Below are 57,671 nucleotides of genomic sequence, written 5' to 3' on the forward strand. Positions count from 1 at the left end.
TCCAACGTCACCTGGAACAGCGCGCGCGGGTCCTGCAGGGTCGCGGGCGGCCGGGCGGCCGCCCGCGGCACCACCCGGTCCCAGCGCGCCGGCCGGCGGTGCGGCAGCAGCTCCCGCCCCTGGAACAGGTAGTCCCCCACCACCTCGCCGAGCAGCAGCCCGGCCCCGTGCTCGACCGGCAGGGCGACCGGGTCGCCCGGCCGCACCTGGTCGAGGAAGGCCGACAGCTGGCGCAGGTCCTTGGCCGGGCGCCGGCCGGAGATCTCCTTGGACAGCGCCCGCAGCTCGGCGGGCTCCATCCCGGTCGCGTCGACGTCGATGCCCGACTGGGTGCCCAGGCCCACGACCCCGGCCGCCAGGCAGGCGCCGAGCTCGTTGTGCGCCCGCGGCCGCACCACCCACACCCGCACGCCGTCGGGCTCCGGCGCCGGCGGGAGGTCGTCCGGCCCCGGCCAGAGGTAGGGCAGGTCGTCGGGCTCGGGGCCGAAGCGTTCGGTGAAGCGGCCGCGGTAGAACTCCGGGTCCTTGGCGATCAGGTTCGACCGGTGTGAGCGGTGCAGCGCCTCGTCGCCGAGCCAGGAGGGCAGCAGGCCGGCCGCGGCGAGCTCGGCCTGCGACCGGCCGACGACGTCGGGGGCGAACTCCCCGATCAGTGCCTCGGTCGTGTCCGCGAAGCCGCGCTCCCGCCAGACCCGCACCATGGCCAGCCCGTAGCTCACCAGCGCCGGGGTGCGCCCGCGCCACATCGCGACCGCCGGGTGGCTGGCCCAGCCGTAGTCGGGCAGCTCCAGCGCGCGCAGGATCTGCAGGGTCTCCACGCGCTGCTTGCCCAGCCGCGGGGAGTCGAGCAGCCGGGCGCTCTCCTCGAAGTCCGCCACCGGCACGAAGGTCTGCATCGCGGGGCTACCTGCCCCTGCGGGCATACGGTGAATCTTCCGATCTGGTCGGCCTCCCGGCACGGTCCCGCTGAGAGCCTGCGCGCAGCGGGGGCCGGGAGGTCCTTCTCAACCACCCAGCGCCCGCAGCGCCGCCTCCCAGCGCTCGCGCCGCGCGTCGTCGTCCTGCTCCCACCAGGGCGCCCCGCGCTCGCCCAGGCCGGTCGGTGCCCCCGACCCCCTCCGTCACGACAGCCGGCGGGCCAGCTCGGGCAGGACGACCCCCAGCGGGGCGTCGACCTTGAGCGACGCCTTGGCGTCCCCGCGGGTCGCACCGGAGTTGACGATCGCGACCGGGATGCCCCGCTTGGCGGCGTGGATGACGAACCGGTAGCCGCTCATCACGGTCAACGACGAGCCGAGCACCAGCAGGGCCCGGGCGTCGTCGACGAGCGCGAAGGAGGCGTCGACCCGATCCCGCGGCACCGTCTCGCCGAAGAAGACCACGTCGGGCTTGAGGGGACCGCGGCCGCAGGCCAGGCAGTCGACCATGACGAACCCGTCGAGCTCCTCGTCGGGCAGCTCGACGTCGCCGTCTGGGTTGACCTCGTCGGTCGGCTCCGGCCGGAAACCCGGGTTGGCCGCCCGCAGCCGCACGTCCAGGTCCGCGCGCGAGGCGACGTCACCGCAGGCCAGGCAGACGGTCCGGTCCAGCCCGCCGTGCAGCTCCAGGACGTCGCGCGCCCCGCCCGCCTGGTGGAGCCCGTCGACGTTCTGGGTGATCACGTGGGTCACCGCGCCGGCCTGCTGCAGCGCGGCGACGGCCCGGTGCCCGTCGTTGGGCCGGGCCTCGGCGATCTGGCGCCAGCCGACGAAGCTGCGCGCCCAGTACCGGTGCCGGCCCCGTGGGTCGCGGGTGAACGTCTGGTACGTCATCGGGGTGTGCCGGCGCAGCGAGCCGGTGGCACCCCGGTAGTCGGGGATGCCTGAGTCGGTGGACAGCCCCGCCCCGGAGAGGACCAGCGTCCCGCCGGCGGCGAGCAGTCCGGTCAGCTCGGTCAGTCCCTGGACGGCGGGTGGCGCTGCGGTCACCGGCCCATGGTCCCTGCCCGACGGCGCGCGCGCCGTCGGCGGCGGTGTGTACTGCACAGCCTTCCCGGTCACCCTCTGCGGGACCGCCCGTCCCCGGGCCCGATCGAGGAGGCCGACCGTCGACCGCCGCGCGCACGCACGATGCCGGATCACCCCGTGACCGGGGGGTGGTGGTGGGACGTCATCGGCCTGGCGATCGTGTCCTTCGCCGTGGTGGACGAGGTGCGGACGACGCTCGCCGTCGCCAGCGGTCCCGGCCCGCTGACCCGGCTGGTCACCGACGCCGTGTGGCGGCTGGCCCGGCGGCCCGCCATCGCCGACGCCGCACCGGTGCGCGCGGTGGGAGGCCCGGGGGTCATCGTCATCGGGCTGACCGTCGGCGCCTGGTTCACCCTGCTCTGGCTGGGGTGGTCCCTCGTCTTCCTCGGCGACGAGGAGGCGGTCGTCGGCTCGTCGAGCGGGGCAGCGGCGTCGGTCTGGGAGCGCTTCTACTTCGCCGGGTACAGCATCGCCACCCTGGGCAACGGCGGCTTCCAGCCGGCCGGCCCCGGCTTCCAGCTGGCCACCATGGCGGCCTCGCTGAGCGGGATGCTCCTCATCACCCTCGGGGTCTCGTACCTCACCTCGGTGATCTCCGCGGTGGTCGTCAAGCGGAGCTTCGCGTCCCAGGTCACCGGGTTCGGCAGCACCGGCGCAGAGGCGGCGGCCGGCCTGGCCACGCCCGGCTCGGTGGTCCCGGCGGTGGTGCCCCTGTCGTCGCTGTCGTCCACCTTGTCGACGCTCGCCCAGCAGCACCGCGCGTATCCGCTGCTGCACGCCTACCGGCCCCGGGCGCCGGAGCTCGGCACCGCCCCAGCGGTGGCGGTCCTGCTGGACGCGACGCTGCTGCTGTCGTCGTCGGCCGACCCTGCCTCCCGGCTCCCTGCCGGGGTGCGCCGATCGGTCGTCTCCGCCGTCCAGCAGTACGTCGCGCACGCCCCCGCGACCGGTGGTGCGCACGCTGGAGGAGCGCCCGCGCTGGTGCCCGCCGACATCGAGCGCACGGGGCTCCCCGTGGACCCGGCGCAGCTCGCCGAGCGGACCGCGGAGTGCGCGGACCTGCGGGACGAGCTGTCCCGGCGGATCCGGGCGGCCGGCTACCGCTGGCCGGGCGACGAGCGCGCGTCCTGACAGCCGGTCAGGCCGGGGTGAGGGTCTCCTCGAGCCGGGCCAGCATCGCGTCCTGGATGCGGCTCAGACCCTTGGGTGCGAAGGTGCGCTCGAAGAACCCGCCGATGCCGGTGGCACCCGTCCAGGTGGTGCGCGCCCGCACCGTGCAGACCCCGGCGTCCGCGGGCGTGACGGTCCAGGTGGTCACCATGCTGGAGTTGGTGTCGGTCTCCACGAGCGCCCCGTCCGGGGTCTCGGTGACGACCACGTCCTGCTCGCGCACCCGCTTGGAGGTGGCCTGCAGCCGCCAGTGCACCTTCGTGCCGGCGCCCTGCCCGCCGGCGTCGACGCGGTAGTCGCTGTACTGCTCGGGGAGCACCCGTGGCCGCGTGACGGCGTAGTCGGCGAGCGCGGCGCGGACGACGTCCGCCGGTGCGCGCAGGACTCGTTCGGTGGTGGCGACGACCTGACCCATGCCGCCCATCCTGCCCTCCGGCGGATCGGCTACGCCTGCCCCTCCTCGTTGTTGAGGTAGGAGCAGCGGAAGCGGGCACCGGCCATCGCCTCGGTGAAGCGGGCCTCCCACATCGGGTCGTCGGCCGGGAAGGTCTCGAACACCCGCTCCTCGAGCACTTCCGGGTGCCCGTCGAGCCCGGGGCAGCTGCGCCGCAGCAGGACCCGCGTCGTCCCGTCGACCTCGTCGTGCGCGGCGCCCCAGCGGGCCGCGGCGACCGCCCGCTCCCGCAGCACCCGCTCCCGGGCGGGCAGCGCCCGGCCGGCCGGCTGCGGCACCGAGACCCACCAGACGACGATCCCGGCCAGCAGCACGACCAGCAGCACAGCCGTCAGGACGCCGACCATGCCCAGCACGGTAACCCCGCGTGGGGCCACCGGGCCGGGCCCGCCGGCCGGGTCAGACCTCGGCGGGGGCGGAGGTCAGGTCGTGCGCGCCGCAGGTGCAGCCGTTGCGGGCCGAGAGCACCATCGAGACGGCGTGCGCGCGGTCGCGGGCGCCGAGCTTGCGCAGGATCGCCTTGACGTGCGACTTCACCGTGTCCTCGGAGATGAACAGGTTCTCGCCGATGCGCCGGTTGGACTGGCCCTGGACCAGCTCGTCCAGCACGTCGGACTCCCGGCGGGTCAGCGGCACCTCGGGGGTCAGCTCGCGGGCGACCGGCGCGGCGGACCCGGGCTGGACCCGGCGGATCTGGGGGTCGACGACGGTGCGCCCGGCGCGGGCGGCCAGCACGGCCCAGCCCAGCAGCGTGGCGGAGGCGTTCATGAGCAGGTAGCCGCGGATGCCGGCGGCGAGCGCCTCGTTGACCACGGCCGGGTCCTCGGAGGTCGCCACGGCGACGATGGCGGTGCGCGGGAAGCGGCGGCGCAGGTCCCGGATGGCGGTGAGGGTCGCGCTGCGGCCGGAGCCGAGCTCCACGATCACCGCGTCGGGTCGGGCGGACTCGGCCAGCACCAGGGCACGACGCGGCTCACCGGGTGCGCCCACGGCCTGCAGGCCGGCGGTCTCGTCGACCATGCCGACGAGGCCGCGACGCAGGACCGGGGCGTCGGCGAGGACGAGGACCCGGGTGACGCCGGCAGTGGAGATGGACACGCTGGTTGCTCCGCTCACGTTCGGTGACGACCTGACCTGCATTCCATCGGTCGGGTGAACCGAGTGCTTGAGCAGCCCGTTCGAGGTCGTGTCCCAGCGCTCCGCAATCGGCGGCGGAGCGATCCGGGGAGGGGGGGCATCCAGCCCGGCCACTCACCGGCAGACGCCTGCCACGTCCGGAGCACCGGGCCCAGTGCCCGCCGACGGCCCCGCTCGGGCGCAATGGCCTCGGACGCCTCGGGCGGTAGCCGTCGTCGTCGCACCTGCGCGAACGTTCTCACAGGCCCCGCATGCGCAGAGCGGCCTGGGTGCGGTCGCGGACCTGCAACTTGGTCAGCACCCGCGAGACGTGGTTCTGCACGGTCTTGAGACTGACCTGCAGTTCGCGGGCGATCTCGGCGTTGCTCTCGCCGTCGGCGATGAGGGCGAGCACCTCGGCCTCGCGGTCGGTGAGCTGTTCTCGACCACCGAGCGCGGCCGGACCGCGGGAGAGCAGGCGGGCGGCCACTCCGGCGCCGAATACCGCGCCCCCTGCAGCCACGGTGCGGATCGCGCCGAGCACATCGTCCTGCCCGGCTCCCTTGAGCACGTAGCCGCGGGCCCCCATGCGCATCGCGGCGGTCACCGCGTCGTCGTCGTCCACCATCGTCAGCACCAGGACGGCGGTCCCGGGCAGCTCGCGGACGATCCGGCGGGTCGCCTCCAGTCCCGGGACGCCAGGCAGGTTCAGGTCCATCAGGACGACGTCCGGCCGGTGCTCGCTGGCCAGCAGGACCGCGCTCGCGCCGTCTCCTGCCGTGGCCAGCAGGCGCACGTCGGGGACGGTCGCCAGCAGGGCGGCGAGCCCGTCCCGGAACAGCGGGTGGTCGTCGACGACGAGGACGCCGATCACAGCAGGGCTCCGTCCGAGCGTGGTGCCGCGGCTTGGGCGCGGGGAATCGGCAGCCGTAGGCGCACCGTGGTACCCCTTCCGGGACGGGCGTCGATGGCCAGGCTTCCGCCGAGGTCGGATGCGCGCTCCCGCATGCCCGGCAGCCCGGAGCCCCCGGCGCGAGGTCGGACCATGCCGGAGCCGTCGTCGGCGATCTCGGCGCAGAGCTCCTCGCCGTCGGTTCGGAGGGTCACCCGGCAGGTGGACGCCCCGGAGTGGCGCACGGCGTTGGTGAGGGCCTCCTGGATCACGCGGTAGCAGGCCACCTCGGCCGCCGCGGGCAGCGCAGGCAGTTCGTCGTCCGCGTCGACGTCCGTGCCGTCGGGCAGCTCTGCTTGCAGCCGTTCGGCCAGCTCGCGCACCGCGCCCACCAGGCCGAGCTCGTCGAGGGACGGTGGACGGAGTCCCTCCACCACGCGGCGCACGTCCTGCACCGTGTTCTGGATGCCGGCCCGCAGGTCGAGCAGCGCTGCGTCGGCCGCCGTGGGGTCGTCGAGGAGGTTGCGGGCGGCGTCGGCCTTCAGCGTCAGCCCGGCGAGCGCGGAGCCGAGCCCGTCGTGCAGGTCGCGGCGGAGCCGTCGGCGCTCGTCCTCGCGGGCGAGGATCAGGCGCTCGTGGGCAGCACGCAGCCCGGTGAGGAGGGACGAGGCGTGCACCAGTGCTCCGAGCTGGCCGCTGATGTCGTCGAGGAGTCGGAGGTCGCGGTCCCGCAGCGGCCGCGGGGGCATCGTCCAGCGCAGCACTCCCACGGCGCGGCCGTAGCCGGTCAGCGTGGTCTCCCGGTCGGCAAGGTCAGCGGCGCCGTGCACGGCGAGTGGCCGGCCTGCTCCGTCGAGCACGACGATCGCCGGCAACTCGAGCACCTCGGCCAGTTCCCGGATCAGGTCCTGGAGCAGCCCGTCGACGTCCGTCGCATCGGCGACCCGGCGTCGCACGGCGGCCAGCACCTCCTCCGGCTGCGCCCACTGCCCGTAGGTCAGCCGGTTCGCCGCTCGCTGCAGCGCCTGACGCAGGGGTGAGAAGGACAGTGCCACCAGGCCGGTGGCCAGCCACGGCAGCCACCGCTCCCGTCGTGCGTCCAGCAATGCCCCGACCCCCGCGACGGCCAGCACGTACACGGCGGCGAGGGCGGCGGACAACCCCACGGAGGCGATCGTGCGGCTCACCGCCGGCTGCACGTCGTACAGCCGGTGCTGCAGCACCGCCACACCGATGGCGACCGGCAGTGGGAGCACGGCGACTCCGAAGACCAAGGTCTCCGCTGCGCCGACGAGGATCAGCGGCAGGACCGCCGCCGGCACGGCGGCCGCCCAGGTCAACCACAGCAGCTGTTGACGCAGCAGCGGTCCACCCCCGCGCCACCGCGAGACGAGGCTGCCCACCGCCCCCGCCACCGCCGCTGCCACCGCGCCCAGGGCGAGCACGGCCAGACCGTCGACGACTCCGCCGAGACCGGCAGGCAGGCCCACGGGGCTGTCGATCGCGGCCAGCCGCTCGTCCATGGGGGCAGGGGCGAGGACCGACGTCGCCGTGAACAGGAACAGCGCCGCCGCCGACGCCGCGATCGCCCATCGCCATGGCCGCCCTGGCAGGCGCCCATCGGGGAAGACCAGCGGGACCAGCAGGACCAGCACCAGCCAGCCGAGCCCCCGCAACACCGTGCCGGCCACGGCCAGCAAGGCCGCGGCCGACCCGGTCATCGGGGTCGTGACCAGTCCCTGGACACCCACCGCCAGGATGGCCTCGCCGAGCCCCCACACCGCTGCTCCGCCCAGCAGCACGAGTCCGACCCGGTGCCCCGGGCGGGCCAGGCAGATCAGCACGCCCACCCCGGCGTACACGACGATCACCAGCGCCACGACCCATGCGCCGGCAGGGAACTCGCCGACCTGCGCGGCCGTCAGGACCGCCGACGTCGCCGCGCCACCTACCGCCACCGCGGCGGCGCCCGAGACCACGCTGTGCCGAGGCGTCCTCATGCTGCATCGTCCTGGTGTGCGACGGTCAGGTACCGGCCCCGGGGCGAGGCGTCGTGGTCAGCGGGTCGCCCGACGCCCCGGAGAAGACCGGTCGCGCTGCCGCATCCGGTCCGCCGGGTCGGTACCTGAGCATGACGGTCGCAAGGGCGAGGAACCAGACCATCCACGCCACGGTGGCCCAGTCGACGGCGCCCAGCCTCGCGGCGGGCACCGAGGCCACCAGGACGAGCCCCGTTCCCAGGCCGGCCCAGCCGAGCCACGGGGGCAGCTCCCCGTCGGCCAGCACGGCGATCCCGACGCCGGCGGCGTGCACCCCCAGCAGCAGGACGCTCAGGAAGAAGGTGAAGTTCCGGACGTCGTTGACGAGCGACACCGTGACCATGTCGGCACCGTGCTGAGCGCCGTACAGGGCGGCCGCGCCCGCGGCGAGCCCCGGAGCCAGGCTGAGCGCCACGTAGGCGATGCCTGCCGCGAAGGCGGTCTGCGACGCCCAGCCGCCGGTCTCGGAGCGGCTCAGCGCCCGGGCCAGGAAGGCGAGCACCGGGAGCAGCAGCAGGAAACCGACGGACTCGACGTAGCCGCCGGCCATGATCCGGGCCAGGTCGCCGTCGACGTACTCGGCGGCGACCGCTTCGGCGCCGTCCCCGAGCCGCGGGGACCGCTGCTGGCTGATGCCGACGAGGATGAGCACCACATGCGCGAGCGCGAGGCTTCCCGCCACCCGCCATGCCGTCCGGGACATAGCGTCCTCCGTTCGTTCGAGACCGGGCTCTCCGATCCCCGGACCCAACGGTCCTGCGTCGACACGGAGTTGCCATCAGGCGCCTTCCCGCGACCGCCGGGAAGATCTCCCACCCGACCGCGTCGGGGCTCCCCCTGCCCCCGACAGGGGGATGCGAGTAATGCGCCCCTCGGCCCAGATGCCCGTCAGGCGGCTCGCTGCAGAGGCCGATGAGCCGTCCACCTGCAGATCTATGGGTGGGGTGCTAACCGTTGCTCTGACCAGCAGCGGAGCACCGGCATCGGTGGAGTTCTTACACGTTTCCGGCGGAGTTCTTACACAGCCCCGTCCTCGGTCAGCGCCAGCCTTCCAACAGCTGCGCCGGGCTCAGGACGTGCGCACCCTCGATGGAGCTTCCGGAGCGGGACACGACGAGCAGCGGGGTGTCGGACGATGCGCCGGGCAGCTGCCCGCGGTGGGTCACGAGAGCGGCGAAGTCGCGGTCGTCGAAGGGCTGGTTCTCCAGCCATTTGATGCGCGCTGGCCGCTGACCACCAGCGCCGAGGTGGAGTGCGACAGCGCCTCCTCCAGGTAATCCCACATCGGCAGGCCGCGGGGTCACTCCTCGCAGACCAGCGGCAGGCCGCCGGTGACCAGGTAGGCGTCGAAGGTGTCGGCCGGGTCGAGGTCGAGCATGGCGCCGAGCTCGAGCGGGCTCAGCGGTGGCACGATCATCTCCACGGCGCGCTGGTGAAAGGGGCGCCCGTAGGCGTTGAGCGCTTCCATCATCGCCAGGTCTGACCCGACGCCGATGAGCAGCACCGGGTGGCGAGCGATGACCCGGTCGAACACCTTCTGCAGAGCGCCCTCGAAGGCGTTGTCGGGGCCGGTCAGGTACGGCAGCTCGTCGATCACCACGATGCTGGGGCCGTCGGTGGGCAGGGCGGTGGCCAGCAGCCGCAGTGCGGCCTCCCACGTCGCCGGGGTGATGCCGGCGGATGTGGTCGCGTCGGACAGGTCGGAGGCGGCGACCTCCTCGGCGAACAGCCGCAGCTCCTCCGCCGGCTGCTGCATCGACGCGGTGAAGAACACGTGCGGCACGCCGGCACGCTCGATGAACTCCTCGATCAGGCGCGACTTCCCGACCCGTCGACGAACGCGAACGATTTCGGAGTTCAGCACCACCACTGACCGTGGTTCCCTGCGGCAGTCCTTGGTGTCGGCCATCCGCTCGGCGGCGAGCCCCGGCGTCTGGGCCGACGCTGTCGCCATGACCTTCGGCGTGTTGCGTGGCAGGGCGCTGCACCGCGTCGTGCGAGAGTCCGGCGGTGTGCCCCTCGCCGTTGCCACCCTGACGGTCGGGGGTGCGGTTCTCGCGGCTGACAGTCTGCGCACCGAGCTCCGGCCGGGGGCGCCGATCGTTGCGGCCAAGGTCGGTCAGCGCGGCAACTGCGCTGTGCTGCTCACCGGGTTGGCGACCGTGGAGGGCAATGATCTGCTCGACGACGTCCTGGCCGCCCTCGACCTGCGGCACGACGTCGAGTCGGCGATGCGGGCGGTCAGTGACGTGCTGCTTTGGGCCTGCAGTCCACTGCTGCCCCACGTGCCTGAGCTGCTGGCGGTCAACGACTCCCTGTGGGACGTCGTGCTGGCGGTCCAGACACGGCACGGGAGGTGGCAGTACGCGCGCTTGCGTGGGTTCCGCGGCACGGATGACTTCGCGTTCGAGACGCAGATGCTGCAGCCGAGGGCGGATGAAGTTCTGACCGTGGTTCTCGGGGCGTGGCATCCGGAGCTGGGCCGGCTTGACTCCGCGTACGCCGAGGGCTACGCGGACATGGTGTTCACCGCACGCGCGGTTCGCATGCCTGCCCCGCCGCCACCGCAGGCGCTGCCCGTGACCGACGTGGTGGCGGCCGTGGCGGCCGAGCTTGACGCGGCGATCGCCACCGAGGAGCTCGCGCGGCGGCCTGTGGGCTGGCCGGCGCGGGTGAAGTGCGCGCCGAGGCCGGCGCCGGGTGGCCAGATTCGGGACCGCGGCTACCGTGGGACGGACCGCCCCTACCCGAACGTGAGCGGCACGACATGGGGGTTGGACGCGTTGGGCCAGCAGATCCCGAGGTGCACGGACGGCCACGGCGGCCCGGCTGGCACCGTGTCGGGCGGCTGCGCGGGGCCGGGTTTCCGGCATGACGCCCTGTTCTACGACTCGGTCGAGGAGTTGGCCGACCTCGCCGCTCCGTTCCTGCTCGAGGGCCTGGCAGCTGGAGACGGCGCGGTGATCGCCGCCGGCCCGGCAGTCACCGCCGCCCTGCACGACGCGGTTGAGAACCACTCGCTGGTGCTGGTGCTCGAGCGGCACGCGCTCTACCGGTCCCGCACGCCGACGGCGATCACCACCTTCCGCGGACTGGGTGAGCAGGCAGGCCCAGGCCGGCGGGTCCGGGTCGTCGGCGAGGTCGACTTCGGCACCACCGCCGCGGACTGGACCGAGTGGCAGCGCTACGAGGCGGTGATCAACGCCGCGTTCGCGTCGTCACCGCTGTGGGGGCTGTGCGTGTTCAGTACCGCCCTGCCCGAGCCGCTGCTGACTGCTGCCCGGCGCACCCACCCCCAGCTGGTAAGCCGTGACGGCCGGGCGACGAACGCTGACTACGTCGACCCGGCGACCTACCTGGCCGGTCTCTCGGTCCCCGACGAGCCGCTGGAGCGCACGCCGCCCGCGCTGGTCGCCGACGACGTCACCGACTTCATCGGGCTCCGGCGGACCATCCGCCGCCATCTGAGCAACCTCGCCGGACCGGCCGACCTGCTGGAGGACTTCCAGCTGGCTGTGGACGAGATGACCTCCAACGCTGTCCGGCACGGCCACCGGCCGGTCAGCCTGCGGCTGTGGACCGCGCCGGGTCAGCTGGTGTGCACCATCGGCGACGCCGGAACCGGCCCGGCCGACCCCTTCGCCGGGTACGGGCCGGCGCACGGCGAGGACCTGTCGGCCGGCGGGATGGGGCTGTGGCTGGCCCGCCAGCTGTGCGACCACGTGGCCCTGCGCCGCGACGCGCACGGCAGCAGCGTCCGGCTCACTACCCGCTGGGTCTGAGCCGACCCCCGCGCTGTCCTGGGGTCAGTCCCTCGGGAAGCCCGGCGGCACCCGGTGCGGGCCGGCCTCCGGCGGGCGCGGCCGGTCCTGCGGGTGCAGCCGGACGGCGACCAGGGCGACGTCGTCGTCGGGCGCGTCGGGCAGCATCCTCGCCAGCAGCTCATCGCACAGCTCGTTCAGCTCCCGGCCGGCGAGCTCGGCCAGCACAGCCTTCAGCCGAGCCGTTCCCGCGTCGAGGTCGGAGTTCCGGCGCTCGACGAGCCCGTCGGTGTACAGGAGGACGACCACGTCCCGCTCCAGCGTCACCTGAGACTCTCGCCGGAGCGCGTGGGCATCCACACCGAGCAGCAGGTCGGTGCGCTCGGTGGTCAGCGCGGTCACCGTGCCGTCAGCGGCGATCGTCATCGGCGGCGGATGGCCGGCGTTCGACCAGCGCAACCGGGTCAGCCCGGCCTCCCGCTCGTCGTCGGTCTGCTCCAGCCGCGCGATCAGCGTCGTGGCCAGGATTCGCGACTGCAGGGTCTCCATCACCTGGCCCACCTGGCGCAGCACCGCAGCCGGCCCATTCTGGTCCAGGGCGCCGATGGTGCGCACGATGCTGCGGATCTGCCCCATCGCCGCTGCGGCAGCCACGTCGTGCCCGACGACGTCGCCGATGACCAGCTGGGTCGCGCCGCCGGGCTGCATGAACGCGTCGTACCAGTCGCCGCCGACCTCCGCCGACTGAGCTGCGGGCACGTACCGGACGGCGATCTGCAGGTGGTCGGGTTCGGGCGGAGCGGTGAGCAGCGACCGCTGGAAGCCCTCGGCCAGCCCACGCTGCTGCCGGAACAGCCGGGCGTTGTCCAGCACCAGCCCGGCGCGGGCGGCGACGTGCCGGGCGGTGACCAGATCCTCGGCGCTGAACGCGCCCCGGTCGGTGCCGTTGGCCAGGGTGAGCATCCCGACCGAGCCGTCCCGCCCAGGTAGTGGGAGCACCACCACCGCTTCGGGTGCCAGCGCCCGGAGCGCATCGTGCATCGGCCCGGGGGGGAGCCTCGTGAGGGCTCGCGCGGTCGCGTCGGCGTCGAGGAGCTGCAGTTGACCTGTCCGCATGGCCCGCTTCAGCACGGCGTCGTTGGAGAGGGCAGCCAACCGGACCCGGGCGTAGTCATCCAGGACCTCCTGCATCGCGGGGTCGACGTGCTGGGCGGCGGCGTGGCGCAGGCCGCGCCGGACGCCCGCGGCCTGGTCGTCCACGCTCAAGGTGACGATGCACCAGTCGGTCAGCGCGGGGACGAGCAGCCGGACCAGCCGGTCGGCGGCCTCGTCGGGGTCCAGGGTGCCGACCAGCTCCTCGGTGATCCGGCCCAGCAGCCGCTCCCGGCCGGCCGCCCGCTCCGCCTGCTGCTGCGCCACGGCGCGGGCGGTGACGTCGACGAAGTGCAGCGCCACCCCGGTCGGGTTCGGCACGGCGCGCACCTCGACCCAGACGTCCAGCGGCTGGGGGTAGTACGCGTCGAAGGACACCGGCTGCCCGGTGTCGGCGGCGCGGCGGTAGTGGTCCTCGAACTCGGTGCCGACGGCGGCCGGGAACGCCTCCCACAGCGGGCGGCCCAGCACCTTCTCCCGGGGGAAGCCGGTGATCCGCTCGACCTCGGCGTTGACGTGCGTGATCACCCAGTCGGTGTCCACCGCGAGGAAGCCGACCGCCATCGACTCGACCGCCTGAGCTGCCAGGGCCAGCGGCTCCCGTTGGGCGGTGGTGTCGTGCACCACGCCCACGAGACGCGAACCGGCGCCGTCGCCACCGCCGATCACCTGCCCCCGGGCGGCAAGCCAGCGGTGCGCGCCGTCGGCATGCACGATTCGGTACTCGGCGTCGTAGGTCGCGCCGGTGTCGACGGCGTACTGCACCGCCGCGACGACATCGGCGAGGTCGTCGGGGTGCACGTGGGCGTACACGTCGTCGGGGCTGCCGGAGAAGCCTGCCCGATCCATGCCCGACAGCCCCAGCAGGCGGTCATCTACGGTCAGCGCGCCGGTGTCCAGATCCAGGTCGAAGGTGCCCACCTGCCCGGCAGCCAGCGCCAGCGACCACCGGGACCGGTCGAACTCGCGTTCGACGAGCAGCTGCCGGGCGTGCGCCGCGGACTCCTCCGCCCAGGCCACGGCGGCGTCGGCGCGCAGCTGGGCCGCCCGCATCCGCAGCTCCGAGCCGCACGCACCGGCCAGGTCGGTCAGCACCGCCACGTCTTCGTCCGACCACTCCCGTGGCCGGCTGTCGATGGCACACACCGACCCCACGACCTTGCCGTCGGCGTCGGTGATCGGAACGCCGGCGTAGGCGATGACATGCAGGTCGGGGATGGCCAGGTTGTCGGCGACCAGCGGATCGGTGCGCGCGTCGGTGATGACCAGCGGCGCGGCCGAGCGCACCACGTGCTGGCAGAACGAGTGGCTCAGCGGTGTCTTGCGCGTGGACTGCCACGGCTCGGGCAGCCCCAGCGCGCCGGGGAACACCTGCTCGTCGTCCGACACCATCGTCACCAGCGCCACCGGGACGTTCAGCTGGCGGCGCACCAGGCGGGCGAAGCGCTCGAACGCCGCATCCGACTGCGCCGGCAGCGCGGTGCCCGCAGGTAGCGAGCCAGTCACAGAGACCCCCTTGGACAGGGACGCGGACGTGAGGTCCCACGGAGTCGGCCCACCGATGGTACCGGTCCGCGCTACGCCCACCGTTCCTTCGATCCCGTGCGGGGGCCGTTGCTAGTCGTCGAGTGAGCCGCTCACGGTCATCCGGTCAGCCAGTTCGCGCAGCTTCAGGTTCTGGCGCTGGCTTGCGTCGACCAGGAGCGCGAACGCCTGGTCGGAAGTCAGCCGGTGGCGCTCCATGAGGATGCCGACCGCCATCCCGATGCGGCGGTTGGACTCGAGGCCCGCTTCTAGGCTTGCAGCCTGCGCGCGCGCAGTCTCAAGGTCAGACAGCGCCCTGCGCAGCTGCTCGTCGACCGACCGGCGAGGCTCGAGCATGTGGGCAGTGTCCCAGCGCGAACCGCTGCGGCAGAACGAGGGCCGGACGCCGCCGCAGACCAGGCGGCCGGCCGTAGCCCGTCGTCCTGCGGGGCCGGTGTCTCGGCGGTGGCCCGCAAGCGCCGGTGGGTCAGCTCCACGTCCATCAGCCGCCGCATCAGGCTGTGCTCGGCCAGGTTGAACGGGCTGTCCCTGCTGTAGACCGCCCGCAGGTCGTTGCCGAGCCGTCCCAGGCCGGTGGTGTCCTCGGCAGCCTCCGCCAGATCCAGCTGCACCGCCTCGACCTCCTTCACGAACCGGGCCATCGCCTGCTGCGTACCGGCGACGTCCTGGCGGTACCGCTGCCGCACCGCCTCGAGCACCCAGTCCCGAGCCGGGATGTCGTCGGGGTGGAGGTACCAGTGGCCGCGTTCACCCCTGCGTGCCAGACCTTCCCCGCCTCGCACAGCTCGCGCAGCACGTCGGTCGGCACGCCGGCGAGCTTGGCCGCCTGCCCGACCGTCACCTCGGTCATGCCCGGTCCCGGCTCAGTCGCACAGCGCCAAGCCAGCCTCGATGAGGTCACCGATGCTCACCTTGAGGTCCAGACCGCTGCCATCGTCGGCCCAGATCGGGTCGATGTCGGCCCACTCGCCGGAGCCCTTCGCGGTGCCGTTGACGGCGTACGTCGTGCCGTCGGCGGTGAACGTGACCCGGCTGCCGGGTTCGCAGTCGAGCGTGCCGCGGTCGACGGTCAGCGGCCAGGTCCGGCCCTCGCCCTCGAACTCGGCGCGGGACACCTCGCCGACCTCGCCGGCCGACGAGCCGCTGGAGTCCCCGCCTCCGATCCGGGTGCAGCCGTACACGACGGCCGCGACGACCAGCAGGAGGATGAGGAAGCCGCTGCACGAGTCCCCGGCGACGGAGGGGTGCCGGGGAGTGCGATTCCCCGGGCGCATTCCTTCACCGGGTGGGCTGGGACAATCGGGCCGGAGCTTCGCCGCGACCCCGTGGTGGGCGGGAGACGGGACCAGATGAGCACGCACGACGGCGATGGCACCGAGCCTGAACTGTCACGCCTGATCAGCGGCGACGAGGCACGCCGCTCGCTGCTGGACATGGCCGTGGCGGCGGCCGGCATCGGCACCTTCGACTGGGACCTGACCACCGGGATTCTCACCTGGGACGACCGGCTGCTCGAGCTGTTCGGGTACGGGCCGACCGAGTTCGACCAGACGATCGAGGCGTTCAACGACCGGCTGCATCCCGAGGACGTCGGCCCCGTCGGCGTGCAGATGCAGAAGGCGATCGACGGGTGTGGCGACTACGCCGCGGAGTTCCGGGTGCTGCTGCCCGACGGCGGGCTGCGCTGGGTCGCCGCGCGCGGGCGGGCGCTGTGCGACGAGGGCAACGCCGCGGTCCGCCTGCTGGGTTCCGCGTGGGACATCACCGGTCGCCGCGCCGTGCAGGAGCAGGGTGAGCAGGCAGCGGCGCGGGAACGGCTGCTCAGCCGCATCACCGAGGACCTCGCCGCCGACCTGGACGCGGAGACGGCCGTCGGCCGCCTCGCGCGGCTGGTGATTCCCGCGGTCGCGGATCTGGCCATAGTCACCCTGATCGGCGACGACCGCGCCGCCGGGTCCCGGCGCGGTCTGCGCACCTCGGAGTCCTGGCACGCCAATCCGGAACTGCGGCCGGCGACCGAGGCCTACGCGCAGGCGCGGCTGGCCGCGCTCCGCGACGACGCCCTCATCGTCGGCGCCCTGCGGACCGGGCAGCCGCAGCTGCTCAACGGCAACGCGACCGCTCAGGCGCTGTCGATGGTGCAGCCCGGCCCGACCCGCGAGCTGCTCACCACCCTGGCGCCCGAGGCGGTGGCGGTGCTGCCGCTGCCCGGCCGGACCGGCCCGGTGGGCATGCTCACGCTGGCCAACGGCCTCGAACGCGGCACGTTCAGTCCCGAGGATCTGGTCACCATGCGGATCGTCGCCTCCCGGGCCGGGCTGGTGCTGGACAACTCGCGGCTCTACCGACAGCAGCGGAATCTCGCCGAGGGGTTCCAGCGGTCCCTGCTGACCCCGCCGCCGGAGCCCGACCACCTGCAGATCGCTGTCCGCTACGTGCCCGCCGGGCAGTCCGCGCAGGTCGGCGGAGACTGGTACGACGCGCTGATGCAGCCCGCCGGGGCCACGGTGCTGGTCATCGGTGACGTCGTCGGCCACGACGTCGAGGCCGCCGCCGCGATGGGGCAGCTCCGCAGCATCGTGCGCACGCTCGGCGCGATCGACGGGGACGGGCCGGCCGCGATCCTGCGACAGGCCGATGAGGTCATGCAGACCCTGCAGTCGGGAATCCTCGCGACCGTGGTCGTCGCCCGCCTCGAGCAGAGCGCCGCCGACCGCGACCTCGGCGTGACCCGGCTGCGCTGGTCCAACGCCGGCCATCCGGCGCCGGCCGTCATCGCTCCCGACGGCACGGTGACGCTGCTGACTGCCGGCCACACCGACCTGATGCTCGGCGTCGACCCCGGGACCCGGCGCCGCGACGCGCAGGTGACCCTGGACCGCGGCGCCGTCGTCATCCTCTACAGCGACGGGCTGATCGAACGGCGCGGCTCCGACCTCGACCACGGCGCCGCCCGGCTACAGGCCGCGCTGGCCGACCTCGCCGGCCACGACCTCGACGAGCTGTGCGACGAGCTGCTGGCCCGGATGCTGCCCGACCAGCCCGATGACGACGTCGCGCTCGTCGCGGTGCGGCTACACCCCCAGGACCGGCCGCGGCCGCCGGAGGCCGGCCCGAACCGGGTGCCACCTACCGTCCCCGCCGACTGACGTTCAAGCAGCACATGGGGGGCCAGGGCCGCGGTGGCGTGTGCGGCCAACGCCGCAGCTCACGCGGCCCGGCCCGGGGCCGGGGCGACGATCACCGCCATGTGAGCACGTGACCCGCACCGAGTCGGGAACGGCCAGCGGCCTGGCGCGCCATGGAACCTCCAGTCCGGGCGGTCCGGCGGTGCGGTCGGCCACGTCGTGGTTGCCGCCGCGGCAGTCAGCACATGCAAGAGAGTGCCCCGGCAGTTCGGGCAGCGGCTGCCCGCCGGCCGCCCGCCGGCCGGAGCCGATGCCGCCTCGCAGGTGCGAATCAGGTGCTCGACGAGGCGCGACCGGGGTCCCGTTGGCGCAGCTGGTGGCGGAAGCACAGGCCTCCCCGCCGCGCGGCGGCGCTCAGGCTGCCGACGAGTTCCCCAGCACGCTGCTGGGGATCTCCCGCAAACCTGTGGGGGCAGTCGCCAACAGGCTGTTGGACAACTCGGGCAGCGGCGTTCGCACAAGGAGCTCCCTGGACACCGCGGACTACGCCCCCGAACTGCTCCCGCAGCCGCTCGGCAATCATCGCGATGCCCACGGGGTACGGGGGCCGCCCCGCAGGACCAGCTTCCCCGTCGACTTCGGTCCCTCCAGCCGGACGTCCTCGATCTGGTCGGGCGGGAACAGCGGCCAGTCGGCGTCGAAGAACGCGAGCACCCCCGGTCACCGGGACGTCGGCAGGCAGCCACGGATCGCCGGGGAGCGCGTTCACGGACGAGCTGAACTCCGGGGTTCAGGACAGCGAAGGGGGCGCCTCCTCGCGCGTGTAGTCCACACGCGCCCACACCGTCTTGCTCCCGCTCCCGAGTGGCTCCCAACCGTGGGCACCGCTGATCTCGGCGACCAGGGCCAGACCCAGTCCTCCGAGCGCGGCGTCCCGGCCCGGGTCGGGAGTCGGCGGCACGTCGCCGGCGGCGTCGACAACCTCGAGCAGCCAGCACTGGCCGTGGTCGGTCACCATCACCTCGACCGGCGACCGGCCATGCCGCACGGCGTTGCTGACCAGTTCCTCGAACGCCAGGAGGAGCCGCTCGACGCCTCCCTCGGTCGCCCCCCGGGGGCGCACGCCGTCGTGCAGAGCGGCACCGAGCTGCCTGCGGGCGGCCGTGACGTCCGACGGCCGCATCGGGCGCCAGCGCCCCAGGATGCGGCCGTCGGACCGAGGCGCCGGGCGCGGGCTGAGCACCCAGGGCGTCCCCGCCACAGGGGCGGGAGCCGTCACCGTGGCGAGCACAGGATCACCGCTGCCGGTCATCCCCGCCGCCGCGTTCTCGGCGACCCGCGGGGCCGAGCCCGTCAAACCCGGCGGGGCCTCATCGGCAGGCGCGGGGAGGCCGAGGTCAGCTCGGGGTGGGGGGACACGATCGTCTGGCACGGGGATTTCCTGTCGTCCTGACCGGTTGTTTTCAGTCACGGCTGCGGGCCACTCTTTGACCGCGCGTTGAGACAATGTTGAGGCTAGGTCCAGGTGGTGACGTCCCGCCGCCACGCGACGGTGTGCCCTGCGCCACATTCGCCGACAGTAGTTCCCTTGGTAGGTTCGAGACATGGTTGAGACCCGACTTCCGGATCAACGGGGGGTCAAGGATCCGGCCGTCGAAGGGACGTCGCACCGGCCGCTCCCGCGCCCGGTCGTCCTGCTGATCGACGACGAGGTGGACTTGGTCGCGATGGCCGGCAACTACCTCACCCGGAGCGGCTTCGAGGTGCTCACCGCCGGCGACACGCGGACCGGGGCGGCGCAGCTGCGGGAGCGCCCGGTCGACCTGGTGGTCCTCGACCTCGGGCTGCCCGACGGCAACGGCCTGGAACTGCTCCGCACCCTGCGCCAGGACGACCACCCGGTGCCCGTCGTCGTCCTGAGCGGCCGCGGGCTGGAGGGCGACCGGCTGCTCGGCCTCGAGCTCGGCGCCGACGACTACATCGTCAAGCCGTTCTCCCTGCCCGAACTGGCCGCGCGCATCCGAGCGGTGCTGCGCCGCTCCGCCCCCCCGTCCGCCGGCCCGCTCGTACCGGTGGGCGAGCTCGTCATCGACACGTCCGCGCACGAGGTGAGCGTGCACGGCACCCCCTTGGCGCTCAGGCCCCTGGAGTACGACCTGCTCACCCTGCTCGCCCTGTCCCCGCGGCAGGTCCACTCCACCGCCCAACTGCTCGAGCAGGTGTGGGGCTCCGCCGCCGGGCGGGCCGACGCCACCGTGTCCGAGCACGTCTACCGGATCCGGCAGAAGCTGACCCACGCCGGCGCCGCCAGCCCGCGGATCGTGACCGTGCGCGGCGTGGGGTACCGACTGGACCCATGAGGCGCACCATGACTCCCGACGAGGTCGACTACACGGCGGTGTTCGACGCGCTGCCGGCCCCATTCCTGGTTCTCACGCCGGAGCTGGTGATCGTCGGGATGAACCGAGCGCGGGAGCGGGTCACCGGGACGCGTCGAGCCGACCTGGTCGGGCGCCATCTGTTCGAGGCATTCCCCGACAACCCGGAGAACCCGCGAGCCAGTGGGGTGCGCCACCTGCGGGCCTCGCTGGAGCGGGTGCTGTCCACGGGGGAACCGCACACGATGGCGGTGCAGCCCTACGACATCCTCGACCAGTCGACGGGCGAGTTCGTGGAGCGGTACTGGAGCCCGGTCAACGTCCCGGTGCTCGATGAGCACGGCCGCGTAGTGCTGCTGCTGCACCGGGTGGAGGACGTCACGGACTTCATCCGGGAACGGCAGCTGCGGCAGGTCGAGCAGGAGCGGGGCGAGGAAGCGCTGCAGACTCGTCTGGAGGATCTGGAGGTCGACCTGTTCAACCGCGCCGGCGAGATCCAGGAGGCCGACCGCAACCTGCGGGAGGTCATCGCCCGGCTGGAGACCACCACCGCGCAGCTGCAGGCCCAGCACCAGGAGAAAGACCGGTTCATCGCCACGCTCTCGCACGAGCTGCGCAACCCGCTCGCCGCCGTCCGAGCCGCCCTCGACGTCCTCGCCCTCGACATCGCCGGGAACCCGGTCCTGGCGGTGCTCGACCGCCAGACCGCGGCCCTGACCCGCATGACCGACGACCTGCTCGACGCCGCCCGCGGAATCGCCGGACGGCTCACCGTGCAGCGTCACCCCCTGGACCTGCGGACGCTGGTGGAGCAGGTCGTGGCCGACGTCGGATCCGCACACGGAGGGCGGGCCCGCACCATCGACCTGGTGCTACCAGAGACGCCCGTGCCAGTCGACGGCGACGCGGTCCGCCTGGGCCAGGCCGTGACCAACCTGATCGACAACGCCTGCAAGTACACCCCGGCCGACGCCGCGGTCGGCGTCCGGCTCACTGCCGACGACGGCAACGCCGAGCTACAGGTGCACGACGACGGGCCCGGGTTCGACCCCGCCGTCGCCGAGCGGTTGTTCGAACCCTTCCACCGCGAGCCGGATCCCCGGAGGCAGGCACCCAGCGGCCTGGGTCTGGGGCTGGCCGTCGTCCGCGGCATCACCCAGCTGCACGACGGCACGGTCACCGCGCACAGCAACGGCCCCGGCACCGGCGCCACGTTCACCATGCGGCTGCCGCTCCGCGTCGAGCTGCCCGACGCCGCGCCGGCTACGGAACCGGCAAGGGAACCGGCCTCAACCGGCAGCCAGGGGCCTCCCGCGGAATCGACACCGTCCGCGCCGCCGACGCCGCTGCGCATCCTGATCATCGACGACAACGAGGACCTCGCCCGCGCCTACCAAACGGCGTTGACCCTCCGCGGCCACGAAGTCACCGCCGCCTTCACCGCCCGCGACGGGCTCGCCCAGGCCCAGAATGCCTTCGACGTCGTCCTCTGCGACATCGCCCTCGGCGAGGACGTCGACGGCTACGAGGTCGCTCGCCGGCTGCGCGGTACCACACAACACCGCCGGACGCGGTTCGTCGCCATCTCCGGATTCGGCCGCGACAGGGACAAGTCCCGGGCCCTGGAGTCCGGATTCGACGCCCACCTCACCAAGCCCCTTGACCCCGGCGACCTGGAGCAGCTGCTGCGCCGGTGGAGTGCGGACGAAGCCACCGACCCGGACCGGGACTGAGCTCCACCGCCTGCAGGCCGTCGCCGACCGGGTCGCCGACGGCGAGCTGTTAGGCGAGGGCGACAAGTACGTCCTGCACCAGCACGCACGCCGCACGCAGCCCGGTGTCCTTGACGTCGATGAAGGTCATGTGCGGCCACTGCCCACGACCATGCGCTGCAGGACCGGGCACGGCGTGACGTTAGCCGGGGCGTCTGGACGGGCGCACGCACCAGCGCTACGAGTCTGCGTCCCCGCTCACCGGCGCACCGTAGGTCCGCGTCCTGACGGGGCGGGATGATTCGGGGGGGGGCTCCGGTGATTCCTGGTGCGGCCGTGCTGGTCCGCGCCGGTTTCGGCGGGCGCCCTATGCAGAGGTGGCGCTCACCCGACGGCGAGAACACGGGTCCAGGCGGCAGCACGTGGGCGACACGGTGGTCGTCGACCAGAGGGTCGGCATTGCAGGGCGCGCCTCCGGATGCTCCCCGCTCCGCCGGCCCACCTTGGACGTCAGAGTGGGAGCAGGCCGTCGTCGAACGGACGCATCTGGCTGTAGACCTTCGCCCAGGAGTGACCCCCGACGAACCAGCTCGGGTCTGCGTTCTTCAGCACCTGCTTCGTGCTCCAGAGGTGCAGCTGACCGGGCGCGCCTTTGGCCGACAGCCACCGCCGCTCGCGGTCGGCTCGCCGGCGGCCGTCGCGCTCGTCGATCAGCACGAAGACGTCGGTGCCCGCCTGTGCCAGCACCGAGGCGTGCGCCAGAACCAAGATCTCGCCCAGGCTGCTGGTGTCGGTGATGCGCTTCTCCGCGGGCATTCCGCTGACGCGGGAGATGGCGGTAGAGAAGGGCTCGGTGGTCAGGTCGTCGGAGAGGACCACCACCCGCTCGGAACTTCGAAGCGCAGCCCAGGTGCGCACGACCCCCGTGCGGCGGAACCGGGCGCTGCTGCCCTTGCCGGCCACCTCGGCGTCCACGCGCTCGGGCACGGTCAGCTGCAGGCCGCCGTGCTCGGCGGTCTGCAGCAGCACGTTCTGCTGACCGACCGCGAGGAAGTTCAGGGTCGGGCCGGCGTCGAGCAGGACGCTCACGAGGTCGACGACGCCCGACTGGCGAAACCAGGCGGGAACAGCGGAGCGTCGTCGTCGTCGACGTCGTCGGGTCCGGCCACGTCGTCCAGGGTGTGCCGTGCCGCTCCGAGCTGCTCGGCCAACTCCTCCGGCGCCTGCTCGTACCAGGCGGCGACCTCAGCGATCCCGACGGCGCCCTGGTGGTAGCCCTCGACCGCGCGGCGCATCAGCTGCTGCGGCGCACGCGGCCGCATCGACCCCAGCGCCAGAGCCTGGTACTGGCTGAGCCAGCCGTAGCGGGCGGCCAGAGACGGAGCGGACAGCGCCATCCATGCCGCGCAGGTGTCCGGGTCGATCAGGCGCGCCTGCTTGAACTGGATGGCCGCCATCGCCGGGGAGGCCTCGAACTCCTGGACGACGGCGGCCAGATCGCCATCGCCGATACCTGCCTTGCGTGCCGCGGTGCCGAACCGGTCGCGCAGCGCGGCGACTGGCAGCAGCAGGTGCCGGGCGAACGCGTCGGCCTGGATCTCCGCGGGCGTGCGGGCACCAGGCACGGGTGCGTCGGCGGCATTCAGGTCGCCGCCGACCACGTGGCCCATCTCGTGAGCCAGCGACGACCGCTGCCGCATCGGGTGCCGGGTGGTGGCCACGACGATGACGACGCGATCGGTGACCGGGTCCAGCATCGACAGTCCGTGCTCGGCGTCCCCGGCGTCCATCGCCAGCGCGTCAGAGTCCAGAGCGGTGTGGGCGAGCTCGAACAGGTCGCCGAGGGGGCGCGTCCCGAGGTCGTGCTTGAGCCGGAACGCCTCCGCCCGCTCCCGGGCGATCTGTTCGTTGCTCACGTCTGCTCGATGCCCTGGTCGGTGAGGTAGGCGTCAAGCTCCAGGTAGGCGTGCAGCTTCTCCCGCATCGCCACCATCTGCGGCTGGGACCCGTCCGTTCGGGCGGCGTAGCGCACCCGGTCGCGCAGCGCGGCCACACCCGTGATGGCTCCCGCGCGCACCCCGAAGCGGTCGGCCAGCAAGATCAGCTCGTGGCCCTTGAGGGGCCGACTACCGGTCTCGATGCGCGAGTACGTCGGCTGCGACACGTCGATCACCTCGCACGCCTCCTCCTGCGAGACGCCCGCCGCTTCGCGGACCTCCCGCAGCCGGTTGCCGAGCGCTTCCTGGTTGATGAGCACCGGGGAAGTCATGATGAATAGCACCTCCTGAGCTATTCATTGTGCCGGAGGGGCGGCCCCGGTGCAATGAGGTTGCGGACCAACCACCCCGGTGGCGTGAGCGGTGGTCCAGCTCGACACTCAGCCGGGGCGGACTCCGGGACGCCTGACTCGACCGCCGATCTGTCATGAGCCGCACCCGATCGCACCGATTGGAACCGTCAGCCGCGATCCCGGCGTGCCTGCGTACGCTGAGCGGCCAACTCCTCCAGGGGCGCAAGGCTGCGCGCGCCGTGTCCCCGAGGTCGTACCCGGCGACGAGGCCGCCCCCACCCCTGCTGACGAGGTACCCGACGTGCCAACCCTCGGCGTCCGGCTCGAAGGTCACGCCGATGCCGTGCTGCTCGCCGGCGGCCAGCAGCTCTCCGATCGCCTGCAGGGTGTCGGGCTCGAAGACGTTGTCGCTCACGGTGCGCAGCGTGCCATGGCGGCGCACACCGGACGGCCGCTGGCTAGGCAGGTTCAGCCGCGCCTCGCTGTGCGCTGTCGTGCATGTCCTTGATCCAGCCCGCCGTGATGTCGCGGAGCAGCACCTTGGCGGCGACCAGGTCGTCGGGCATGAAGCGAGGCGGGGTGGTGGTGCCGATGGGGGACGGGTGGGCGGCACGCTTCCTGCGCAGCGCTGCCACAGCCGTGAACCAGGTGAACTGCTGAACGCTCTGCTGCTGGGTCACCAGTGCGCCGACATCCAGGCGGTTCGCCGCGTTGGCGCGCAGCGCGTCCACCTGGTCCGCCTTGAGCACGACGCGCTGCCCGGCATCGTGACGAGCGATGAGGGCGAGGTCGACCATCTGGTCGGCGACGTTGATGGCTGCCTCGATGAAGGCCCCCGGGTCGTGGCGGTTGGCTGAGCGGGCCCGCGCCTTGTCCACCCATTCCGAGAACCGGTCGCGGTGCTGTTCGTCCGGGATGAGTACGTTCGGGTCGAGGCCGGTGGTCGACAGGTCGAGCAGCTCGGCCAGATTGCGGAGTGCCTCGCCGGTGTCGCCGGAGGTGAGCCGGTGCAGCGCCGCGTCCAACAGCTCGGCGACCTCGGCGTGGTCCTCCATCGCGGCGAGGTTGACCAGGGTCTGATGCTCGTCCGGGGAGCCCTGGGTCTCGGCGAGGACGCGGGCGGCCGCCAGGCGGATCCCGGTCGCCGAAGACCCCGCCAGGGGCACAGCGGCTTCGCGGGCCTTGGCAGCGTCGAGGTCGACTGCCGTGCGCAGGTGCGCGATCCGCCGCTCGCTGTCGAGCGCCAGGTTCTGTGCCAGCTGCGCGTGCCGCGTTGCGAGCTCGCCGCGCAGAGCGCGGAGGTCGGGCTGACGGCCACCGCGGCTGCTGTCGGCGGTGAGGACCAGCTGCGCCCGGTCGAGGTCGGCGCCGTCGGCGTCCAGGTCCAGCCGGCGGATCCACTGGCAGGCGGCGCGGAGCACGTCGATGTCACGCTGCTTGGTGAGAAGTCGGCGGATGTGGTCGGTGGTGTCCTCGCCCAGCTGGTCGGCGAGGTCGTGAGCCGCCGCGTGCTCGAGGACCGCTCGCAGGACCACGGCGTTGGGGTGCCGTGCCTCGGGTTCGTCGAGTGCGGCCAGCGCCCGCGAGAGGACGCCGAACACGACCTCGGGCCACGCGCTTACCACCTCGAGGATCCGCAGGTACGTCTCCGTGTCGGCCGTCGTCCAGTCCACGCCCGCCGGCGACTCCTCCGCGGGCGGGTCCAGCGGGCGCCGCCGCTCCTGCCGGGCGGGCTGAGCCCCGAGCAGGGTGTTGGCCGCCTGAGCGGAGAGATCCTCCCGCGCCGCGAGCAGCACCGCTGCGGCCTCATTGGGGGTGCGCGCTGCGTGAGCGGTGAGGGCGGCCAACCCACCTTCAGCGGCGAACGCGGTGATGGCGGCTGGGTGCTCGAGCACCGCGTCCAGAAGTGCGGCGCGCAGCTGCTGGCTCGCCGTCGTGCCGACGGCGGTCCGCATCAGCCCTGCGAAGAAGTCAGCGACCAAGTTGGACCTCAGCGCGCGGGCCGCGCCCGCGGCGGCATCGACGAGTTGGGCGGTGCGCGCAGCATCGGCGGTGCGGGGGTCGATGGCGAGCATCTTGGCTGCGGCGGCGCCGAGCTGGCGTGCGGCACCCTTCGTCCTCACGTCAGCAGCGCGGGCAGCCAGCTCGGCTGGGTCGACGGCGTCGATGAGCTCGTCGGCGACGGCGTCGGCGTCGTGACCAGCGAGCGCGCTGGCCCACAGCCCGTCGAGGGCTTCGCGGCGGCGCTCCTCACGGCGCGAGAAGTGACCCTGCAGGCCTTCGGCGAGCCGCCGCCGGAAGCCGGCGCACGCTGCCGCGGTGTAGCGCGCGTGGGCCCATACCGAGAAGGCGGCCACGTCCTCCAGCCGGAGGTCGGCTGCCGCGCGGTGCAGCAGCTCTTCGGCAACGGCCGGCTGATCGAGTGCCGTCAGCACTTCCCGCAGCCCCGCGGCGCCGAGCTTGGAGATCAGCCCCGCCTCGAGCAGCGTCCGACGTCCTGTCCCGCCGAACGGCCCGGTGAGGAACTCCGTCGTGGTCTTCACCGGGAGTCGGCCGAGCAGCCGCGCGACGGGCTCCCAGTCGGTGCGGTCGCCGCCGCCGCGCCGCTGCATCTCTGCGAGGGATGCGACGATCCGGCGCGCCTCCTCGGCCTCGATCGGGTCGCGGAGCCGGGCGAGGACCGCGCCGCGCTTCGAGTAGGGCTGCTGGTTCGCGAGGTCGAAGACCGCCGCGCGATCCTCCGGGCGCTCTGACGCGCCCAGGATGTCGAGAGCAGCATTGAGCACCTCCGGGAACCGGTCCGCCGGATCCCGCACCACGTCGTGCGCCAGGGACACCACCCAGGGCGCGGTGTCGTCGAGGCGCCGGAGGATCTCCGCGCGGCTCGCAGTGGCAGCCGAGATGAGCTGGCGGTCGCGCTGCGTCATCTCCTCGAGGACATGGTCGGTGACCGCGTCAGTGAGGCTCTCCGGCACTGCCAGCTGGGATGCCAGCTGCTTCGCGCTGGCGAACCGCTCAGGGCTCTGGGCCGCCAGCGTCCACCACCAGGTGAAGGCCGCCGCGTCGTCGCCATGCTCTGCGAGCAGCTGCAGTGCACGGTCGCCGCCCTGGCGGGCAGCGACAGCGGCGAGCGCGGTGTACTCGCCGGCGGCGGCCAGGCCGTCGTCGCGGAGCCGGCCGAGTTCTCCGGGCTCGATGGGCGTACTCGTCCGCGATCGGTCCCCGTCAGCCGCTGCCACTTGCGCTTCCCTTCCTCGGTTGTCTGCTGCCCGGCGGACGGTACCGACGCCGTCGACATCGTCTTGTGTTCCGCAGGGACGTCGGCCTGTGGGTGCGCCGCGGCGGGGATCGACGATCTACGGCGGCGCGCGGCACACTGACCCGGTGCACACCGTGTACCGGGTAGGTCGCCGGTGAGCGCGCCGGCCGCCGACGCGCTGGCCGAGCTGCTGAGCGCCCACCTCGACCCCGACCTCCCGGATGCGGGCCGGCTGCTGGACGTGCCGCCACCCACCGCCGCCCGAGCCCTCGAGCTCCTGCCGGGCGACCTGCCTGCCGCCCGGCTCAACGGCGTCCGGCCGCCGATGACCTGGCTGGTCGAGTACGCCACGCTGCTGGGCGGGCGGCTGGTCGGAGCCCTGACCGCCGGCCGCGGGCTGGTGACCTTCGACGGCATCCAGGTCGACGCGGCCGTCGCACCTGAGCTGGCTGCGCGGGTCGCCGCCGACTGGCCTGCGGCCGGAGACCTGCACGGCGCGCTCGCCGCAGCCACGGCCGAGATCTGGACCTCGTGGACCGCCGGGTGGCCGACGTGGCGCGGGCCTGGGACCGACCTGCTCGCCCGGCCGCTGCCGGCCCGCGCAGCGGTGGTCGGCCTGTGGTGGGACTGACCCTCCAGCCGAGACGGACCGGCAGTGTCCTAGGGCTGGGTGGGCGGGCCAGCCCAGTCGCGGCCGTCCCAGTACTGGGGCACGTAGTGCGGCTGAACGGAGGCCAGGCGGGCACACCGCCCGAGAGTCGGATCAGCCTTCTGCGGCCGGGCGCGGGTACGGGCGCGCCTGCGGGTCGTCTCGTACCTCACTGTCGAACCCCAGGGCGATCGCGATGCGATGCACTGTCACCGCGTCCGGCCAGCTCTGCCCGCTCTCCAGCTCACTGACGGTCTGGCGGCGCATCTTCCCGGCCCGTCGCCCGACGGTCTCGAACGACCAGTCGAGGGCTTTCCTGCGCTCGCGGATCGTCTTCGCGGTGCGGTTGTACCGCTGCAGCGCCTCATCGAAGACGGCGTCACCGGTGTCGAAGACCGCAGTGCCGTCGTCCCAGCTGCCCGAGATCACGTAGGAGATCGGGGAGCGTTCGCGCGGCGGCACGCAGCGACCGTCACACGGCATGCGCGTCGTCCGTGGCTCCGCACCGAAACTGTCCGCGTAAGCAGACCGATCCCGTCTGTGCCGAACGACAGCGACCGTCTGCGGGCGTTCGAACGGTCTCCGACATGGCTAACAACCCGACTGGTCAGGACCTTGACCGCCGCCCGCACGGCTGGCGACTGCGCGAACCGCGGTTCATGTCGCTGGGCAACCTGCTCCTGCCCAGCTACGAAGAAGCGCTCGCCTCTGACCCGAACGCCACGCCGGCCAAGGCCGTAGCGGACGCCATCGGGAACACGCTCGCGGGCGAGCTGGAGTGGTTTCTCTCCGAGTCCCGGCGGGGGCAGCGGTGACCGCCTTCCCCTCCGACCGCCCGGTGCTGTCGCGCGCCGTGCTGCGTGTGCGCGCTACCGCACCGGATCGGTTCGCTGCGGGGTTGCCTGTGGCCGCGCGGCCCTGCAACATGCACCCGGGGGATCTTGGACATACGTTCGAATCCACGGAGCGTGGCATGGCGGCGACCCCCGGGCCGGTTCGCGGTGTCCGCCGTGGCTGACCCGGCGTTCACCCGCAGCGGCGCCGCGGCCCGCAAGCCGGCGGCGGCTGCGCCGCGAGCGCCGCGCCGCCACCGCCCGGGGCCGGCACCCGCCCCCACAGCGGTCCCGCCGGCCGAGACGAACCCGGCGCCGGCGGAGGACGAGGTGGCAGTGCGGCTGGCGATCGCGCTGGCCGAGCTGCCCACCGAGGCCACCGACGCGATCACCGGCTACCGCAACCGCTCGTTGTCCGACGAGCAGTGGGCCCTGGTCGCCGACCTGGTCCGCCTCGGCATGGCCGTCGGCTGGCCGGCCGGCGCCCGCCGCGGCGGCGGCAACATTGGCTGGGCGATGGGCCTGCACGCCCGGGTCCACCTACTGCTGGGCACCAACCGCACCGTCGCCGGCTGGTACGGCCCCGACGCGGTCGCCACCACCCTCGCCGGCGGGCGCGTCGGCCACGGAGCCGACGCGTTTACCGTGCCGCCGCAGTTCGCCTCCGCCTACAACGCCCGGCTGCGGACCATCGGCCGCGTCCTGGTGCCCTCCACTCCGCCGCCGGCGCGGAAGTTCACCGCCGGCGAGCCCGCCGCCCCGCTCACCGCGGCCGAGCTGGAGGAGGTCCTCGACTTCTGCGCCGCGCACCGCAGCCCCCGCTTCGGCGGGCGCGTCGGCGAGCGCCTGGCCCGGATGGTCTGGCTGATCTGCGGCACCGGCGCCCGCAACGAGGACCTGGTCTCCGTCGTCGACGGCAAGCCGGTGCACGTCACCGGCGAGGCGGTCACCCGCACCGCGGACGCGGTCGCGTTCACGACCGCCGGCCCGTCGCCGCGGCGGATCCCCGTGCTCGCCACGTGTGAGGGCGCCGTCCTCGACGCCGCGGCCGCCGCCGGCGAGCGGCCGCTGCTGGAGCGGCTGCCGCGCGCCACCCAGGTCACCGACCGGGTCATCGACTCCTCCGGCTGGGCGGCCGAGCAGCGGTTCACGCTCAACGCGCTGCGCCTGCGGCACACCTGGCTGGCCGCGGTCTTGGCCGGCGGCGTGCCCTACCCGGCGCTGCTGCGCGCCGCCGGCATCGGCGGCGAGCGCATCCTCGGATCGCTGTCCGCCCGGCTGCCTGCGCTCGACGACGCTGCCTACGAGGCCGCGCTGCGCTGCAGCACCGGTCCGCTGCCCACCGCCGGGCAGCTGCTGCTGCCCGGGCTCACCCACCCCGCCCCGCGACCGCCCCTGCAGGAGCAGCCGTGAGGATCGACCCGCACACCGGCGAGGTCCTGCCCGACGACCCCGCCGACGGCCCCGGCGGCGCGGACGGGGACGTGGAGGTCACGCTGCCGGTCCGCGGGCGGCCCGGTGGCTGGGCTGCGCTCGCCGCCGCCTCGGCCGACGCGCCACTGGTCGGCCCGGACAAGGTGACCGTCGTGCGGGTGCCGCGCGCACTGGTCGCTCTGGCCGAGGCCACTGTCGACCGCGGCCCGCTGGTGGGCTACCTCGAGTCGCTGCTGCCCGCCCAGGAAAGGCGCCCCACCGGCGGCCGCGTCCGGGTGCTGCGCGTCCGCACCCTGCTTGTCGGGTTGCTGCTGCTCGCCCTGGCCGAGCAGGCGATGATCGTCCGCGACGCGGTCGCGCTGCTCAACGCCCTGCACCCGTCGGACAAGCACCGCCTCGGCGTGCCCGAGCGGCTCACCGAGCGGATGGTGTCCCGGCTGTTCAACCAGGTCGCGCATGCCCTGGATCCGTCGCCGCACTCACCGCACAACCTCGCCGCCCGCCGCGCCGGCCACGAGGCCATCCGCGAGCAGCACCCCGGCGAGGACAACCGGGCGCTGCGCCGCGACCTGCACCGCGAGCTCGAGGCCGCGCATGCCGAGGCCCTGGCGGTCAACCTGAACCGGCTGCGGTACGTGCTCGACCGCGGCCTGGACGCCACCCTGCCCGAGACCGTGCACACCGGCTCCTACGCCGTGGACGCCTCCGAGGTGGCCAGCTGGGCCCACCAGTTCCACAAGCAGCCCCGCCGCCCGGAGATGATCAGCGACCCCGACGCCCGGTGGAACGGCAAGGGCAGCGGCTGGTTCGGCTACTGGCTGCACGGCGTGGTCCGCGTCGGCGAGGTCGGCGGCCCCGACACCCCGTGCCTGACCGAGCGGCTCGAGCTGACCGCGGCCAACGCCGACTCCCGCGTCGCCGGGCTGGAGCTGCTCACCCGGATGGTCGCCGACCACGAGCGCGCCGACGAGGCCGCCGGCCGCGAGCACCGGCCCCGCCGCGACATCCTCGCCGACCGCTTCTACACCTCCGAGGTCGAGCGGGCCGACGACTGGATCTGGCCGGTGTTCGCCCTCGGCTTCGACTCGGTGCACTACCTCACCGCCCACCAGATCGGGCAGGGCCGCTGGCCGCTGCTCAACGGCGCGATCGTCGTCGACGGGCAGCCCTACAGCCCGCGGCTGCCCGAGCACCTGCGCGACCTCACCCCGCCGAAGGTCGGCGCAACCAAGGCCGAGATCCTCGCGTACCAAGCCCAGATCGCCCAGCGGGCCCCGTACGCGCTGCACGCCGTCGGCGGCCGCCGCGACGACGGTTCTTGGGACTTCGGCTGTAAGGCGATGAAGCTGCTCGGGTCGCTGCGCTGCGACCTCAAGCCGCACTCGATGGGCAAGGCCCCGAGCGCGCGCCGGCCGACGACCGACCCGACGGTGTTCACCCCGCGCGCGCTGCCCAAGATCTGCGGGCAGGAGAAGTCCCGGGTGCAGATGACCGAGCTGCCGTTCTGGCAGCCGCTGCCGCACGGGTCGGCCGAGTGGTGGGACAGCATCAACCGGCGCAACCGCGTCGAGGGCATCTTCGGCAACGTCAAGAACGACGCCGCGCAGAACGTCACCCGCGGCCGGTTCCGCGTCATGGGCCTGGCCCGGGTCAGCCTGATGACGCTGTTCCTGGTGATGGCGGCCAACCTGCGCCTGATGCAGACCTTCACCGCCCGCCAGGACAAGGCCGCCGCCGCGGCCGCCCTGGCCGTTGCCGGCCACCGCCCGGCCCCGCGGGCCACCCGCAAGCCGCGCATGCACAACCGGCTGCGCCACGAGATGCGCGAGCGCATCGACGCCCGCCGCGAGCTCGCCGCCGCCGGCGACGCCCGCGCCGGCGCACCACCGGGCGCCTAGCCACCGGCCGCACCACCCCGCACCGCACCACCCACGCTCCGGCGCGCCCACGACGGGCGCGCCGGGGCCTCGGCATGCCCGCAGAGGGCCCCGGACGCCCCCACGGCGGCGGCACGGCAGCCACGGAACCGCGACCGCGGCCGCGACCACCCCGCACACACGACGACGGCCCCGCCGGACCCCCTCATCGGGGCCGGCGGGGCCGTTCAGCGTCCCCCGGGAGGCCGACCGGTGACCAACGGTCAGCCCGACCGGGGGTCAACGGTTAGCACTCGTGGGTGCCCCCGGCAGGATTCGAACCTGCGACACACGGTTTAGGAAACCGATGCTCTATCCCCTGAGCTACGGGGGCCACGGCGCGATCTCTCGCCCCGGACCGACGCCCAGAGGCTATCGGTTGGCCCGGCGGAACCCGGTGAGCACCCGACTCGTCGGTACGGGAGAGAGAGCGCACGCTTCCAGCGGGTTACGGTGCTGGGGTCCGAGCCGAGCTCCGGCAGCGTGGCCGGGGGTCAGGGAAGGTGGGTCACAACCATGGAGACCACGGTGGTCGACGTCCCCGAGCGGGGACGGTTCGAGGTCCGGCAGGGCGAGCGCGTCGTCGGACTGGCCAGCTACCACGTCGAGAACGGGCAGATGACCCTCCCGCACACCGAGGTGGACCCCGCCATGGGCGGGCAGGGCCTCGGCAAGGTGCTGGTCGCCGGGGTGCTCTCCGCGGCTCGAGAGCGGGGGCTCACGGTGCTGCCGTACTGCTCGTTCGTCCGGCACTACATCCAGCAGCACCCCGAGACGGCGGACCTGGTGGCCCCGGCGGACCGGCCGCACTTCGGCCTGGAGACCGCCGACCGCTGAGCAGGCGGCGCGGGCCGCGACCTAGGCTGCGCGGGTGCCCGAAGGCCACACCCTCTTCCGCCTGGCGCAGCACCTGCAGCTCCCCTTCGCCGGCCGCCCGGTGCACGTGACCAGCCCGCAGGGGCGGTTCGAGGCCGGTGCCGCGCTGCTGGACGGCCGGGTGCTCGACGAGGTCTTCTCCTACGGCAAGCACCTGTTCGCCCGCTTCGGCGGCGACCACCTGCACGTGCACCTGGGCCTCTACGGCACGTTCCTCACCGGCGTCGGCACGCCGCCGGTGGCCAAGGGCGCCCTGCGCATGCGCTGGGTGGGCGACGGGCCGGACGGCGCCGGGGTCTGGGGCGACCTGCGCGGCCCCACCGCCTGCGAGGTGCTGACCACGCCGGAGGTCGACCGGATCCTGGGCAGGCTCGGCCCCGACCCGCTGCGGCCCCGCGCCGACGGCGCGCTCGCCCACCGGCGCATCGCGGGCAGCCGCACGGCGGTCGGTGCGCTCCTCATGGACCAGTCGGTGCTGGCCGGCGTCGGCAACGTCTACCGCGCCGAGCTGCTGTTCCGGCACCGGGTCTCGCCGTTCCGCCCCGGCCGCGAGATCGGCGCCGACCTGTGGGCCGCCATGTGGCGGGACCTGGTGACCCTCATGCGGTCCGGCGTCCGGATGGGCCGCATCGTGACCACCCGCCCCGAGGACCGGTCCCGCCGCGGCGGGGCGGTGACGCGCGAGGACGCCCACTACGTCTACCGGCGCACCGACCTGCCCTGCCGGGTCTGCGGCACGGAGATCCGCACCCAGGTCATGGTGGGGCGCAACCTCTACTGGTGCCCGGTCTGCCAGGCCGTCTGAACCGGGACCGCTCGCGGCGCGTGTACCGTCGAGGTGGATGAGACACCGGTCACGTTGGGCGATCACGTTGACCGCGGTGGCCGCCCTGGTGGGACCGCCCGCCGCGGCCTCGGCCGCGCCCGTCGAGCGGGAGCCCGAGCGGAGCAGCGTCGGCTACGACGTCTCCCACCCCCAGTGCGGCACCGAGCTCCCCGACGACGCCGCCTTCGCCGTCGTCGGCGTGAACGGCGGCCTGGCGACCCGCACCAACCCGTGCCTCGCGGAACAGCTGGAGTGGGCCGCCGGCTCGTCGGGCGAGGTGCCCGGCCAGGAACCGCTGCAGCTCTACCTCAACACCGCCAACCCCGGGCAGGTGCGCCACCTGGTCACGACCTGGCCCGACGACGGCGACACGCCCTACGGCGACTGCGACGGCAGCAACTCGACCGCGTGTTCGTGGCAGTACGGCTGGGAGCGGGCGCGCACCAGCGTGGAGTCCTTCTTCCGCCCCGCCGCCCGCTCGGTGCAGCTGGACAGCCGGCCCGGGCGCTACACGTGGTGGCTCGACGTCGAGACGATGAACACCTGGCAGCTCGGGTCCTCCGACGCGCTCGAGCGCAACCGGGCGGCGCTCGAGGGCATGACCCGGTACCTGACCGAGCGGGACGGCCGGGTGGGGCTGTACTCGACCGGCTACCAGTGGGGCCGGATCGTCGGTGAGGTGCCGGAGGACAGCGACCTGGCCGGCCTCGACAGCTGGCTCGCCGGCGCCGACGACCGCGCGGACGCCCGGCAGCGCTGCGACGAGGACCCGCTGGTCGCCGGCGGCCGGGTGGCGATGGTCCAGTACATCGAGGACGACCTGGACCACAACCACGCCTGCCGCGCGACCGCGACCAGGGGCTAGAGCGCGCCCTTGCCCGGCTCCCCCGCCGGGACGGCGCTGAGCCGGCGTACCTCCGGCGGGGCGGCGAGCTTGCCCGCCAGCGCGCCGCCCAGGGTGGTGAGCGCCTCGGCCTTGCCGTGGGTGCGGAGCGCCTCCGGGCTCTCCCACCGTTCCACCATGACGAAGACGCCGTCACCCTCGTGCAGCGCGTAGAGCTCGCAGCCGGGCTCGGCGTGCACCTGCGGCACGGCGGCGAGGATCGCCTCCCGGACGGCGTCCACCTCCTCCGGCTTCGGGGTGATGGTGGCGACGACGACGACGGACACGGGGCCTCCTGGGGACGACGCGGATCGAACGGCCCGGACGATTGCCCTGGTGGCGCAGCCCCGGCCGGGTCAGGATGCCAGGGTGGTCGACGACGGCGTTCCCCCTCCCCCGACCGCTGACCACCCGCTGCGCGTGGCGGTCGTCGGCGCCGGTCCGGCCGGCATCTACGCCGCCGACGCACTCACCCGGCAGAGCGAGATCCCGGTCGCCGTCGACCTGGTCGACCGGCTCCCCACCCCCTTCGGTCTCGTCCGCCACGGCATCGCCCCCGACCACCCGAAGATGCGGGCGATCCGCGACACGCTGCACCGCAGCCTCGACCACCCCCTGGTGCGCTTCGTGGGGAACGTGGAGGTCGGCACCGACCTCTCGCTGGACAAGCTCCGCGCCCACGTGGACGCCGTCCTCTACACCTACGGCGCGGCCCTCGACCGGCACCTGGGCATCGAGGGCGAGGAGCTGCCCGGCAGCCTCGCCGCGACCGACCTCGTCGCCTGGTACACCGGTCACCCCGACGCCGACCGCGCGAGGGTGGAGGCGGCCCTGGCCGGCGTCCGGAGCGCCGTGGTCGTCGGGGTGGGCAACGTCGCGCTCGACGTCGGGCGCATCCTCGCCCGCACCGCCGAGGAGCTCGAGCCCACGGACATGCCGCAGCACGTCATCGACGTGCTGGCGGCCGCGCCCGTCGAGGAGGTGACGGTGCTCGGCCGCCGCGGTCCGGCGCAGGCCACCTTCACCACCCAGGAGCTGCGCGAGCTCGGCGGGCTCGCCGCGGCGACCGTGCTCGTCGACCCCGCCGACCTGGAGCTCGACGCGGAGACCGAGGAGCGCGCGGCGGCCGACCGCAACGCCACCCGCAACCTCGCCGTCCTGCGCGAGTGGGCGGCCCACGAGCCGGAGCCCGGCCGCACGCGGCTGCGGCTGCGCTTCTACTCCCGCCCGGTGCGGCTGCTCGGGACCGAGCGGGTCACCGGCGTCGAGGTGGAGCGCACCGCCGTCGACGGCGACGGCCGCGCGATCGGCACCGGCGAGTTCGAGGTGCTCCCGGCCGACCTCGTGGTGCGCTCGGTGGGCTATCTCGGCACCCCGCTGCCCGGCCTGCCGGTCGACCGGCGCACCGGCACCGTCGCCCACGACGGCGTGGGCCGGGTGCTCCGCGACGGCGCGCCCTCGGCCGGCGAGTACGTGGCCGGCTGGATCAAGCGCGGCCCCACCGGGGTGGTCGGGCACAACAAGCACGACGCCCGCGAGACCGTCGCGGCGCTGCTCGCGGACGCCGCGGACGGCGCGCTGCGGGTGCGCGGCCCGGCCGACGACCTGGTGCGCACCCTGCAGGCGCGCGGGGCCGAGCCGGTGCTGCTCGACGACTGGCGGGCCATCGACGCCGCCGAGCAGGCGCTCGGCGCGAGCCGGGGCCGGGCCCGCACGACCCTGCACGAGCGCGAGTCCCTGCTGGCCGCCGTGCGGGAGGCCGCCGCCCGGGGGCGCTGAGTCAGCGCAGTGCGGCCAGCAGCTCCCGCGCCGCCGCCTCGTCGGCGGCGGCCACGAAGCGGATCAGCGCGCCGGTGTCGGGCAGCAGCCGGAGCGGCTCCCCGCGGTCGGTGAGGACCGCGCCCCCGGCCGCCAGCAGCACCGCCAGCCCGCCGGCGACGTCGTGCACGTGGGTGCCGCCGCGGTCGAGGTCGTGCCAGGCCGCCGCCGCACCGTCGGCGACCAGGCAGAGGTCGACGGCGGTGCAGCCGGTGATCCGCACCCGGCGGGCCGTCGCGGGCACCGCCACCGCCCCGCCCCGCGGCCCGCTGGGGACGACGACGGTGCCGCCGGCCCGGGTGTGCACCGGCACCCCGTCGCGCACCGCGCCGTGCCCCTCGACCGCGGCCCACCGCCGCCCCGAGGAGAGGTCGGCGACCAGCCCGGCCACCGGCCGGCCCTCGTGCACCAGCGCGGCGGAGAACGCCCACGGCGGCAGGCCGGCGGCGAAGTTCCCCGTGCCGTCGAGCGGGTCGAGCACGATCCAGGGCCGCCCGGCGGCGACCACGGTGTCGCGGCTCTCCTCGCTGAGCACCGGCACGCCCAGGTTCCCCAGGACGGCGGCGGCAGCAGCGTGGGCGGCGTCGTCGGCGGCGACCGCGGGGCTGCCGTCGTGCTTGGTCCGCGCCTCCCCGGTGCCGTGGGCGAGCGCGACCGCGGTCTCCACACGGGTGGCCGCCAGCGCGGCCAGGTGGGCGAAGCGCAGCGGGAGTGGCGCGTCGGCGGGGGGCGCCGGCACCTCGACGGACCGGCCGGTCGCGAGGTGCCGCACCCGGTCGCAGCCCCACGCGGCCGCGGCGGCGAGCACGACCGGGTGGTCCAGCGGCACCCCCGCCCGGCGGATGACCACGGCGACCGCGGTGGCGTCCTCGGTCCACTGCCGGCGGACCAGCGCCACCTGGCCCTCGTCGCCGACCAGCACCCGCGCCCAGGGGTCGAGCACCGCCGGGGCCAGCGCGGCCGGCGACAGCCCCAGCGCCTCCGCCGCGGCCGGGAGGTCGCAGCGGGTCGCGGTGCGCAGCCCCGGCTCAGCCACTGTTGCGCAGCGCGGTCGCGATGCCGTTGATGGTCAGCTGGATGTTGCGGCTGGTGAGCTCGTCGTCCTCCCCGCCGCGCCGCCGCCGCAGCATCTCGACCTGCAGGTGGTGCAGCGGCTCGAGGTAGGGGAACCGGTTGCGGATCGAGCGGGCCAGCGACGGGTTGTCGGCCAGCAGGTCGTCGTCGCCGGTGACCGCCAGCGCCATCCGGCAGGTGCGCTCGTGCTCGGCGACGATCGTGTCGAAGACCCGGGAGCGCAGCTCCTCGTCCGGCACGAGCTCGGCGTAGCGGGCCGCGAGCCCGAGGTCGGTCTTGGCCAGCACCATGCCCATGTTGGACAGCACCGTGCGGAAGAACGGCCACCGCCGGTGCAGCTCGCGCAGGCGCTCCAGCCGCTCCGCGGAGTCCCCGACCCACTCCTCGAGCGCGGAGCCGGTGCCGTACCAGCCGGGCAGCATGATCCGCGTCTGCGACCAGCTGAACACCCACGGGATCGCCCGGAGGTCGGCGATGGAGTCCCCGGCCTTCCGCGAGGGCGGGCGGCTGCCGATGTTGAGCTCGGCCAGCTCGCCGATCGGCGTGGCCGCGCGGAACCACTGCACGAACCCGGGGGTGTCGTGCACCAGCTCGCGGTACGCGCGCTGAGCGCGGGCGGCGAGGTCGTCGAGCAGGGCGTAGGCCTCCTCCGCGTCGGCGCCGAGCCCCTCGACGTCGAGCAGCGTCGACTCCAGGGTGGCGGCGACGAGCGCCTCGAGGTTCCGCCGGGCGAGGTCGGGGTCGGCGTACTTGGCGGCGATCACCTCCCCCTGCTCGGTGACCCGCAGCGCGCCGGCCACCGCGCCCGGCGGCTGGGCGCGGATCGCCTCGTAGCTGGGCCCGCCGCCGCGGCCCACGGTGCCGCCGCGGCCGTGGAAGAGCCGCAGCCGGATGCCCTCGCGGCGGGCGAGCTCGACCAGGTCCAGCTCGGCCCGGTAGAGCGCCCAGTTGGCGGCGAGGTAGCCGCCGTCCTTGTTGCTGTCGGAGTAGCCGAGCATGACCTCCTGCACGTCGCCGCGGTTGGCCAGGAGCCGGCGGTACAGGGGCTGGCCGAGCACGGCGCCGAGGGTGGTGGCGGCGGCCTGCAGGTCGTCGATCGTCTCGAACAGCGGTGAGATGCCCACCGGGCAGGTGGGACCGGGGTGGGTGGGGGACGACGAAGCGCCGGCCGGGTCGAGCAGGCCGACCTCCTTGAGCAGGACGGCGACCTCGAGGACGTCGCTCACCGACTCGCACATGCTGATCACGTAGTTCGGGATCGTCCGCGGCCCCAGCAGCTCCACCCGCTCGGCCGCGGCGAGCAGGACGTCGAGCTCCTTCCGGGTCTCCTCCGACAGCTCGGCGCCGGGCCGGACCAGCGGCCGGCGCAGGGCCAGCTCGCCGGCCAGCAGCTCCACCCGCGCGGCCTCGTCGAGCCCGGCGTAGTCGTCGCACACCCCGGCCCAGGCGAGCAGCTCCGCGACCACCTGCTCGTGCACCGACGAGTTCTGCCTCAGGTCCAGCCCGCACAGGTGGAAGCCGAACACCTCGACCGACTCCCGCAGGCGCAGCAGGCGGTCGTCGGCGAGGGCCCCGGCCCCGTGGCTGCGCAGCGAGGCGTCGACGACGTCCAGATCGGCGCGCAGCTCGTCGGGACCGTCGTACGGGGGCAGCGGCGGCAGCGCCCCGGGGTCCCCCGGCTCCGCCCCCGGCACCCGTGCGGCGGTGGCCGCCAGCCGCGCGGAGATGCCGGTGAGCGCCCGCCGGTAGGGCTCGTCGGCGCGGAACGGGGAGTCGTCCCGCGAGGCCTCGGCGAGGTGGTAGAGCTCGGGCGTCGGCGTGACCAGCCGGTCGGACATCGACAGCTCGTCGCGGAGCGCCGCGAGCTCGGCCAGGTGGTGCGTGAGGGCCGTCGCGGCCTGCCGGGAGGTGGCCCGGCGCAGCGCCTCGGCGGTGACGAAGGGGTTGCCGTCGCGGTCGCCGCCGATCCACGAGCCGGGCAGCAGCATCGGCCGGCGCAGCACCCCGGCCCCGGGCCAGCGCTGCTCGACCGCGCGGCGCACCTCGGCGTTGATCGCCGGTACCACCTCGAACAGCGAGAGCTCGTAGTAGCGCAGCGCCTCGTCGATCTCGTCGGTCAGCCGCAGCCGGGAGAGCCGCAGCAGCGCCGTCTGCCACAGCGTCAGCACCGAGCGCCAGAGCCGGGCCGACCACTGCGGGTCCACGTCGCCGTCAGCGGCGCGGTCGCGCTGCCGGATCAGCTCGGTGACCTGCCGCTGCACCTGGAACACGGTCTTGCGGCGCACCTCGGTGGGGTGGGCGGTGACGACCGGGCAGACCAGGGCGCCGGCGAGCTCGCGGGCGACCGTGTCCTCGCGGACGCCCGCCTCGTCCAGCAGCGCGAACGCCGCCGCCAGGCTGCCCTGCTGCGGTGGGGACCCCGCGCGCCGGTGGTGCCGCCGGCGGCGCTCGTGGTGGATGTCCTCGGCGAGGTTGGCCAGCAGCGAGAAGTGGCTGAAAGCGCGGATGACGTGGTTGGCCGAGCGGACGTCGAGCCCGGCGAGCCGGTCGGCGAGCTCGGCGCGGTCCACCTCCGAGCGGCGGATGCGGAACGCCTCGACGCGGGTGGACTCGACCAGCTCCAGCACGTCGGGCCCGGCCTGCTCGCCGATCACCTCGCCGAGGACGCGCCCCAGGAGGCGGATGTCCTCCCGCAGCGGTTCGTCGTCCGCCCGGTCAGCGGCACCAGGCGCACCGTGGCGGCGGAGATCGGCGACGTCGACAGTGGCTTCGCTCACACCGCGATTATCGGGGATGCAGGTGACGCATTCGTGTCGCCCCCGATACAGGCCCCGTCCAGCGGCTCACCCCGAGCCCGCGAGGGATGAGGAGGACGGGGTCCTCTCAGTGCTCGAGCTCCCAAAGGCACTGCGCCGCGAGCTGGTCGCCGGCCGCCGCGCCCAGGCGGAACTGCTCGACCGCCCCCTCGAGGTCGCCGCGGTCGGCCAGCAGCACGCCGAGGTTCTGGTGGCAGTAGGGATCACCGGCGGCGATGCCGCTGCGGTAGGCCTCCTCGGCCGCCTCCTCGTCGCCGAGCTCCTCGCGGTAGAGGTTGCCCAGCGGCAGCCAGGCCACCTGCTCGCCGAGCTTGGCGCCACGCTCGAGCACCGAGCGGGCCTCTGCCGCGCGGCCGGTCTCGCGCAGGAGGTGCGCGAGGTCGGCGCGGGCGGCCGGGAAGTGGTGCTGGCCGGCGCGGAGGTCCTCCTCCAGGGCCGGGTCCAGCGACGAGCACCAGCGCCAGCAGGCGACGACGGCCGCCGCCTCCTCGTCGCCGGCGGCGGCGAACTCCTCGGCCACCGCCATGGCCTGCTCGCGCTCACCCTGCTCGCGGAGCAGGAAGGCCAGCTGCAGCCCGCCCTCCAGGTCGCCCGCGGCCGCGGCGCCCCGGTAGGCGCGCATGGCTCCGGCGAGGTCGCCGAGGTCCTCCAGCACCAGGCCGAGGTTGCGCCAGGCGTCGGCCTCTCCGCCGCGCAGTGCGACCTCGTAGGCGTCGACCGCCTCCTCCCAGCGGCTCTGCGCGGCGAGGGAGTTGCCGAGGTTGAACGCGGCGACCGAGTCACCCAGGTCGAACGCGCGGCGGAAGCAGGCCTCGGCGTCGGTCTGCCGGCCGGCGTCGGCCAGGTCGCAGCCGAGGTCGATCAGCGCGTCGGCGTCGTCGGAGGCGAGCAGCCGCCGCAGCCGCCCGTCCAGGTCCTCGGTCATGCCGCCGATGATCGCGGCGAGGGGGCGCGCGGCGCGCCCCCTCGCGGCCGGACCTCACCCCAAGGGAGCGGCCCGCGGCGGCGGGATCACCCGATCAGCTGCCGAAGGCCTCGCGCCAGGCCGGCATCAGCGAGCTGCGCACCCAGTCGAGGTAGGGCTCCTGCTGGTCCCCGCCGATCTGCACCAGGGCCAGGTGGGTGAACCCCGCCTCGGCGTACTCCCCGGCGGCCTCGATGACCGCCTCGACGTCGTCGCCGCAGGGGATCGACCCGGCGACGTCGTCCGGCGTGACGAACTGGGACGCGCCCTCGAAGGCCGCCGGACCGGGCAGCTCGGCGTTGACCTTCCAGCCCAGGCCGAACCAGCGGAAGAGGCTGTGCGCCCGCTGCACCGCGGCCTCCTCGTCGGCGCCGAAGCTGATCGGCATCTGCGCGATCTTGGACTTGCCGGCACCGCCGGCGCCCTCGAACTCCTCGACGAGCTCGCTCAGGGGGTCGGTCGCGATCAGGACGTCGGCCAGCTCACCGGCGATCCTGGCCGCCTGCTTCCCGCCGGCGGCGAACCCGATGGGCACCCGCTTCTCCGGGAGGTCCCAGAGCTTCGCGGACTCGACGTCGAAGTGCTCGCCGCGGAAGTTGGTGTACCCCTTGCCGTCGAACAGGTCGCGGATGATCTCCAGGGCCTCGACGATCCGCTCGTGCCGCACGTCGGCCCCGGGCCACCCGCCGCCGACGACGTGCTCGTTGAGGTTCTCCCCCGCGCCGAGGCCCAGGGTGAAGCGCCCCTCGGAGAGGATCTGCAGGGTCGCGGCCTGCTGCGCCACGACCGCCGGGTGGTAGCGGAACGTGGGGCAGGTCACGTAGGTCATCAGGGGGATGCGGCTGGTGGCCTGCGCCGCAGCGCCCAGGGTCACCCAGGCGTTGGGCGAGTGACCCATCTCGTCCAGCCACGGGAAGTAGTGGTCGCTGCTGACGGCGAAGTCGAAGCCCACCTCCTCGGCACCGACCACGTGGCGGACGAGGTCCCTCGGCCCGGCCTGCTCGGTCATCATCGTGTAGCCCAGCTGCATCGCCATGCCGCCCGGCTACCCGGCCCGCCCCGGCGGCCAATCCTCAGACGCGCTCGGCGCGCAGCGCCTCCCGGACCTTGATCTTCCCGCTGGTGCGCAGCAGCGCCCCGGCGTAGACCCGGCCGCCGAGCCGGACGATCAGCGCGATGGCGGCCAGCATCAGCGCCACGGCCAGCCCGACCTCCCAGGCAGCGACGTCGCCGGCGGCCTGCCGCACCGGCATGACCAGCGGCGAGAGCCCCGGCACGTACGACGTCACCCGGGCCAGGCCGCCGGAGGGGTCGGAGGCGGCCTGGATGCCGACGAAGAAGGCGACGATCAGGACCATGGACGTCGGCATGAGCACCGTGGCGAGGTCCTCCTGGCGGCTCACCAGCGAGGCCGCCACCGCGAAGACCGCGGCGTAGAAGGCGTAGCCGAGCAGGAACCAGGCGATCACCGTGAGCACGGTGCCGATCAGCTCCCCGGGCACCTCGACCACGTCGAAGGCGAGGACCCCCACGACGCCGACGACGCCGATCAGCACCATCTGGCCCAGCGCCAGCACCCCCAGGCCGAGGATCTTGCCGGCGAGCAACTGCCACGGGCGCATGGTCGCCAGCAGCAGCTCGACGACCCGGCTTGCCTTCTCCTCGACCACGCCCTGCGCGATGAACTGGCCGAACAGGATCAGCAGGCTGTAGAGCAGGACGACACCGATGATCGCCGTGACGACCCGCTGGCCGTCGGCCGCGGCGCCGCTCTCCAGCGGGGTGACCTCGACCTCGGGCACGTCCAGGCCGGTGAGGCCGGCCTCGGCGAGCTGCTCGGCGACGGCGAGCTGGCCGACCGCGCCCTGCACGACCGCCTGCAGGGCCCCGCCGGCGGACTCGCGCACCAGCAGCTCCGGGTCGGCGCCGGCCAGCAGGGCACCGTCGACCTCCTCGGCGTCCACCGCGGCGCGGGCGGCGGCCTCGTCGTCGAGCTCGACCACGGTGACGTCGACGTCCAGCGCCTCCCCCTGGGCCTCGAGAGAGGCGGTCACGGCGGGGGCGCCGCCCACGACGCCGACCCGCGTCCCGTCGCCGCCGGAGCTGACGACCACCTGGAAGGCCATCGCACCGACGATGGCGACCAGGATGACGATCGAGCTGATGATGAAGCTCTTGTCCCGGATCCGGGTGGAGAGCTCGCGCGCAGCGACCAGCCGGACCTTGGCGGTGCTGCTCAGGGTGCTCGGCGCGGTCACGCGGCCACCTCCTGCGGCTGGGCGACGGCTTCGCGGAACAGCTCCACGAGGGTGGGCTCGCGCCAGGCGAAGTGGGTGACCCGCCCGGTGCGGACGGCGGTCGCGAGGACGGCCTGGTCGTCGCCGCCGGCGCCGAGGTCGAGCAGCGTGTCACCGGCGGACTCCGAGACCACGCGGACGCCGGGCAGCGCGTCGGCCCAGCCCCGCGGCGCGTCGGGGACGACGACCCGGAGCAACCGGCCCGCCTCGCGCCGGCGCAGCTCGTCGACGGTGCCGGTGGCGACCATGCGGCCGCGGGCGAGGATGCCGACCGAGTCGCACAGCCGCTCGACGAGGTCCAGCTGGTGGCTGGAGAAGACGACGGGGACGCCGGTGCGCACCTGCTCCAGCAGCGCCTCGGCCAGGGAGTCGACGCCGACCGGGTCGAGGCCGGAGAACGGCTCGTCGAGGATGAGCACCTCGGGCCGGCTCACCAGGGCGGCGGCGAGCTGCACCCGCTGCTGGTTGCCCAGCGACAGCTTCTCCACCGGGTCGCCGCGGCGGTCACCGAGGCCGAGCCGGCCCACCCACTCCTCCGACGCCCTGGCCGCGGCGGCGGCGTCCATGCCGTGCAGCCGGGCGAAGTAGGTGACCTGCTCGCCGACCTTCATCTTCGGGTAGAGCCCGCGCTCCTCCGGCATGTAACCGATGCGGCTGCGGGCGGCCTCGTCCAGCGGGCGGCCCTGCCAGCGCACCTCGCCCGCGTCGGGCCTGACCAGCCCCATGGCGATCCGCATCGTCGTCGTCTTCCCCGCCCCGTTGGAGCCGCAGAAGCCGAACATCGACCCCGGCGCCACCGCGAAGCCCACGCCGTCGAGGACGCGGAGGTCGCCGAAGCTCTTCTGCAGCCCGTCGAACTCGAGCACCTGTCTCCTCCTGCTGCCGGCACCACCGCCGGAAACCGTAGCGGCGCTCACGATCACCGCGGGCCGACCGACCCGCCCCCGGGGGTGAATCGACCCCGACTGTTCACCTCGCGACCGCCGCGCCGGTGCGGTCTCATCGGCCCATGAGCGAGCGCGACGGCGTGGCCCAGCCGCCCTCCGGGGTGGGCCTGGAGCAGCTGCGGTCGGCAGCGGCCGGGTGCACGGCCTGCGAGCTGTGGCAGGACACCACCCAGACGGTGTTCGGCGAGGGGCCCGAGACCGCCCGGGTGGTCCTCGTGGGCGAGCAGCCGGGCGACCAGGAGGACCGGAAGGGCGAGCCCTTCGTCGGTCCGGCCGGCCGGCTGCTGGACAAGGCCCTGGCCGACGCCGGCATCGACCGGCGGGACAGCTACGTCACCAACTCGGTGAAGCACTTCTCGCACACGGTGAAGGGCAAGCGGCGGATCCACCAGACGCCGCGGCCGGAGCACCTGCGCGCGTGCCGGCCGTGGCTCGACGCGGAGCTCGCCATCCTGCAGCCCGACGTGGTGGTGGCGCTCGGCGCGACGGCGGCCAAGGGGCTGATCTCCCCGTCGTTCCGCATCACCCGCGACCACGGGCAGCTGCTGCCCTGGACGCCGCCGGGCGCGCCGGCGCCCACCGAGGATGACGACGAGGACGCGCCGCACCAGACGTGGATCCTCGCGACCACGCACCCGTCGGCGATCCTGCGCACCCCCGGCGAGGCCCGCGCCGCCGCCTACGACGCCCTGGTCGCCGACCTGCGCACGGTCGCCGCCACACTGGCCTGATCCCACTCTCCGGGAGTACCGGTGAGTAGGAACGGCAGGTGCCGGTTATGCCCTCCCGGCGTCCGGCCGGCCTCGCCACTCTCGGGGGCGGGCGAGCCCGGCCGGACCTTCCGTCAGCCGGTGCGGTCGACGGTCGAGCGGGAGGCCCGGAACAGCCAGAACGAGGGCACCAGCAGCGCGACGGCGACCATCGCGAGCACCACGACGACGCCGCCGGACACCATCGCGAACGAGACGCCCGCAGCGCTGGCCAGCGCACCGGCGCGCAGGTCGCCCAGCCGCGGGCCCCCCGTGACCACGACGATGAAGACGCCCTGCATCCGGCCGCGCATCTCCTCCGGGGCCGCCGTCTGAAGCATCGCGCTGCGCAGCACCGCGCTCACCATGTCCCCCGCCCCCGCGACGGCCAGGCACAGCACCGCCAGCCACAGCGTCGGGGCGTAGCCGAAGCCGATGATCGCCACGCCCCACACCGCGATCGAGACGATCACGACCGCGCCCTGCCGGTCGACCTTCGACACCCAGCCCGAGGTCAGCCCCATGACCAGCGCGCCGATCGAGATCCCCGCGAACAGCCAGCCCAGGCTGTTGGGCGAGTCGGCGTACCGGGTCTCGGACAGCTCGGGGAACACCGCCTGGGGCCAGGCGAACAGCATCGCGATGACGTCGACGACGAACGTCATGAGCAGCACGGGCTGGGTGCGCAGGAACGCGAAGCCCTCCCAGACCCCGTGCACGGCTGCACCCAGCCGCAGTTTCCCGGCGTCCCGGCCCGGAGGCAGCGGCGGCAGCCCGCGGAGCAGCACGGCGGCGACCACGAAACCGACGGCGTCGATGGCGTAGGCGGTGAACAGGGACCCGAGGCCGATCAGCAGCCCCGCGAGGAGCGGGCCCACGATCACGCCGATCTGCCGGACGGTCATGGCGAGCGCGTTCGCGGCGGGCACGCCGGCCGTGCCCACGAGCGCCGGGATGACGGCGTAGCGGGTCGGTGAGTTGACGGCGGTGAAGGCGGAGACCGCCGCGGTGAGGATCCACAGGAGGACGAGGTTCCCCCCACCCGGGAGCAGCGCCTGCGCCGCGAGCAGCGCGCTGGTCACCGCCGCGCCGACCGAGGTGACCACCAGCAGCCGCCGGCGGTCCATGGCGTCCGCGATCGCGCCGCCGAGGAGCCCGAAGACGACCAGCGGGACGAGCGCGACGATCGACGTCACGCCGACCATGAACGACGAGCCGGTCAGCAGGTAGACCTGGAAGGGGACGGCCACCAGCGTCATCTGCTGGCCGATCGTGGTGGTGGCGATGCCCCAGAAGAGCCGCCGGAAGCGCGGGTCCCGCAGCGGCGTGGTGTCGATCGCCCAGCCCCGCCGGCGCACCCGCTCCGGGACGGGCTCCTCGACCGGCGCACCGCCCTCGACCGGGTCGACCGGCTGGCTCACGGCGCGAGCCGCTGCACGATCCAGCCCCCGCCCTCGGCCGAGTCGCGCACGAACCGCAGCCGGTCGTGCAACCGGTCCGCGCCGCCCTGCCAGAACTCCACCCGGTCGGGCACCACCCGGTAGCCACCCCAGACCTCGGGCCGGGGCAGCTTCCCCTCCGGCGTCTGCTCGTCCAGCAGCCGCACGCGCGCCTCGAGCTCCTCCCGGGAGTCGACGACGGTCGACTGCACCGAGGCGACGGCGGCCAGCTGCGACCCGCGCGGCCGGGGGTCCCACAGCCCGTCGGAGGCGGCGTCGCCGATCCGCTCCACCCGCCCGCCCACCCGCACCTGCCGCTGCAGCGCGTGCCAGGGGAAGACGAGCGCGGCCCGCGGATTCACCGCCAGCTGCGCACCCTTGGCCGAGGCGTAGCTGGTGCCGAAGACGATGCCGTCGGTGTCGTAGCCCTTCATCAGCACGATCCGGGCGTCCGGGGCGCCGTCGGCGTCGGCGGTCGCCACGACGACGGCGTTGGGCTCGGGGAGCTCTGCGGCGACCGCGTCGGCGAACCAGCGGTCGAACTGCTCGACCCACGTGGGGGCGAGCTCCTCCTCGCGCAGCCGCCCCAGCGTGTAGTCGTTCCGCATGCGGGTCAGGTCGGGCACGCCGTCATGCTGACACCGGGCGCGCGCGGCGGCTCGGGAGGGCGCTCGCACCGCCCCCCGTGTGCCGGCGCGGGGTGGACGGCCTAGGGTCGGCAGGCAATCCGTGCGCCAGTTCCCTGCGCGCACGTGGTCCGCGCGCAGAGGAGCATGCGAGATGGCCGACGACTTCGTACCCGGCCTGGAAGGCGTCATCGCCTTCGAGACCGAGATCGCCGAACCGGACAAGGACGGCGGTGCACTGCGCTACCGCGGCGTCGACATCGAGGACCTGGTCGGCAAGGTCACCTTCGGCAACGTCTGGGCGCTGCTGGTCGACGGCAAGTTCGGCCCCGGGCTGCCGCCGGCCGAGCCGTTCCCCATCCCGGTGCACAGCGGCGACGTGCGCGTCGACGTGCAGGCCGCCCTGGCGATGCTGGCCCCCTTCTGGGGCTACCGCCCGCTGCTCGACATCAGCGCCGACGAGGCGCGCGACCAGCTGGCCCGCGCCGCGGTGATGGCGCTGTCCTACGTCGCCCAGTCCGCCCGCGGCATCGGCGTCCCCGCCGTCCCGCAGAGCCGCATCGACGAGGCCGCGACGATCGTCGAGCGCTTCATGGTCCGCTGGCGCGGCGAGCCCGACCCCCGCCACGTGGCCGCGGTCGATGCCTACTGGACCTCCGCCGCCGAGCACGGGATGAACGCCTCGACGTTCACCGCCCGCGTCATCGCCTCCACCGGCGCCGACGTCGCCGCCGCCATGTCCGGCGCGATCGGCGCGATGTCCGGCCCGCTGCACGGCGGCGCCCCCTCCCGGGTGCTGCACATGCTCGACGACGTCGAGAAGACCGGCGACGCCGAGAAGTACGTGAAGGACCTGCTCGACCGCAAGGAGCGGTTGATGGGCTTCGGCCACCGGGTCTACCGCGCCGAGGACCCGCGCGCCCGCGTGCTGCGCCGGTCGGCGCAGGAGCTAGGCGCCCCGCGTTTCGAGGCCGCCCTGGCCCTGGAGAACGCCGCCCTCAAGGAGTTGCGCGAGCGGCGCCCCGACCGGCCGGTCGAGACCAACGTGGAGTTCTGGGCGGCGATCGTCCTCGACTTCGCCGAGGTGCCCAGCCACATGTTCACCTCGATGTTCACCTGCGCCCGCACCGCCGGCTGGTGCGCGCACATCCTCGAGCAGAAGAACACCGGCCGTCTCGTGCGCCCGTCGGCCCGCTACATCGGGCCCGAGCCCCGCAAGCCCGAGGCCGTCGAGGGCTGGGACACCATCAACCACCAGGCCGCCCAGCCGGCCTGACGAAGGACCACCCTTCCCCCCACGCCTCGCGAGCTCGGCGTGGGGGGAAGGGTGGATGTTCCAGCACGTCACCTCGAGAGGCTTCGCCCGGCATGACCGTCACCATCCCCGCCGCGCTGCTGCCGGCCGACGGCCGGTTCGGGTGCGGGCCGTCCAAGGTGCGCCCCGAGGCGTTGCGCGCCCTGGCCGGCGCGGGGGCGGCGGTCATGGGCACCTCGCACCGCCAGGCCCCGGTGCGGGCGCTGGTCCGCCGGATCCGGGAGGGGCTCACCCAGCTGTTCGACCTCCCGGACGGCTACGAGGTGGTGCTCGGCAACGGCGGGACCACCGCCTTCTGGGACGCCGCGCTGTTCGGGCTGATCCGCGACCGCGCCGCTTTCGGCACCTACGGCGAGTTCTCCGCGAAGTTCGCCGCCGCGGCGGCGGAGGCGCCCTTCCTCGGCGACCCGGTCGTCGTCACCGCCCTGCCCGGTTCCCTGGCGGTGCCGGCCGCGACCCCGGGCGTCGACGCCTACGCGTGGGCGCACAACGAGACCTCGACCGGCGTCATGGCCCCGATCTCCCGGCCCAGCGGCACCGAGGACGCCCTCGTGCTCGTCGACGCCACCTCCGGCGCCGGCGGCCTGCCCGTCGACGTCTCGCAGACCGACGTCTACTACTTCGCCCCGCAGAAGTCCTTCGCCGCCGACGGCGGGCTGTGGGTGGCGCTGATGTCGGCCGACGCACTGCAGCGGATCGCCCAGATCAAGGCGTCGGGCCGCTGGGTGCCCGGCTTCCTCGACCTCTCCGTCGCCGTCGAGAACTCCGCGAAGGACCAGACCTACAACACCCCGGCCGTCGCCACGCTGTTCCTGCTCGCCGACCAGATCGACTGGATGCTGTCCCTGGGTGGCCTGACCGGCACCGTCGAGCGCACCCGCGAGTCCTCGTCGCGGCTCTACGGCTGGGCGGAGCGGTCGGCGTACGCCGCGCCGTTCGTCACCGAGCGCGACCACCGCAGCTACGTCGTGGGCACCGTCGACTTCGCCGGCTCCGTCGACGCCGCGGCGCTGGCCGCGACACTGCGCGCCAACGGCATCGTCGACGTGGAGCCCTACCGCAAGCTCGGCCGCAACCAGCTGCGGGTCGGCATGTTCCCCGCCGTCCACCCGGACGACGTGCAGGCGCTGACGGCGTGCATCGACTACGTCGTGGAGCGCCTGTAAGGGCGGCGGGAGCCGGCCCCCGCGGGGCCGGAGCCGGTCGGGCAGCCGACCGGGGGGTCGTGCAGGGTTTCTCGGTGGAGGTGGGTGTGGGACCCGGTGTGCCCGCGGGCGCCGACGGTGGTGAGCTCTTCGCCGCCGGGGGCGAGGCCGCGCGGCTGATGGCGGCCTTCGACTGGTCCGCGACCTCGGTGGGCCCCGTCGAGACGTGGCCGGTGAGCCTTCGCATGGCCGTCCGCACGGTGCTGGTCTCGCGGTTCCCGATGATCGTCTGCTGGGGCCCCGACCTGCTGCAGTTCTACAACGACGCCTACGCCCCGGTGCTCGGCGCGAAGCACCCGGCGATCGGCAAGGACATCCGGCTCACCCAGCCCGAGACGTGGGACGCCCTGCGGCCACCCATCGAGCACGCGATGAGCACCCTCGACGCGTCGTGGATGCCCGAGCTGCTGCTGCCGCTGGAGCGGGCCGGGTACCGGGAGGAGACCTACTTCACCGTCTCCCACGCACCGGCCTTCGACGACGACGGCCGGGTCGCCGGCATCCACGCCGTCTGCGCCGAGGTCACCCACGAGGTGCTCGGCCGCCGCCGCCAGCACCTGCTGCGCCAGCTCGCCGCCGTGGGCACGCAGCTGGGCGAGGAGGCCGAGGTGGTCGCCGCCATGTGCCGGACACTGACCCAGGACTGCCTGGACGTACCCTTCGCCGCGGTGTACCTGGCCGAGCCCGGCGACGCGCGGTTCCGCCTGGTGTCCGCCGCCGGGTGCCCCGCCGACCTGCTGCCGGCCACCGCACCGCTGGACCCGGCGGGGTTCCCCGGCGACGTGGCCGCGCTCGGAGTCGTCGGCGGCCCGTTCGGCGATCCGGTCACCGATGCGGTGGTGCTGCCGCTGCCCACCGGCGGCGACGGCGGACCGCTCGGCCGGCTGGTGGTCGGCCGCAACCCGAACCGCGCACTGGACGCGGACTACACCTCCTTCCACGACGTGATGGCCGGGCAGTTCGCCGCCGCCGTCACGACCGTCCGGGCGTTCGAGAGCGAGCGGCGGCGGGCCGAGTCCCTCGCCGAGCTCGATCGCGCCAAGACGACGTTCTTCGCCGACGTCAGCCACGAGCTGCGCACGCCGCTCACCCTGCTGCTGGGCCCGCTCGTCGACGTGCTCGAAGACCCCGACGTCGCGCTCACCCCCGATGTGCGCGAGCTGGTCACCCTGGCCGTCCGCAACGGCCGGCGGCTGCGACGCCTGGTCGACGACCTCCTGGACTTCGCCGGCATCGAGGCCGGGCGGGCCACGCCGGTGCGGGTCGAGACGGACGTGGCCACCTTCACCGCCGAGCTCGCCGGCATCTTCCGGTCGGCCGCCGAGCGGGCCGGGCTGCGCCTCACCGTCGACTGCCCGCCCCTGGACCGCGCGGCCCACGTCGACCCCCGCATGTGGGAGAAGATCGTCGTCAACCTCCTCGCCAACGCGGTGAAGTACACCTTCGTGGGCGGGATCGACGTGGCCCTCCGCGGGACCGACGACCGCCTCGTGCTCACCGTCGCGGACACGGGCGTGGGCATCGTCGCCGAGGAGCTCCCCCGGCTGTTCCAGCGCTTCCACCGCGTCGCCGGGGCGGCCGCCCGGACGCGCGAGGGCACCGGGATCGGCCTGGCGCTGGTGCAGGAGCTCGCCGCGCTGCACGGCGGCACCGTCACGGTCACCAGCGAGCCGGGGCGCGGCAGCACCTTCACCGTCGCCCTGCCGTACGGCACCCCCGACACCGCGACCGACGGCGACGCGGCCGCCCCCTCCGACGCCGCCCGCGGGGAGGCCGAGGGCTGGGAGCAGGCCGGCTCACGCCCGTCCGGGCGGCCCGACGGCTCCCCGGACGCGGCCGAGGTGCTCGTGGTCGACGACAACGCCGACATGCGCGGCTACCTGGCCCGGCTGCTGCGGCCCTTCTGGGCGGTGCGCACGGCGGCCGACGGCGAGGAGGCGCTCGCCGCGGTGGCCGAGCGGCGCCCGGCCCTCGTGCTGACCGACGTGATGATGCCCGGGGTGGACGGCTTCGAGCTGCTCCGGGCGCTGCGCGCCGACCCGGCCACCCGCCACCTCCCGGTGATCATGCTGACCGCGCGGGCCGGGCAGGAAGCCTCCGTCGAGGGGCTGGAGGCCGGCGCCGACGACTACCTGGCCAAGCCGTTCCGCGCCGCGGAGCTGCTCGCCCGGGTCCGGGTGGCGCTCGAGCGGGGAGCCGGGCGCGCCGTGGCCCCGGCAGGGCCCGGCGGGGTCGCCGAGCCACCCCCGCCAGCGACCTCCCCACTGCCCGCCCTGCTGGTCGCCACGGCGGTCGGGCGGCCGGGGCCGGTGCCCGCTCCCGAGCCCCGGCCCGGCACCCCGGACGGTGGGCACCGGGCGCACTGGCGGCTGCCGTCCGCGCTCTCGTCCATCCCCGTCGTGCGCCGCCGACTCCGCAGCCTGCTGGCCGACGCCGGGGTCGGCGAGGAGCAGTCCTACGACCTCCTCCTGGCAGCGTGCGAGGCGGCCAGCAACGCGATCGAGCACGCCCAGCACCCGACCGAGCCGGTCATCGAGGTGATCGCGGTCGTCGAGGACGGCGTCGTGGAGATCACCGTCCGCGACCACGGCCAGTGGCGGGAGCGCGTCCCGAGCATGGACCGCGGCCGCGGCTCGACGATCATGAGCGCCGTCGCCGAGGTCACCGCCGTCCCGAGCCCCAAGGGGACGACGGTCCGGATCCGGTCGGCGCTGCGGCCGGCCGGCTGAGCCGCCGGCGCGGGAGTCGAGGCTCGCCCACCGGCCGGGGTTCGACCGCGGCCGTCAGCGCAGCAGCCAGGTGTCCTTGGTCACGGGGCCCGCCCCCAGCACCCTGGTCAGCGCGAGCGGCAGCGTGGTCGTGGTTCCCCCGGCCACCGAGAACACCCGCAGCTCCACCGGCCGCGGACGCAGGCACCCGTCGACCAGCGTGGGCGCCGTGGAGGGGATCAGCGGCTCACGGGCCACGAACCGGTGCGGGGCGGCGGTGATCTCGGCGCGCAGCGCGGCCAACTCCTCCCCCGAGCAGGTCGGGCCGTGCACGAGGCGCCGGCCGCCGTACCCGGCGACGGTCTCCACCTCGAGCTCGTGCAGCCGGCCGGCGACCTCGGCGCACGCGGCCGGGTCGGCGAGCACCCAGGTGCGTGCCGACGCCAGCAGCGGCTCCTCGCCGAGGTAGAAGCGGATCATCGCCGGCACCCACGCGTAGCCGGCCGCGTCGTCGGCCACCCCGTTGCCGGGCACGTTGGCCAGCCCCAGCCGCCCGGCCCGCACCGCCTCGGTGAGGGCCGCGTCCAGCGGCACCCCCGCACCGGTCGGGTAGGCGCCGAGCAGCGCGTCGTCGAAGCGCCGGTAGAGGACGTCGACGGGGACACGGCCACCGTCGACGGCGGCCTCCACCCCCCCGTCACCGCGCGGCCAGAGGTCGCCGGCCCGCACCAGCGGGGCGTCGAGCGCCTCGGCGAGCACCCGGTGCTCGAACCAGGCGCCGTCGCTCTCGCCCTGGGTGAGCACCGCCGTGCGTGGCGACCCGGCGGCCCCCGGCGGGGCGGCGTCCGCCAGCGCGCCGGACAGCAGCGGGATCGCGTCGGCGGGGTCCCGGAGCCGCTCCCCGGCGGCGGCGGGGAGCTGCGGCAGCAGCGCGCGGGCGCTGTCCCGGTCGGCGAGCGCGTAGCCGATGCCCGACGGCGCGCGCAGGTGGTCGCGGACCACCGCCCAGCCCCCGTCGCCGGTGCGGACGAGGTCGGCCGCGGCGACGGCGGCGCGCGGCTGCCCCCGCCAGGCGCGGGAGACGGCGTCGGGGTCCCGGCCGGGGCCGTGCGCCACCGCCCACTCGGGCAGGGCACCGGCCCGCACGATCTCTGCCGCGCGGTCCGGATCGCTGCGCCGCCGGCCCGCGGGCCGGTAGGCGTCGTCGAGGAAGGCGTTCAGCGCGCGGTGCCGCTGGGCCATCCCGGCCGACACCGCCCGCCACGCGCCGGCGTCGACCAGCCGCGGCACCGGGTCCAAGGCGACCGGGCGCAGCTGCTGCCGGCCGTCGGCCCACGTGCCGACGACGACGCCGCGCTCCTGCCGCCGCCGCGCCAGCTCCGCCTCCGCGGCCGCGAGCCCGGGGGCACCCAGCCGCTCGAGGACGGCGACCGGCCCGGCCCAGCCGTCGCGCAGCCGGCCGTCGGCCCCGACGGCCTCGTCGGTGCGGTCGGTGGGGTAGCCGGCGAAGAGTTCCCCGCTCACAGCCACCGATCGAACCAGGCGGCGAGCCGCTCGCCCAGTTCGACCAGGTTCTCCCGGCCCACGATCGCGTGGCCCTCGCCCGGGAAGAGCAGCAGGTCGGCGCGGGCACCGCGGGCCTGCAGCGCCTGGTGGGCCTGCACCGACTCGGCAACGGGCACGTTGGTGTCACGGTCCCCGTGGGCAAGCAGCACCGGGGCGGTCAACCGGTCCAGGGTCGTCATCGGGGAGAGCGCGGCCAGCATGTCGCGGTCGGCGACGGGGTCGCCGTACTCGGTCACCGAGGCCGCGGCCATCCACGGCTCGGTGCCGGCGAAGAAGGTGCGCAGGTCGCTCATGCCGGCCAGCGAGGTACCGGCCGCGAACAGCTCCGGCCAGCGGGTCAGCGCGACCAGGGTGAGGTACCCGCCGTAGGACCAGCCGTGCGCGCCGACCCGGCCCGGCTCGGCGATGCCCGCCGTCACCAGCTCGTCCACCGTCGTCCGGACGTCGGCGAAGGAGGCCTCGCGCGCCGGCCCGTCATCGGCGGTCATGAAGGCGCGGCCGAAGCCGCCGGAGCCCCGCACGTTGGGGGCGAAGACGGTGAGCCCCGCAGCCACCATGCTCTGCGTGATCGGCGACCAGTTCGGCCGCGCCTGGCCCTCGGGGCCGCCGTGGAAGCTGACCACCGTGCGGTTGGGGCCGCGGCTGCCCGCCGGCTCGTACAGCCACCCGGAGAGCCGGACGCCGTCGGGGCCGACGTACTCGTGGCGCACCGGCTCGACCAGCCCCGTCAGCCGCCGCCGCGCGGGCGAGCAGGGCAGCGGCTCGGGGGTGGCGCCGTCCAGCGGCACCCGCCACAGCCCCCGGGGCGCACGCGGTCCGGAGAGCTCGGCGACCAGGGCGTCGCCGTCGGCGGCCGGCGCCCAGCCGGAGAGCACCGGCTCGGGCAGCTCGATCCGCCGCACGACGGCGCCGTCGCAGCGCGCGTGCAGCCACAGCTCGCTCACCCCGTCGGCGTTCCACACCGCGAGGACGGTGCCGTCGGGGCGGACCGCGTACCCGTCCAGGTCGGCGTCGGCCCGCTGCAGGACGACCCGACCCCGCCCCGGCACGCCGTCGGCGTCGAGGGGGACCGCGACCAGCCCGGCGCGGTCGGCCCCGGGCGGGCCGGGGAGCGCGGCGCGCACGTGCACGGTGGCCCCGCCGTCGGTGAAGCGGCCGTCCTCGGAGGCGATCCCGCCGGGGGCGTCGAGGGGCACCACCCGCCGCTGGATGTCGGTCGCGACGTCGATGACGACGATGTGGCGGTAGGCGCGCGGCCCGCGCCGCGCCAGCACCGTGCGCCGGTCGGCGGAGACCGCGGTCACGGCCAGGAACCCCCCGGAGGCGAGCGTCCGCTGCTCGCCGGTGACCACGTCGACCAGCACGACGTCGGCATCGGGCCCGGAGCCCGGGGCGATCGAGCAGGCGTAGCGCCGGGCGTCCACCCAGCAGCCGGCGAAGACGGCCGCCCGCGGGTCGGCGCCGGCGACCAGCCGGTGACCCGTGCCGTCGGGGCGGACCACGTGCAGCTCGGCGCAGATGGAGCCGCCGGGGCTCACCAGGTAGGCCAGCCGCTCCCCGTCGGGGGACCAGGAGACGGAGATGACCTCCTGCTCGGCCCCCGACACCTGGAGCGGAGGGGTCCGCCCGTCCAGCGCGGCGACCTCGAGCCGGGGCAGCCCGGTCCGGTCGGTGACGTAGGCGACACGGCGGCCGTCGGGCGACGGCGCGGGGCACCAGGCGGCGGTCGCCCCGGCGATCCCGGCGATGGCCCGGCGGACCGCGGCGGGGAGCGCCTCCGGCGGCGCGAGCACCTCCAGCGCTGCGCAGCCCGCGGGCGCGGCCGTCCACTGCTCGGTCACGGGACTGGCCATCGCTCCTCCTCGGCTCGGTGCGGCGCCGCCGGCGAGCCCCCCACTGTGGCGGGGGTTCGTTTCCGGCACGTGTCAGCGCTGTCATCGGCGTGCGTCGTGCTCGCCCGCACCCCCCGCCGGAGGGAGCTGAGCCACCCCGCGCCCGGCCACGCCACGCCGGGGCGCCTGCGCGCCGAGCGCGGCCGGTCCCGATAGCCTCGGAGACCGGGGTCTCGTCCGGGCCCGCCGCGCCGGCTGCAGGAGGTCGCCCATGCGCACGCTGCGCCTCGTGGCTCTCTCCGACGACGGGAAGAGCCTCGTCCTCGTCGCGGACAGCCCCGAGCACCCCGAGGGCGAGCGGTTCGAGCTCCCGATCGACGAGCGCGTGCGCGCCGCGGCCCGGGGGGACGCCCGCCGGCTCACCCAGATCGACGTCGACCTCGGCACCGAGCTGCCGCCCCGGGTCATCCAGTCGCGCATCCGCGCCGGCGAGACCCCCGAGCAGGTCGCCACCGCCACCGGCGCCCGGGTGGAGCGGATCATGCGCTTCGCACACCCCGTGCTGCAGGAGCGCGAGCGCGTGGCCACGCAGGCCCGCGAGGCGCGCGTCCGGCTCACCGAGGGCGCGCCGGGCGCCGTGCTCCAGCAGTTCATGGTCGAGCGGCTGCGGCTGATCGACACCGACATCGACGCCGTCCGGTGGGACGCCTTCCGCGACGAGGACGGCACCTGGGTGGTCACCGGCGAGTGGCGCGCCGGGGCGAAGTCCGGCACGGCCCGGTGGAACTTCGACCTGCCGTCCCGCACCGTCACCCCGGGCGACGCGGCGACGACGGACTTCGCCGAGGGCACCCGCCTCGTGCGGGTCGTGCCCGAGGTGCCTGCCGGGCTGCCCACGCCGGCGCCCCGCAGCCGCCCCGTGGCGGTGGTGCGCAACCCCGAGCCGGCGCCGGCCCCCGCCGCGGCGGAGGACGCCCACGTCCGCGACGTGCACGCCCCCGACGGCAGCCCGGCCGACGACGACCCGATGGCCGCCCTGCTGGACGAGGTCGCCGAGCACGACACCGTGGTGCTCGGCCGGGGCGGCGGCGAGGGCACGGACGACGACGAGGACCCGCGCGCCCGCATCCCGGCGTGGGAGGACATCGTCTTCGGGGTCCGCCGCAACCGCTGACCGGATCCGCGTGGAACCCCGCGCGCGGCTGGGTAGTTGATCCGGTATGAGTGCTTCGGTGTCGATGCCGCTGGGCGGCGTGCAGGTCGGGTCCTTCGACAGCTACGAGCGGGCGCAGGCCGCCGTCGACCACCTCTCCGACGAGAAGTTCGCGGTCGAGAACGTGACCATCATCGGGACCGACCTGCGCATGGTGGAGACCGTGACCGGCCGCATGACCATGGGCCGGGCGATCGCCGCCGGTGCCGCGGCCGGCGCGTGGTGGGGTCTCTTCGTCGGGCTCCTGCTGGGCATCTTCGCCCCCGACGGCTCCGGCTGGATCGGCTCCGTGCTGACCGGCCTGCTCATCGGTCTGGCCTTCGGCGCCGCGTTCGGCGGGATGGGCTACGCGGCCACCCGCGGCAAGCGCGACTTCACCAGCACCAACAAGATCATCGCCAGCCGGTACGACATCATGTGCCACCCGGCGCACGCCGAGGAGGCCCGCGCCCTGCTCGCCCGCTTCTCGCTGCGCGCGGGCTGACGGAGCCCGGGCGGCGGAGCGCGGCTAGCGCAGCGCGGCGAAGGCCACGGCCGCCGCGGCGGCCACGCCGAGGGAGTCGACCCCGCTGCGCATCGGGATCCGGGCCCGCACCCGGGCCGCCCGCTGCGCCTCCGGCGTCAGCCCCGGCCCCTCCGCGCCCAGCAGCACCGCGGTGCGCGGGTGGGCCACGGGATCGATGCCGGCCAGGTCGACGGCGTCGGCGGCGGGGGTGAGCGCGACGGTGAGGTAGCCGGCGTCGTGCAGCAGGTCGAGCCCGGCGGGCCAGTCGGGCAGCACGG

Annotated in this window: 51 protein-coding genes and 1 tRNA gene (2 of these 52 only partly in view); 19 read left to right on the forward strand and 33 right to left on the reverse strand. The window is 74.5% G+C overall.

Annotation, left to right across the window (positions count from 1 at the left end; all coding sequences use genetic code 11):
• Positions 1-896: the 5' portion of an MSMEG_6728 family protein gene (locus tag ACI792_RS01615; RefSeq protein WP_456601032.1), read on the reverse strand. It extends 19 nt beyond the left edge of the window; only the first 896 of its 915 coding nucleotides appear in the window; its start codon is at positions 894-896; the stop codon falls past the left edge of the window.
• Positions 897-1,121: 225 nt separating this feature from the next.
• Complete coding sequence (locus tag ACI792_RS01620) at positions 1,122-1,967, reverse strand: NAD-dependent protein deacetylase (protein ID WP_456601033.1); 846 nt, start codon at positions 1,965-1,967, stop codon at positions 1,122-1,124.
• Positions 1,968-2,123: 156 nt separating this feature from the next.
• Here ACI792_RS01620 and ACI792_RS01625 point away from each other — a divergent pair, with 156 nt between their 5' ends.
• The gene (locus ACI792_RS01625) at positions 2,124-3,137 is read left to right on the forward strand and encodes an ion channel (protein WP_456601034.1); all 1,014 of its coding nucleotides are present in this window, start codon (positions 2,124-2,126) and stop codon (positions 3,135-3,137) included.
• A gap of 7 nt (positions 3,138-3,144) precedes the next feature.
• Here the strand turns inward: ACI792_RS01625 and ACI792_RS01630 are convergent, their stop codons facing one another.
• The 7 genes from ACI792_RS01630 to ACI792_RS01660 form a co-directional block, all read right to left on the reverse strand.
• Positions 3,145-3,591 (reverse strand): SRPBCC family protein, encoded by a 447-nt coding sequence (locus ACI792_RS01630; protein WP_456601035.1) that lies wholly within the window; start codon positions 3,589-3,591, stop codon positions 3,145-3,147.
• A gap of 29 nt (positions 3,592-3,620) precedes the next feature.
• Entirely contained in the window at positions 3,621-3,977 is a 357-nt protein-coding gene (locus ACI792_RS01635) for a hypothetical protein (protein ID WP_456601036.1), read from the reverse strand.
• Positions 3,978-4,029: 52 nt separating this feature from the next.
• On the reverse strand, positions 4,030-4,728 hold the full coding sequence (locus ACI792_RS01640; RefSeq protein WP_456601037.1) for a LuxR C-terminal-related transcriptional regulator: 699 nt from the start codon (positions 4,726-4,728) through the stop codon (positions 4,030-4,032).
• Positions 4,729-5,005: 277 nt separating this feature from the next.
• The gene (locus ACI792_RS01645) at positions 5,006-5,620 is read right to left on the reverse strand and encodes a response regulator (protein WP_456601038.1); all 615 of its coding nucleotides are present in this window, start codon (positions 5,618-5,620) and stop codon (positions 5,006-5,008) included.
• Positions 5,617-7,638 carry a sensor histidine kinase gene (locus tag ACI792_RS01650; protein ID WP_456601039.1) on the reverse strand — a complete coding sequence of 674 codons (2,022 nt, stop codon included), beginning with the start codon at positions 7,636-7,638 and terminating at the stop codon, positions 5,617-5,619. Before ACI792_RS01650 ends, ACI792_RS01645 begins: the two co-directional genes overlap by 4 nt.
• Before the next feature lie 25 nt (positions 7,639-7,663).
• Entirely contained in the window at positions 7,664-8,380 is a 717-nt protein-coding gene (locus ACI792_RS01655; RefSeq protein ID WP_456601040.1) for a hypothetical protein, read from the reverse strand.
• A 597-nt stretch (positions 8,381-8,977) separates the two neighbouring features.
• Positions 8,978-9,460, reverse strand: a complete 483-nt coding sequence (locus tag ACI792_RS01660; RefSeq protein WP_456601041.1) for an AAA family ATPase — start codon at positions 9,458-9,460, stop codon at positions 8,978-8,980.
• Here ACI792_RS01660 and ACI792_RS01665 point away from each other — a divergent pair.
• Positions 9,441-11,459 (forward strand): anti-sigma factor RsbA family regulatory protein, encoded by a 2,019-nt coding sequence (locus ACI792_RS01665; RefSeq protein ID WP_456601042.1) that lies wholly within the window; start codon positions 9,441-9,443, stop codon positions 11,457-11,459. The genes ACI792_RS01660 and ACI792_RS01665 overlap by 20 nt on opposite strands.
• Before the next feature lie 24 nt (positions 11,460-11,483).
• Here ACI792_RS01665 and ACI792_RS01670 read toward each other — a convergent pair whose 3' ends face one another.
• The 3 genes from ACI792_RS01670 to ACI792_RS01680 all read right to left on the reverse strand — a co-directional run bounded on the left by ACI792_RS01670 (position 11,484) and on the right by ACI792_RS01680 (position 15,409).
• Positions 11,484-14,096, reverse strand: a complete 2,613-nt coding sequence (locus tag ACI792_RS01670; RefSeq protein ID WP_456579443.1) for a SpoIIE family protein phosphatase — start codon at positions 14,094-14,096, stop codon at positions 11,484-11,486.
• A 111-nt stretch (positions 14,097-14,207) separates the two neighbouring features.
• Entirely contained in the window at positions 14,208-14,471 is a 264-nt protein-coding gene (locus tag ACI792_RS01675; RefSeq protein ID WP_456601043.1) for an ANTAR domain-containing protein, read from the reverse strand.
• Positions 14,472-14,998: 527 nt separating this feature from the next.
• Positions 14,999-15,409: a DUF2511 domain-containing protein gene (locus ACI792_RS01680; RefSeq protein WP_456579445.1), complete on the reverse strand. Its 411-nt coding sequence runs from the start codon at positions 15,407-15,409 to the stop codon at positions 14,999-15,001.
• 75 nt (positions 15,410-15,484) lie between these two features.
• Here ACI792_RS01680 and ACI792_RS01685 point away from each other — a divergent pair, with 75 nt between their 5' ends.
• Positions 15,485-17,284, forward strand: a complete 1,800-nt coding sequence (locus ACI792_RS01685; RefSeq protein WP_456579446.1) for a SpoIIE family protein phosphatase — start codon at positions 15,485-15,487, stop codon at positions 17,282-17,284.
• Positions 17,285-17,842: 558 nt separating this feature from the next.
• Here ACI792_RS01685 and ACI792_RS01690 read toward each other — a convergent pair.
• Together ACI792_RS01690 and ACI792_RS01695 are read right to left on the reverse strand one after the other, a co-directional pair.
• Entirely contained in the window at positions 17,843-17,977 is a 135-nt protein-coding gene (locus ACI792_RS01690) for a hypothetical protein (RefSeq protein WP_456579447.1), read from the reverse strand.
• 76 nt (positions 17,978-18,053) lie between these two features.
• A complete protein-coding gene (locus ACI792_RS01695) occupies positions 18,054-18,446 on the reverse strand; it encodes an ATP-binding protein (protein ID WP_456601044.1) in 393 nt (130 codons plus the stop codon).
• A gap of 421 nt (positions 18,447-18,867) precedes the next feature.
• Here ACI792_RS01695 and ACI792_RS01700 point away from each other — a divergent pair, with 421 nt between their 5' ends.
• Both ACI792_RS01700 and ACI792_RS01705 read left to right on the forward strand, forming a co-directional pair.
• Positions 18,868-19,623, forward strand: a complete 756-nt coding sequence (locus ACI792_RS01700; protein WP_456579449.1) for a response regulator transcription factor — start codon at positions 18,868-18,870, stop codon at positions 19,621-19,623.
• The gene (locus ACI792_RS01705) at positions 19,620-21,374 is read left to right on the forward strand and encodes an ATP-binding protein (protein ID WP_456601045.1); all 1,755 of its coding nucleotides are present in this window, start codon (positions 19,620-19,622) and stop codon (positions 21,372-21,374) included. The genes ACI792_RS01700 and ACI792_RS01705 overlap by 4 nt, the downstream gene beginning before the upstream one ends.
• A 49-nt stretch (positions 21,375-21,423) precedes the next feature.
• Here the strand turns inward: ACI792_RS01705 and ACI792_RS01710 are convergent, their stop codons facing one another.
• The 5 genes from ACI792_RS01710 to ACI792_RS01730 form a co-directional block, all read right to left on the reverse strand.
• Positions 21,424-21,546 (reverse strand): hypothetical protein, encoded by a 123-nt coding sequence (locus ACI792_RS01710; RefSeq protein ID WP_456579451.1) that lies wholly within the window; start codon positions 21,544-21,546, stop codon positions 21,424-21,426.
• Between the two features lie 317 nt (positions 21,547-21,863).
• A complete protein-coding gene (locus ACI792_RS01715; RefSeq protein WP_456579452.1) occupies positions 21,864-22,442 on the reverse strand; it encodes a hypothetical protein in 579 nt (192 codons plus the stop codon).
• Complete coding sequence (locus ACI792_RS01720) at positions 22,439-23,269, reverse strand: ImmA/IrrE family metallo-endopeptidase (protein ID WP_456579453.1); 831 nt, start codon at positions 23,267-23,269, stop codon at positions 22,439-22,441. The genes ACI792_RS01715 and ACI792_RS01720 overlap by 4 nt, the downstream gene beginning before the upstream one ends.
• Positions 23,266-23,622, reverse strand: coding sequence for a helix-turn-helix domain-containing protein (locus ACI792_RS01725; RefSeq protein WP_456579454.1), 357 nt, complete (start codon positions 23,620-23,622; stop codon positions 23,266-23,268). The genes ACI792_RS01720 and ACI792_RS01725 overlap by 4 nt, the downstream gene beginning before the upstream one ends.
• Positions 23,623-24,101: 479 nt before the next feature.
• The gene (locus ACI792_RS01730; protein ID WP_456601046.1) at positions 24,102-26,882 is read right to left on the reverse strand and encodes a hypothetical protein; all 2,781 of its coding nucleotides are present in this window, start codon (positions 26,880-26,882) and stop codon (positions 24,102-24,104) included.
• A gap of 174 nt (positions 26,883-27,056) precedes the next feature.
• Between ACI792_RS01730 and ACI792_RS01735 the strand changes: the two genes are divergently transcribed.
• Positions 27,057-27,533, forward strand: coding sequence for a hypothetical protein (locus ACI792_RS01735; RefSeq protein ID WP_456579457.1), 477 nt, complete (start codon positions 27,057-27,059; stop codon positions 27,531-27,533).
• A 132-nt stretch (positions 27,534-27,665) separates the two neighbouring features.
• Here the strand turns inward: ACI792_RS01735 and ACI792_RS01740 are convergent, their stop codons facing one another.
• Positions 27,666-28,013: a helix-turn-helix domain-containing protein gene (locus ACI792_RS01740; protein WP_456579458.1), complete on the reverse strand. Its 348-nt coding sequence runs from the start codon at positions 28,011-28,013 to the stop codon at positions 27,666-27,668.
• Between the two features lie 125 nt (positions 28,014-28,138).
• Between ACI792_RS01740 and ACI792_RS01745 the strand changes: the two genes are divergently transcribed.
• From ACI792_RS01745 to ACI792_RS01755, 3 genes are all read left to right on the forward strand, one after another.
• A complete protein-coding gene (locus ACI792_RS01745; protein ID WP_456601047.1) occupies positions 28,139-28,366 on the forward strand; it encodes a hypothetical protein in 228 nt (75 codons plus the stop codon).
• Positions 28,367-28,561: 195 nt separating this feature from the next.
• Positions 28,562-29,797, forward strand: a complete 1,236-nt coding sequence (locus ACI792_RS01750; protein ID WP_456579460.1) for a hypothetical protein — start codon at positions 28,562-28,564, stop codon at positions 29,795-29,797.
• Positions 29,794-31,716, forward strand: a complete 1,923-nt coding sequence (locus ACI792_RS01755) for a hypothetical protein (RefSeq protein WP_456579461.1) — start codon at positions 29,794-29,796, stop codon at positions 31,714-31,716. The genes ACI792_RS01750 and ACI792_RS01755 overlap by 4 nt, the downstream gene beginning before the upstream one ends.
• Before the next feature lie 279 nt (positions 31,717-31,995).
• Here the strand turns inward: ACI792_RS01755 and ACI792_RS01760 are convergent.
• Positions 31,996-32,068: transfer RNA gene (locus ACI792_RS01760), tRNA-Arg, on the reverse strand.
• A 182-nt stretch (positions 32,069-32,250) separates the two neighbouring features.
• On the opposite strand from ACI792_RS01760, the gene ACI792_RS01765 reads away from it, so the two are divergent.
• The 3 genes from ACI792_RS01765 to ACI792_RS01775 are packed head-to-tail and all read left to right on the forward strand — an operon-like array spanning position 32,251 to position 34,301.
• Positions 32,251-32,571 carry a GNAT family N-acetyltransferase gene (locus ACI792_RS01765; protein ID WP_456601048.1) on the forward strand — a complete coding sequence of 107 codons (321 nt, stop codon included), beginning with the start codon at positions 32,251-32,253 and terminating at the stop codon, positions 32,569-32,571.
• A gap of 34 nt (positions 32,572-32,605) precedes the next feature.
• Positions 32,606-33,415, forward strand: a complete 810-nt coding sequence (locus tag ACI792_RS01770; RefSeq protein WP_456601049.1) for an Fpg/Nei family DNA glycosylase — start codon at positions 32,606-32,608, stop codon at positions 33,413-33,415.
• A gap of 37 nt (positions 33,416-33,452) precedes the next feature.
• Entirely contained in the window at positions 33,453-34,301 is an 849-nt protein-coding gene (locus tag ACI792_RS01775) for a hypothetical protein (protein ID WP_456601050.1), read from the forward strand.
• On the opposite strand, the gene ACI792_RS01780 is transcribed toward ACI792_RS01775, so the two are convergent.
• Complete coding sequence (locus ACI792_RS01780; protein ID WP_456601051.1) at positions 34,298-34,606, reverse strand: putative quinol monooxygenase; 309 nt, start codon at positions 34,604-34,606, stop codon at positions 34,298-34,300. The genes ACI792_RS01775 and ACI792_RS01780 overlap by 4 nt on opposite strands.
• 82 nt (positions 34,607-34,688) lie before the next feature.
• Between ACI792_RS01780 and ACI792_RS01785 the strand changes: the two genes are divergently transcribed.
• Entirely contained in the window at positions 34,689-36,098 is a 1,410-nt protein-coding gene (locus tag ACI792_RS01785; RefSeq protein ID WP_456601052.1) for an NADP oxidoreductase, read from the forward strand.
• Position 36,099: 1 nt separating this feature from the next.
• Here ACI792_RS01785 and ACI792_RS01790 read toward each other — a convergent pair whose 3' ends face one another.
• From ACI792_RS01790 to ACI792_RS01815, 6 genes are all read right to left on the reverse strand, one after another.
• On the reverse strand, positions 36,100-37,173 hold the full coding sequence (locus tag ACI792_RS01790; protein WP_456601053.1) for an inositol monophosphatase family protein: 1,074 nt from the start codon (positions 37,171-37,173) through the stop codon (positions 36,100-36,102).
• Complete coding sequence (ppc, locus tag ACI792_RS01795; RefSeq protein WP_456601054.1) at positions 37,166-39,988, reverse strand: phosphoenolpyruvate carboxylase; 2,823 nt, start codon at positions 39,986-39,988, stop codon at positions 37,166-37,168. Before ppc ends, ACI792_RS01790 begins: the two co-directional genes overlap by 8 nt.
• Before the next feature lie 106 nt (positions 39,989-40,094).
• Complete coding sequence (locus ACI792_RS01800; protein WP_456601055.1) at positions 40,095-40,952, reverse strand: tetratricopeptide repeat protein; 858 nt, start codon at positions 40,950-40,952, stop codon at positions 40,095-40,097.
• Between the two features lie 94 nt (positions 40,953-41,046).
• Positions 41,047-42,027, reverse strand: coding sequence for a TIGR03557 family F420-dependent LLM class oxidoreductase (locus ACI792_RS01805; RefSeq protein ID WP_456601056.1), 981 nt, complete (start codon positions 42,025-42,027; stop codon positions 41,047-41,049).
• Between the two features lie 37 nt (positions 42,028-42,064).
• The gene (locus tag ACI792_RS01810) at positions 42,065-43,249 is read right to left on the reverse strand and encodes an ABC transporter permease (protein WP_456601057.1); all 1,185 of its coding nucleotides are present in this window, start codon (positions 43,247-43,249) and stop codon (positions 42,065-42,067) included.
• A complete protein-coding gene (locus tag ACI792_RS01815) occupies positions 43,246-44,154 on the reverse strand; it encodes an ABC transporter ATP-binding protein (protein WP_456601058.1) in 909 nt (302 codons plus the stop codon). Before ACI792_RS01815 ends, ACI792_RS01810 begins: the two co-directional genes overlap by 4 nt.
• Before the next feature lie 143 nt (positions 44,155-44,297).
• On the opposite strand from ACI792_RS01815, the gene ACI792_RS01820 reads away from it, so the two are divergent.
• Positions 44,298-44,966 carry a UdgX family uracil-DNA binding protein gene (locus tag ACI792_RS01820; protein ID WP_456601059.1) on the forward strand — a complete coding sequence of 223 codons (669 nt, stop codon included), beginning with the start codon at positions 44,298-44,300 and terminating at the stop codon, positions 44,964-44,966.
• A 113-nt stretch (positions 44,967-45,079) separates the two neighbouring features.
• Here ACI792_RS01820 and ACI792_RS01825 read toward each other — a convergent pair whose 3' ends face one another.
• Together ACI792_RS01825 and pdxH are read right to left on the reverse strand one after the other, a co-directional pair.
• A complete protein-coding gene (locus tag ACI792_RS01825) occupies positions 45,080-46,405 on the reverse strand; it encodes an MFS transporter (RefSeq protein ID WP_456601060.1) in 1,326 nt (441 codons plus the stop codon).
• Positions 46,402-47,049, reverse strand: a complete 648-nt coding sequence (gene pdxH, locus ACI792_RS01830) for a pyridoxamine 5'-phosphate oxidase (protein WP_456601061.1) — start codon at positions 47,047-47,049, stop codon at positions 46,402-46,404. Before pdxH ends, ACI792_RS01825 begins: the two co-directional genes overlap by 4 nt.
• 154 nt (positions 47,050-47,203) lie before the next feature.
• On the opposite strand from pdxH, the gene ACI792_RS01835 reads away from it, so the two are divergent.
• The 3 genes from ACI792_RS01835 (at position 47,204) to ACI792_RS01845 (ending at position 52,298) form a co-directional block, all read left to right on the forward strand.
• Positions 47,204-48,325 carry a citrate synthase 2 gene (locus tag ACI792_RS01835; RefSeq protein WP_456579476.1) on the forward strand — a complete coding sequence of 374 codons (1,122 nt, stop codon included), beginning with the start codon at positions 47,204-47,206 and terminating at the stop codon, positions 48,323-48,325.
• Between the two features lie 92 nt (positions 48,326-48,417).
• Entirely contained in the window at positions 48,418-49,530 is a 1,113-nt protein-coding gene (gene serC, locus ACI792_RS01840; RefSeq protein ID WP_456601062.1) for a phosphoserine transaminase, read from the forward strand.
• A gap of 74 nt (positions 49,531-49,604) precedes the next feature.
• The gene (locus ACI792_RS01845) at positions 49,605-52,298 is read left to right on the forward strand and encodes an ATP-binding protein (RefSeq protein ID WP_456601063.1); all 2,694 of its coding nucleotides are present in this window, start codon (positions 49,605-49,607) and stop codon (positions 52,296-52,298) included.
• A 54-nt stretch (positions 52,299-52,352) separates the two neighbouring features.
• On the opposite strand, the gene ACI792_RS01850 is transcribed toward ACI792_RS01845, so the two are convergent.
• Together ACI792_RS01850 and ACI792_RS01855 are read right to left on the reverse strand one after the other, a co-directional pair.
• Positions 52,353-53,801 carry a circularly permuted type 2 ATP-grasp protein gene (locus ACI792_RS01850; RefSeq protein WP_456601064.1) on the reverse strand — a complete coding sequence of 483 codons (1,449 nt, stop codon included), beginning with the start codon at positions 53,799-53,801 and terminating at the stop codon, positions 52,353-52,355.
• Positions 53,798-55,696, reverse strand: coding sequence for a S9 family peptidase (locus ACI792_RS01855; RefSeq protein WP_456601065.1), 1,899 nt, complete (start codon positions 55,694-55,696; stop codon positions 53,798-53,800). The genes ACI792_RS01850 and ACI792_RS01855 overlap by 4 nt, the downstream gene beginning before the upstream one ends.
• Before the next feature lie 250 nt (positions 55,697-55,946).
• Between ACI792_RS01855 and sepH the strand changes: the two genes are divergently transcribed.
• Together sepH and ACI792_RS01865 are read left to right on the forward strand one after the other, a co-directional pair.
• The gene (sepH, locus tag ACI792_RS01860) at positions 55,947-56,849 is read left to right on the forward strand and encodes a septation protein SepH (protein ID WP_456601066.1); all 903 of its coding nucleotides are present in this window, start codon (positions 55,947-55,949) and stop codon (positions 56,847-56,849) included.
• Positions 56,850-56,895: 46 nt separating this feature from the next.
• Positions 56,896-57,372: a general stress protein gene (locus ACI792_RS01865; RefSeq protein WP_456601067.1), complete on the forward strand. Its 477-nt coding sequence runs from the start codon at positions 56,896-56,898 to the stop codon at positions 57,370-57,372.
• Between the two features lie 24 nt (positions 57,373-57,396).
• On the opposite strand, the gene ACI792_RS01870 is transcribed toward ACI792_RS01865, so the two are convergent.
• Positions 57,397-57,671 carry the 3' end of a TrmH family RNA methyltransferase gene (locus ACI792_RS01870; protein ID WP_456601068.1) on the reverse strand. The gene runs 526 nt beyond the window's last position, so only the last 275 of its 801 coding nucleotides appear in the window; its start codon lies beyond the right edge, outside the window; it ends in the stop codon at positions 57,397-57,399.

Source organism: Blastococcus sp. SYSU DS0669 (genome assembly GCF_054050895.1).

Excerpts from the sequence above, each read along its gene's own strand:
- ACI792_RS01630 (WP_456601035.1), bottom strand. The coding sequence starts at position 3,591 with ATGGGTCAGGTCGTCGCCACCACCGAACGAGTCCTGCGCGCACCGGCG.
- ACI792_RS01635 (WP_456601036.1), bottom strand. The coding sequence starts at position 3,977 with ATGGTCGGCGTCCTGACGGCTGTGCTGCTGGTCGTGCTGCTGGCCGGG.
- ACI792_RS01650 (WP_456601039.1), bottom strand. The coding sequence starts at position 7,638 with ATGAGGACGCCTCGGCACAGCGTGGTCTCGGGCGCCGCCGCGGTGGCG.
- ACI792_RS01655 (WP_456601040.1), bottom strand. The coding sequence starts at position 8,380 with ATGTCCCGGACGGCATGGCGGGTGGCGGGAAGCCTCGCGCTCGCGCAT.
- ACI792_RS01675 (WP_456601043.1), bottom strand. The coding sequence starts at position 14,471 with ATGCTCGAGCCTCGCCGGTCGGTCGACGAGCAGCTGCGCAGGGCGCTG.
- ACI792_RS01680 (WP_456579445.1), bottom strand. The coding sequence starts at position 15,409 with ATGCGCCCGGGGAATCGCACTCCCCGGCACCCCTCCGTCGCCGGGGAC.
- ACI792_RS01685 (WP_456579446.1), top strand. The coding sequence starts at position 15,485 with ATGAGCACGCACGACGGCGATGGCACCGAGCCTGAACTGTCACGCCTG.
- ACI792_RS01695 (WP_456601044.1), bottom strand. The coding sequence starts at position 18,446 with ATGCGGCCGTCGGACGTCACGGCCGCCCGCAGGCAGCTCGGTGCCGCT.
- ACI792_RS01700 (WP_456579449.1), top strand. The coding sequence starts at position 18,868 with ATGGTTGAGACCCGACTTCCGGATCAACGGGGGGTCAAGGATCCGGCC.
- ACI792_RS01705 (WP_456601045.1), top strand. The coding sequence starts at position 19,620 with ATGAGGCGCACCATGACTCCCGACGAGGTCGACTACACGGCGGTGTTC.
- ACI792_RS01725 (WP_456579454.1), bottom strand. The coding sequence starts at position 23,622 with ATGACTTCCCCGGTGCTCATCAACCAGGAAGCGCTCGGCAACCGGCTG.
- ACI792_RS01745 (WP_456601047.1), top strand. The coding sequence starts at position 28,139 with ATGGCTAACAACCCGACTGGTCAGGACCTTGACCGCCGCCCGCACGGC.
- ACI792_RS01765 (WP_456601048.1), top strand. The coding sequence starts at position 32,251 with ATGGAGACCACGGTGGTCGACGTCCCCGAGCGGGGACGGTTCGAGGTC.
- ACI792_RS01775 (WP_456601050.1), top strand. The coding sequence starts at position 33,453 with ATGAGACACCGGTCACGTTGGGCGATCACGTTGACCGCGGTGGCCGCC.
- ACI792_RS01800 (WP_456601055.1), bottom strand. The coding sequence starts at position 40,952 with ATGACCGAGGACCTGGACGGGCGGCTGCGGCGGCTGCTCGCCTCCGAC.
- ACI792_RS01805 (WP_456601056.1), bottom strand. The coding sequence starts at position 42,027 with ATGGCGATGCAGCTGGGCTACACGATGATGACCGAGCAGGCCGGGCCG.
- ACI792_RS01820 (WP_456601059.1), top strand. The coding sequence starts at position 44,298 with ATGAGCGAGCGCGACGGCGTGGCCCAGCCGCCCTCCGGGGTGGGCCTG.
- ACI792_RS01835 (WP_456579476.1), top strand. The coding sequence starts at position 47,204 with ATGGCCGACGACTTCGTACCCGGCCTGGAAGGCGTCATCGCCTTCGAG.
- serC (WP_456601062.1), top strand. The coding sequence starts at position 48,418 with ATGACCGTCACCATCCCCGCCGCGCTGCTGCCGGCCGACGGCCGGTTC.
- ACI792_RS01855 (WP_456601065.1), bottom strand. The coding sequence starts at position 55,696 with ATGGCCAGTCCCGTGACCGAGCAGTGGACGGCCGCGCCCGCGGGCTGC.
- sepH (WP_456601066.1), top strand. The coding sequence starts at position 55,947 with ATGCGCACGCTGCGCCTCGTGGCTCTCTCCGACGACGGGAAGAGCCTC.
- ACI792_RS01865 (WP_456601067.1), top strand. The coding sequence starts at position 56,896 with ATGAGTGCTTCGGTGTCGATGCCGCTGGGCGGCGTGCAGGTCGGGTCC.